Source organism: Streptomyces sp. NPDC048565 (assembly GCF_040650935.1).
Taxonomy (GTDB): Bacteria; Actinomycetota; Actinomycetes; order Streptomycetales; family Streptomycetaceae; genus Streptomyces.
This window is the reverse complement of sequence record NZ_JBEZIH010000023.1, coordinates 1-54873: the sequence shown is the minus strand read 5'-3', so window position 1 is coordinate 54873 and position 54873 is coordinate 1. Positions and strand designations below refer to the sequence as shown.

52 protein-coding genes and 3 pseudogenes (1 of these 55 only partly in view) are annotated in these 54873 nt (G+C 70.2%); 24 read left to right on the top strand and 31 right to left on the bottom strand.

The window, feature by feature from the left end; all coding sequences use genetic code 11:
• The 3 genes from AB0C75_RS25700 to AB0C75_RS25690 form a co-directional block, all read right to left on the bottom strand.
• A protein-coding gene (locus tag AB0C75_RS25700; protein WP_362894057.1) for a DUF402 domain-containing protein crosses the window boundary here: on the bottom strand, positions 1–713 show its 5' portion. 4 nt of this gene lie to the left of the window's left edge; only the first 713 of its 717 coding nucleotides appear in the window; it begins with the start codon at positions 711–713; its stop codon lies off the left edge, out of view.
• 81 nt (positions 714–794) lie between these two features.
• Positions 795–2198 (bottom strand): class II fumarate hydratase, encoded by a 1404-nt coding sequence (locus tag AB0C75_RS25695; protein ID WP_362894145.1) that lies wholly within the window; start codon positions 2196–2198, stop codon positions 795–797.
• Between the two features lie 104 nt (positions 2199–2302).
• A complete protein-coding gene (locus AB0C75_RS25690) occupies positions 2303–3979 on the bottom strand; it encodes a fumarate hydratase (protein WP_362894056.1) in 1677 nt (558 codons plus the stop codon).
• 183 nt (positions 3980–4162) lie between these two features.
• Between AB0C75_RS25690 and AB0C75_RS25685 the strand changes: the two genes are divergently transcribed.
• Both AB0C75_RS25685 and AB0C75_RS25680 read left to right on the top strand, forming a co-directional pair.
• The gene (locus AB0C75_RS25685) at positions 4163–4834 is read left to right on the top strand and encodes a DUF1707 domain-containing protein (RefSeq protein WP_362894055.1); all 672 of its coding nucleotides are present in this window, start codon (positions 4163–4165) and stop codon (positions 4832–4834) included.
• A 169-nt stretch (positions 4835–5003) separates the two neighbouring features.
• Complete coding sequence (locus tag AB0C75_RS25680) at positions 5004–5369, top strand: WhiB family transcriptional regulator (protein ID WP_362894054.1); 366 nt, start codon at positions 5004–5006, stop codon at positions 5367–5369.
• A gap of 109 nt (positions 5370–5478) precedes the next feature.
• Here AB0C75_RS25680 and AB0C75_RS25675 read toward each other — a convergent pair whose 3' ends face one another.
• Positions 5479–6411 carry a zinc-binding dehydrogenase gene (locus tag AB0C75_RS25675; RefSeq protein ID WP_362894053.1) on the bottom strand — a complete coding sequence of 311 codons (933 nt, stop codon included), beginning with the start codon at positions 6409–6411 and terminating at the stop codon, positions 5479–5481.
• A 120-nt stretch (positions 6412–6531) separates the two neighbouring features.
• On the opposite strand from AB0C75_RS25675, the gene AB0C75_RS25670 reads away from it, so the two are divergent.
• The gene (locus tag AB0C75_RS25670; protein WP_362894052.1) at positions 6532–7128 is read left to right on the top strand and encodes a TetR family transcriptional regulator; all 597 of its coding nucleotides are present in this window, start codon (positions 6532–6534) and stop codon (positions 7126–7128) included.
• Positions 7129–7212: 84 nt separating this feature from the next.
• Here AB0C75_RS25670 and glpX read toward each other — a convergent pair whose 3' ends face one another.
• Positions 7213–8244: a class II fructose-bisphosphatase gene (gene glpX, locus AB0C75_RS25665; RefSeq protein WP_362894051.1), complete on the bottom strand. Its 1032-nt coding sequence runs from the start codon at positions 8242–8244 to the stop codon at positions 7213–7215.
• 89 nt (positions 8245–8333) lie between these two features.
• Between glpX and AB0C75_RS25660 the strand changes: the two genes are divergently transcribed.
• Positions 8334–8987, top strand: coding sequence for a DUF4245 domain-containing protein (locus AB0C75_RS25660; RefSeq protein ID WP_362894050.1), 654 nt, complete (start codon positions 8334–8336; stop codon positions 8985–8987).
• Between the two features lie 98 nt (positions 8988–9085).
• Here the strand turns inward: AB0C75_RS25660 and AB0C75_RS25655 are convergent, their stop codons facing one another.
• The 4 genes from AB0C75_RS25655 to AB0C75_RS25640 form a co-directional block, all read right to left on the bottom strand.
• A complete protein-coding gene (locus AB0C75_RS25655; RefSeq protein WP_362894049.1) occupies positions 9086–9676 on the bottom strand; it encodes a malonic semialdehyde reductase in 591 nt (196 codons plus the stop codon).
• A 146-nt stretch (positions 9677–9822) separates the two neighbouring features.
• On the bottom strand, positions 9823–10077 hold the full coding sequence (locus tag AB0C75_RS25650; protein ID WP_362894048.1) for an exodeoxyribonuclease VII small subunit: 255 nt from the start codon (positions 10075–10077) through the stop codon (positions 9823–9825).
• 61 nt (positions 10078–10138) lie between these two features.
• The gene (xseA, locus tag AB0C75_RS25645) at positions 10139–11350 is read right to left on the bottom strand and encodes an exodeoxyribonuclease VII large subunit (protein WP_362894047.1); all 1212 of its coding nucleotides are present in this window, start codon (positions 11348–11350) and stop codon (positions 10139–10141) included.
• A 180-nt stretch (positions 11351–11530) separates the two neighbouring features.
• Complete coding sequence (locus AB0C75_RS25640) at positions 11531–12874, bottom strand: APC family permease (protein ID WP_362894046.1); 1344 nt, start codon at positions 12872–12874, stop codon at positions 11531–11533.
• An 87-nt stretch (positions 12875–12961) separates the two neighbouring features.
• Between AB0C75_RS25640 and AB0C75_RS25635 the strand changes: the two genes are divergently transcribed.
• Positions 12962–13993, top strand: coding sequence for a 4-hydroxy-3-methylbut-2-enyl diphosphate reductase (locus AB0C75_RS25635; RefSeq protein WP_362894045.1), 1032 nt, complete (start codon positions 12962–12964; stop codon positions 13991–13993).
• A gap of 82 nt (positions 13994–14075) precedes the next feature.
• Positions 14076–14813: a polyphosphate--glucose phosphotransferase gene (gene ppgK, locus AB0C75_RS25630; protein ID WP_362894044.1), complete on the top strand. Its 738-nt coding sequence runs from the start codon at positions 14076–14078 to the stop codon at positions 14811–14813.
• 14 nt (positions 14814–14827) lie between these two features.
• Here ppgK and AB0C75_RS25625 read toward each other — a convergent pair whose 3' ends face one another.
• The gene (locus AB0C75_RS25625) at positions 14828–15301 is read right to left on the bottom strand and encodes a DUF6542 domain-containing protein (protein WP_362894144.1); all 474 of its coding nucleotides are present in this window, start codon (positions 15299–15301) and stop codon (positions 14828–14830) included.
• 443 nt (positions 15302–15744) lie between these two features.
• Between AB0C75_RS25625 and ychF the strand changes: the two genes are divergently transcribed.
• Together ychF and AB0C75_RS25615 are read left to right on the top strand one after the other, a co-directional pair.
• Positions 15745–16833 carry a redox-regulated ATPase YchF gene (gene ychF, locus AB0C75_RS25620; protein ID WP_362894043.1) on the top strand — a complete coding sequence of 363 codons (1089 nt, stop codon included), beginning with the start codon at positions 15745–15747 and terminating at the stop codon, positions 16831–16833.
• Positions 16833–17323, top strand: a pseudogene (locus AB0C75_RS25615) (DUF2716 domain-containing protein). The gene ychF and the pseudogene AB0C75_RS25615 overlap by 1 nt, the downstream one beginning before the upstream one ends.
• 108 nt (positions 17324–17431) lie before the next feature.
• On the opposite strand, the gene AB0C75_RS25610 reads toward AB0C75_RS25615, so the two are convergent.
• From AB0C75_RS25610 to AB0C75_RS25595, 4 genes are all read right to left on the bottom strand, one after another.
• Complete coding sequence (locus tag AB0C75_RS25610; RefSeq protein ID WP_362894042.1) at positions 17432–17956, bottom strand: HAD domain-containing protein; 525 nt, start codon at positions 17954–17956, stop codon at positions 17432–17434.
• A gap of 15 nt (positions 17957–17971) precedes the next feature.
• Positions 17972–18664 (bottom strand): methyltransferase domain-containing protein, encoded by a 693-nt coding sequence (locus AB0C75_RS25605; RefSeq protein ID WP_362894041.1) that lies wholly within the window; start codon positions 18662–18664, stop codon positions 17972–17974.
• Positions 18665–19576 (bottom strand): aminoglycoside phosphotransferase family protein, encoded by a 912-nt coding sequence (locus tag AB0C75_RS25600; protein WP_362894040.1) that lies wholly within the window; start codon positions 19574–19576, stop codon positions 18665–18667.
• Between the two features lie 78 nt (positions 19577–19654).
• Positions 19655–20404: a hypothetical protein gene (locus AB0C75_RS25595; RefSeq protein ID WP_362894039.1), complete on the bottom strand. Its 750-nt coding sequence runs from the start codon at positions 20402–20404 to the stop codon at positions 19655–19657.
• 203 nt (positions 20405–20607) lie between these two features.
• Here AB0C75_RS25595 and AB0C75_RS25590 point away from each other — a divergent pair, with 203 nt between their 5' ends.
• From AB0C75_RS25590 to AB0C75_RS25580, 3 genes are read left to right on the top strand one after another with little or no spacing between them, the layout of a single operon-like run.
• The gene (locus tag AB0C75_RS25590) at positions 20608–21963 is read left to right on the top strand and encodes a tetratricopeptide repeat protein (RefSeq protein ID WP_362894038.1); all 1356 of its coding nucleotides are present in this window, start codon (positions 20608–20610) and stop codon (positions 21961–21963) included.
• Between the two features lies 1 nt (position 21964).
• Positions 21965–22504 carry an NUDIX domain-containing protein gene (locus AB0C75_RS25585; RefSeq protein WP_362894037.1) on the top strand — a complete coding sequence of 180 codons (540 nt, stop codon included), beginning with the start codon at positions 21965–21967 and terminating at the stop codon, positions 22502–22504.
• A gap of 49 nt (positions 22505–22553) precedes the next feature.
• Positions 22554–24269 (top strand): AAA family ATPase, encoded by a 1716-nt coding sequence (locus AB0C75_RS25580; RefSeq protein ID WP_362894036.1) that lies wholly within the window; start codon positions 22554–22556, stop codon positions 24267–24269.
• Positions 24270–24597: 328 nt separating this feature from the next.
• Here the strand turns inward: AB0C75_RS25580 and AB0C75_RS25575 are convergent.
• Positions 24598–24747: pseudogene (locus tag AB0C75_RS25575) on the bottom strand (DNA-binding protein); the annotation flags it as partial.
• 215 nt (positions 24748–24962) lie between these two features.
• On the opposite strand from AB0C75_RS25575, the gene AB0C75_RS25570 reads away from it, so the two are divergent.
• Entirely contained in the window at positions 24963–25250 is a 288-nt protein-coding gene (locus tag AB0C75_RS25570; RefSeq protein WP_362894035.1) for a KGG domain-containing protein, read from the top strand.
• A gap of 136 nt (positions 25251–25386) precedes the next feature.
• Here AB0C75_RS25570 and AB0C75_RS25565 read toward each other — a convergent pair whose 3' ends face one another.
• From AB0C75_RS25565 to AB0C75_RS25540, 6 genes are all read right to left on the bottom strand, one after another.
• Positions 25387–25977 carry a DUF6000 family protein gene (locus AB0C75_RS25565; protein ID WP_362894143.1) on the bottom strand — a complete coding sequence of 197 codons (591 nt, stop codon included), beginning with the start codon at positions 25975–25977 and terminating at the stop codon, positions 25387–25389.
• A complete protein-coding gene (locus AB0C75_RS25560) occupies positions 25923–26069 on the bottom strand; it encodes a hypothetical protein (protein WP_362894142.1) in 147 nt (48 codons plus the stop codon). The genes AB0C75_RS25565 and AB0C75_RS25560 overlap by 55 nt, the downstream gene beginning before the upstream one ends.
• 246 nt (positions 26070–26315) lie before the next feature.
• Complete coding sequence (locus AB0C75_RS25555) at positions 26316–26852, bottom strand: ester cyclase (protein ID WP_362894034.1); 537 nt, start codon at positions 26850–26852, stop codon at positions 26316–26318.
• A 217-nt stretch (positions 26853–27069) separates the two neighbouring features.
• Positions 27070–27939: an SDR family NAD(P)-dependent oxidoreductase gene (locus tag AB0C75_RS25550; protein ID WP_362894033.1), complete on the bottom strand. Its 870-nt coding sequence runs from the start codon at positions 27937–27939 to the stop codon at positions 27070–27072.
• Positions 27936–29066 (bottom strand): hypothetical protein, encoded by a 1131-nt coding sequence (locus tag AB0C75_RS25545; RefSeq protein WP_362894032.1) that lies wholly within the window; start codon positions 29064–29066, stop codon positions 27936–27938. Before AB0C75_RS25545 ends, AB0C75_RS25550 begins: the two co-directional genes overlap by 4 nt.
• A gap of 116 nt (positions 29067–29182) precedes the next feature.
• Positions 29183–30196 carry an AraC family transcriptional regulator gene (locus AB0C75_RS25540; protein WP_362894031.1) on the bottom strand — a complete coding sequence of 338 codons (1014 nt, stop codon included), beginning with the start codon at positions 30194–30196 and terminating at the stop codon, positions 29183–29185.
• Positions 30197–30268: 72 nt separating this feature from the next.
• Between AB0C75_RS25540 and AB0C75_RS25535 the strand changes: the two are divergent.
• Positions 30269–30355: pseudogene (locus AB0C75_RS25535) on the top strand (hypothetical protein); the annotation flags it as partial.
• A 53-nt stretch (positions 30356–30408) separates the two neighbouring features.
• Here the strand turns inward: AB0C75_RS25535 and AB0C75_RS25530 are convergent.
• From AB0C75_RS25530 to AB0C75_RS25520, 3 genes are all read right to left on the bottom strand, one after another.
• Positions 30409–31227, bottom strand: coding sequence for an SAM-dependent methyltransferase (locus AB0C75_RS25530; protein ID WP_362894030.1), 819 nt, complete (start codon positions 31225–31227; stop codon positions 30409–30411).
• A gap of 78 nt (positions 31228–31305) precedes the next feature.
• Positions 31306–31557, bottom strand: coding sequence for a DUF397 domain-containing protein (locus AB0C75_RS25525; RefSeq protein ID WP_362894029.1), 252 nt, complete (start codon positions 31555–31557; stop codon positions 31306–31308).
• On the bottom strand, positions 31554–32420 hold the full coding sequence (locus tag AB0C75_RS25520) for a helix-turn-helix transcriptional regulator (RefSeq protein WP_362894028.1): 867 nt from the start codon (positions 32418–32420) through the stop codon (positions 31554–31556). Before AB0C75_RS25520 ends, AB0C75_RS25525 begins: the two co-directional genes overlap by 4 nt.
• Before the next feature lie 312 nt (positions 32421–32732).
• Here AB0C75_RS25520 and AB0C75_RS25515 point away from each other — a divergent pair, with 312 nt between their 5' ends.
• From AB0C75_RS25515 to eno, 3 genes are all read left to right on the top strand, one after another.
• On the top strand, positions 32733–33191 hold the full coding sequence (locus AB0C75_RS25515) for an ATP-binding protein (protein WP_362894027.1): 459 nt from the start codon (positions 32733–32735) through the stop codon (positions 33189–33191).
• Positions 33192–33201: 10 nt separating this feature from the next.
• Positions 33202–33624, top strand: coding sequence for a hypothetical protein (locus AB0C75_RS25510; RefSeq protein WP_362894026.1), 423 nt, complete (start codon positions 33202–33204; stop codon positions 33622–33624).
• Positions 33625–34124: 500 nt separating this feature from the next.
• A complete protein-coding gene (gene eno / locus AB0C75_RS25505; protein WP_362894025.1) occupies positions 34125–35408 on the top strand; it encodes a phosphopyruvate hydratase in 1284 nt (427 codons plus the stop codon).
• A 113-nt stretch (positions 35409–35521) separates the two neighbouring features.
• On the opposite strand, the gene AB0C75_RS25500 is transcribed toward eno, so the two are convergent.
• Positions 35522–36124 carry a hypothetical protein gene (locus tag AB0C75_RS25500; protein ID WP_362894024.1) on the bottom strand — a complete coding sequence of 201 codons (603 nt, stop codon included), beginning with the start codon at positions 36122–36124 and terminating at the stop codon, positions 35522–35524.
• A 134-nt stretch (positions 36125–36258) separates the two neighbouring features.
• On the opposite strand from AB0C75_RS25500, the gene AB0C75_RS25495 reads away from it, so the two are divergent.
• The 4 genes from AB0C75_RS25495 (at position 36259) to AB0C75_RS25480 (ending at position 40583) form a co-directional block, all read left to right on the top strand.
• Positions 36259–36849 (top strand): TetR/AcrR family transcriptional regulator, encoded by a 591-nt coding sequence (locus tag AB0C75_RS25495; protein WP_362894023.1) that lies wholly within the window; start codon positions 36259–36261, stop codon positions 36847–36849.
• Positions 36850–37005: 156 nt separating this feature from the next.
• Positions 37006–37620, top strand: a complete 615-nt coding sequence (locus tag AB0C75_RS25490) for an NAD(P)H-dependent oxidoreductase (protein ID WP_362894022.1) — start codon at positions 37006–37008, stop codon at positions 37618–37620.
• A gap of 34 nt (positions 37621–37654) precedes the next feature.
• Positions 37655–38566 carry an alpha/beta fold hydrolase gene (locus AB0C75_RS25485; protein WP_362894021.1) on the top strand — a complete coding sequence of 304 codons (912 nt, stop codon included), beginning with the start codon at positions 37655–37657 and terminating at the stop codon, positions 38564–38566.
• A complete protein-coding gene (locus AB0C75_RS25480; protein ID WP_362894020.1) occupies positions 38493–40583 on the top strand; it encodes a BTAD domain-containing putative transcriptional regulator in 2091 nt (696 codons plus the stop codon). Before AB0C75_RS25485 ends, AB0C75_RS25480 begins: the two co-directional genes overlap by 74 nt.
• A 29-nt stretch (positions 40584–40612) precedes the next feature.
• On the opposite strand, the gene AB0C75_RS25475 is transcribed toward AB0C75_RS25480, so the two are convergent.
• Positions 40613–42739, bottom strand: coding sequence for a BTAD domain-containing putative transcriptional regulator (locus AB0C75_RS25475; protein ID WP_362894019.1), 2127 nt, complete (start codon positions 42737–42739; stop codon positions 40613–40615).
• Between the two features lie 183 nt (positions 42740–42922).
• Complete coding sequence (locus AB0C75_RS25470; RefSeq protein WP_362894018.1) at positions 42923–44527, bottom strand: aminotransferase class III-fold pyridoxal phosphate-dependent enzyme; 1605 nt, start codon at positions 44525–44527, stop codon at positions 42923–42925.
• 185 nt (positions 44528–44712) lie between these two features.
• Here AB0C75_RS25470 and AB0C75_RS25465 point away from each other — a divergent pair, with 185 nt between their 5' ends.
• Both AB0C75_RS25465 and AB0C75_RS25460 read left to right on the top strand, forming a co-directional pair.
• On the top strand, positions 44713–45261 hold the full coding sequence (locus AB0C75_RS25465; RefSeq protein ID WP_362894017.1) for a flavin reductase family protein: 549 nt from the start codon (positions 44713–44715) through the stop codon (positions 45259–45261).
• A 134-nt stretch (positions 45262–45395) separates the two neighbouring features.
• A complete protein-coding gene (locus AB0C75_RS25460; RefSeq protein ID WP_362894016.1) occupies positions 45396–46286 on the top strand; it encodes an NAD(P)-binding domain-containing protein in 891 nt (296 codons plus the stop codon).
• A 90-nt stretch (positions 46287–46376) separates the two neighbouring features.
• Here AB0C75_RS25460 and AB0C75_RS25455 read toward each other — a convergent pair whose 3' ends face one another.
• The gene (locus AB0C75_RS25455; protein WP_362894015.1) at positions 46377–47552 is read right to left on the bottom strand and encodes an acyl-CoA dehydrogenase family protein; all 1176 of its coding nucleotides are present in this window, start codon (positions 47550–47552) and stop codon (positions 46377–46379) included.
• A 205-nt stretch (positions 47553–47757) separates the two neighbouring features.
• Here AB0C75_RS25455 and AB0C75_RS25450 point away from each other — a divergent pair, with 205 nt between their 5' ends.
• Positions 47758–48336, top strand: coding sequence for a maleylpyruvate isomerase N-terminal domain-containing protein (locus tag AB0C75_RS25450; RefSeq protein ID WP_362894014.1), 579 nt, complete (start codon positions 47758–47760; stop codon positions 48334–48336).
• Positions 48337–48428: 92 nt separating this feature from the next.
• Here the strand turns inward: AB0C75_RS25450 and AB0C75_RS25445 are convergent, their stop codons facing one another.
• The 3 genes from AB0C75_RS25445 to AB0C75_RS25435 form a co-directional block, all read right to left on the bottom strand.
• Positions 48429–48857 (bottom strand): nuclear transport factor 2 family protein, encoded by a 429-nt coding sequence (locus AB0C75_RS25445; RefSeq protein WP_362894013.1) that lies wholly within the window; start codon positions 48855–48857, stop codon positions 48429–48431.
• 90 nt (positions 48858–48947) lie between these two features.
• A complete protein-coding gene (locus AB0C75_RS25440; protein ID WP_362894012.1) occupies positions 48948–50390 on the bottom strand; it encodes an NAD(P)/FAD-dependent oxidoreductase in 1443 nt (480 codons plus the stop codon).
• A 29-nt stretch (positions 50391–50419) separates the two neighbouring features.
• A complete protein-coding gene (locus AB0C75_RS25435) occupies positions 50420–50797 on the bottom strand; it encodes a nuclear transport factor 2 family protein (protein ID WP_362894011.1) in 378 nt (125 codons plus the stop codon).
• 291 nt (positions 50798–51088) lie between these two features.
• Between AB0C75_RS25435 and AB0C75_RS25430 the strand changes: the two genes are divergently transcribed.
• Positions 51089–54873: beta-ketoacyl synthase N-terminal-like domain-containing protein (locus tag AB0C75_RS25430; RefSeq protein ID WP_362894010.1), on the top strand; the 3785-nt coding region annotated here is incomplete at its 3' end.

Genomic DNA, 54873 nt, shown 5'->3' with positions numbered 1-54873 from the left:
GGTCGGGTGGGGGCGGGGGTGCGGTCCCAGTCATCAGGCAGCGGCGGGACCTGCCAGCGGGGGTCGGGCCGCCAGTGCTCCCAGCCGTCGCTGAACGGCGTACCCCAGCGCTCGATCACCTCGACGGCCGCGAGACCCGCCTCGCGCACCCTCCGGGCGGTGGCCGCGTCCATCACCCCGACGCGCTGCGCCTGGGCGAACTCGTCCTCGTCGAGCCACTCCCAGCTGTGGTCGGGGCGCACCGAGATGTCGAGGAAGTGGTCCTGCGAATCGACCCCGCCCGCCCAGCGTGACCGGGGCTCCTCCAGGTTGACGTACCAGTTGCGGAAGAGCCAGCCGCGGTCCCAGAACAGCCAGACCGACCAGGGATCACCCGGTCGGGCGAGCTTGAGGACACCCGAGCCGAACCATCGGGAGCGCACCGTGGTGCGCGGGCGTGTGTAGCGGGTGGCGAGCGGCTCGGCGTGCACCTGGGTGCCGTCGGCGAGCACCGGTCTCACGCACTCGGTGCCGGAGGCCATCCACACCGCGAGGAGTTCGTCGGTGTCCTGGACCACGGTGACCGGTCGGCAGATGTGGACCGTGGGGCCGCCGTCACCGGGTCTCGGGTTGTCCCGGTAACGCCAGAGGATCCGGTCACCCGGCGCCCAGTGCACGCCGTCCCCCGCACCCGCCCCGGCGCCTGCGCCCGTACCCGCTTCCGTCGCTGTCATGAAGAGATCTTACGGACGGCGCCCGGCGGGACCGAGCGTTGCAGGCCGCACCCGCCGGGTGTCACATGTCGGATCGGGTCATCAGGGGCGGGTCATACGCAGCACGTCGAGGGCCTCGTCGAGCTGTTCCAGTGTCAGGTCGCCGCGCTCGACGTATCCGCCGGCCAGCACCGTCTCCCGGATCGTCGTGCCGTCGGCCAGGGACTTCTTGGCGACCTTCGCGGCCTGCTCGTAGCCGATGTACTTGTTCAGCGGGGTCACCACCGAGGGGGAGGACTCCGCGTACTGCCTGGCCCGCTCCACATGCGCCGTGACGCCGTCGACCGTGCGGTCGGCGAGCAGCCGCGAGACGTTGGTGAGGAGCCGCACCGACTCCAGCAGGTTCTTCGCGATGACCGGAAGCATCACGTTGAGCTCGAAGTTTCCGGCCGCTCCCGCGGCGGCGACGGTGGCGTCATTGCCCGTGACCTGGGCCGCGACCATCAGCACGGCCTCCGGGATGACCGGATTGACCTTCCCCGGCATGATCGAGGACCCGGGCTGAAGGTCGGGCAGGCTGATCTCGGCGAGACCTGTGCGGGGCCCGGAGGCCATCCAGCGCAGGTCGTTGGAGATCTTGGTGAGCGACACGCCGATGGTGCGGAGCTGGCCCGACGCCTCGACGAGTCCGTCCCTGGCGCCCTGCGCCTCGAAGTGGTTCCTGGCCTCGGTGAGCGGCAGCCCGGTGGTGCGGGCGACCTCCGCGATCACCGCGGCGGAGAAGCCGGGCGGGGTGTTGATCCCGGTGCCCACCGCAGTGCCGCCCAGGGGGAGTTCGGCGAGACGGGGGAGGGACGCGCGCAGCCGCTCGACGCCGTGCCGGATCTGCGCGGCGTAGCCGCCGAACTCCTGGCCCAGGGTGACGGGCGTGGCGTCCATCAGATGCGTACGGCCCGACTTCACGACCTCGGCGAATTCGGCTGATTTCCGCTCCAGGGCGGTGGCCAGGTGTTCGAGTGCCGGGATCAGATCCGCGGTGACCGCCGCGGTCGCGGCGATGTGGATCGACGAAGGGAACACGTCGTTCGACGACTGGGACGCGTTGACGTGGTCGTTGGGGTGGACCTCGCGCCCGAGCCGCTCGGTGGCGAGCGTGGCCACGACCTCGTTGGCGTTCATGTTGGACGAGGTTCCGGAACCTGTCTGGAAAACGTCTACGGGGAAGTGCTCGTCCCAGCGCCCCGCCACCACCTCGGCCGCGGCCTCCTGGATCGCGTCCGCGATGTCAGGGTCCAGCACCTCCAGCTCGGCGTTGACCTTGGCCGCCGCGGCCTTGATCCTGGCCAGCGCCTCGATGTGGGCACGCTCAAGACGTTGTCCCGAGATGGGGAAGTTCTCCACCGCGCGCTGTGTCTGTGCCCGCCACTTCGCGTGGGCCGGCACTCTCACCTCGCCCATCGAGTCGTGCTCGACGCGGTACTGCGTGTCCTCGGCCTCTTCACCCATGGTGTTCATACCTCCTGCTGGAACGAGCGTGGTCCGGGTCCGCTCTATTCCCGCACGCTTGCGCGTACGTCCTGCCCCGGCCCGCCGGGGCAGGACGTACGCGGTCAGCCGAGGCCGGGGCCGCGGACCGGGATGCTGGTGAAGGTCGGGGCGGGGGCGGGCTCGGTGAAGAAGTCGTTGCCCTTGTCGTCGACCACGATGAACGCGGGGAAGTCCTCGACCTCGATGCGCCAGACCGCCTCCATGCCGAGCTCCTCGTACTCGACGACCTCGACCTTCTTGATGCAGTCCTGCGCCAGGCGCGCGGCGGGGCCGCCGATCGAGCCGAGGTAGAAGCCGCCGTGCGCGTCACAGGCGTCGGTCACCTGCTTGGAGCGGTTGCCCTTGGCGAGCATCACCTTGGAGCCGCCCGCCGCCTGGAACTGCTCGACGTAGCTGTCCATACGGCCGGCCGTCGTCGGGCCGAAGGAACCGGAGGCGTACCCCTCGGGGGTCTTCGCCGGGCCCGCGTAGTAGACGGGGTGGTCCTTCAGGTACTGCGGCATCTCCTCGCCGGCGTCCAGCCGCTCCTTGATCTTGGCGTGCGCGATGTCGCGCGCCACGACCAGCGGGCCGGTCAGCGAGAGCCGGGTCTTGACGGGGTACTTGGTGAGCTCGGCGAGGATCTCGTCCATGGGCCGGTTGAGGTCGACCCGTACGACGTCGCCCTCGCTGTCCAGGTGCTCGTCGGTGGTGTCCGGGAGGAAGCGCGCCGGGTCCTTCTCCAGCTGCTCCAGGAACACGCCTTCGGCGGTGATCTTCGCGGTGGCCTGGCGGTCGGCCGAGCAGGACACGGCGATGGCGACGGGCAGCGATGCGCCGTGCCGGGGGAGACGGACCACGCGCACGTCGTGGCAGAAGTACTTGCCGCCGAACTGGGCGCCGATGCCGATCTTCTGCGTCAGCTCGAAGACCTTCTGCTCCAGGTCCGTGTCCCGGAAGCCGTGGCCGGTGGGGGAACCCTCTTCGGGCAGCTCGTCCAGGTAGTGCGCGGAGGCGTACTTCGCGGTCTTGAGCGCGAACTCGGCCGACGTACCGCCCACGACGATCGCCAGGTGGTAGGGCGGGCAGGCCGCCGTACCCAGCGAACGGATCTTCTCCTCCAGGAACTTCATCATGGAGGACTCGTTGAGGACGGCCTTGGTCTCCTGGTAGAGGAAGGACTTGTTGGCCGAGCCGCCGCCCTTCGCCATGAAGAGGAACTTGTAGGCGCCGCCGTCGGTCGCGTACAGCTCGATCTGGGCCGGGAGGTTCGAGCCGGTGTTCTTCTCGTCCCACATGGTCAGCGGGGCCATCTGTGAATAGCGCAGGTTGAGCTTGGTGTAGGCGTCGAAGATGCCGTGCGACAGGGCCTCCTCGTCACCGCCATCGGTGAGGACGTTCTGCCCCCGCTTGCCCATGACGATCGCCGTACCGGTGTCCTGGCACATCGGCAGGACACCCGCGGCCGCGATGTTCGCGTTCTTCAGGAGGTCGAGCGCGACGAACTTGTCGTTGGACGAGGCCTCGGGGTCGTCCACGATGCGGCGCAGCTGCGTCAGGTGGGCGGGGCGCAGATAGTGCGAGATGTCGTGCATGGCCTCGGCAGCCAGGGTGCGCAGAGCCTCCGGAGCCACCTTGAGGAACGTACGGCCGTCGGCCTCGAAGGTCGAGACACCGTCGGCGGTCACCAGCCGGTAGGGCGTGGTGTCCTCTCCCAGGGGGAGCAGATCGGAGTACGCAAACTCTGGCATTACGGCCATTCCTCACTCGGTGACAGCAGCTGACCACCCTTGGGCAGCGCATCCACCAGGGTAGAACGCCGCCGACGCGCCGGGCCTGTGAGGTAAGGCTCACCCCGGAGAGCTTGATCAGGTGCGGGTGGATTCTGAGCAAGACCGGTGAGGTACTGGTCGCGATCTATCGCGTTTGGGTAGTCTGGTGCGGTGGACCTCGAAAAGCAGCCCCAGCAGCCCGTCGCTCCGGCCGGTCCCGCGCCCGCCGGAATCCGCGCTTCCGACGCGGACCGCGACCGGATCGCGGACATCCTGCGGGAGGCCATGGCCGAGGGCCGGCTGACCGCGGACGAGCATGCGGAGCGGGTCGACCTGGTCTACCGGGCCAAGACCGTCGGCGAGCTCGAACCTCTGGTCAAGGACCTGCCGATGGCGGGCGGCGCTCCCCGGCCCGAGGCCTCGCCCTACAGCTACGGCCCGGAGCCGGCGGCCGGACCCGCGGAGAACCTGGTGGCGGTCTTCAGCAGCTCGACGCGCAGGGGCCGTTGGCGCGTCGGCGGCCGTACGAACGCGTTCTCGCTCTTCGGCAGCGTGGAGATCGACCTGACCGAGGCGCTGTTCGGCCAGCGGCTGACGGTCATCAACGCGACGTCCATCTTCGGCAGCGTCGAGATCAAGGTGCCCGAGAACATCTCGCTGCGCGGCAGCGGGACAGGCATTTTCGGCAATTTCGAGGTCGACACACTGGAATCCGCGGACCCGGAAGCACCGGTGGTCGTGGTGAACGGCTATTCCGTGTTCGGGAACGTCGAGGCGAAACCCAAGCGTGGCAAGCTCATCACCAACCTCCACAAGCAGTTGCGCAAACACCTCGGCGGCTGACACCGCGGGGCTGGTCCACGGCGAATTCCGGCCAGTGGATGCCGGGGTGGCGTCCCAGGGGTCGGAAGGCGACGCCACTCAGTGCATAGGCGTGCGTACAGCGGGTAGGGAGTGCTGCATCGCCTCTCGCTCACGAAGCCGAAGCCGAAGCCGTCGTCAGGAGTGGACCGTGCTGCACATGCCGCATCAGCCCCTGCAGGTCGCCGCCGTGCCGTCCCAGCGCACACCCGCGCGGGAGGACCAGGCGGGGCCCTGGCACTCGGAGGCGGTGTGCCGCCGGGACGAAGCCGGGCTGTTCTTCGCCCCGTCGAAGGAGCCGACTGCTGCTCGGCTGTCCCGTGAGGAGGCCGCTAAACAGGTCTGCGCGAGATGCCCGGTGATGGTGGAGTGCCGGGAGCACGCCCTCGTGCAGCCCGAGCCCTACGGGGTGTGGGGCGGCCTCACCGCCGCCGAGCGCCGCGTGGTGCTCGCCCGGCGCCGCAGGCGGGACATTGAGCTCAAGGCCTCGGCCTCGACGGGGCGCATAGCCGGCTGAGCCGCCGCCTGCTTCCTGCTTCCTGCTTCCTGCTTCCTGTTGTCTGCGGTCTGCGGTCTGCGGTCTGCGGTCTGCGGTCTGCGGTCTGCGGTCTGCGGTCTGTCGTCCGTCATCCGAGTTCGAGGACGGCTTTGCCGTGGAGCCGTCGGTCGAGCAGCAGCTGTACCGCTTCGGAGTGGCGGGTCCAGGGGCCACGCCAGCTGATGCCCGGATCGAGGCGGCCCGCCGCCAGCTCTCCGGCCAGCCAGGTCAGGTCCGTGGAGAAGTCGGGGGTGGGTTTGCCGAGGAGGAAGAAGGTGCGGATCGACCTGTCGTGCCGTCCTTCGCCGCTCAGCAGGGCGTCCGGTGGCAGCACCGCGTCGCTCTCGGAGGAGCGGCCCACGCTGAACAGGGTGCCGCCGGACAGCAGGGAGGCGAAGGCGTCGACGAGGTGCTGTCCGCCGACGTTGTCCAGGACGGCTGACACCGGCTCCCCCACGGCGGCCGGGTCGGGGTGCACCTCGTGGGCGCCCAGGGCCCGCAGGCCGTCCGCCTGTGCGGGGTTCCGGCTGATGGCGACGACGTGCGCGCCCGCGCGGGCGGCCAGTTGGACGGCGTAGCGGCCCACGCCGCCGGAAGCGCCGGTGATCATCACGCGCCGGCCGAGCAGCGATCCCATCCGGCGCAGCACATGCAGGGCGCTCAGCCCGGCCACGGGCGCGGTGCTCAGAACCCCGGGGTCGGCGTCCTTCGGTGCGGTGCCGAGCAGGGTGGCGGGTGTGGCGCGCAGTTCGGCCCAGCCGGTCCAGCCGAGGGTGACGACCCTCTCTCCCTCGGCCGGGCCCGAGCCGTCGGCGGCCGCCCGGACGACCACGCCGGCCGCGTCCCAGCCGGGCACGGTGCCGTCCGGAAACTCCGGGCCGGTCGCCGCGTGGACCTCGCCGAAGTTCAGCGAGACCGCCTCGACCCGCACGAGCGCCTCGTGGGGAGCGGGTTGCGGGTCGGGGACCTCCGCCAGTGACAGATGTCCGGGCGAGGTGTGGTCGACGACGAGTGCGCGCACGGGAGGTCCCCTCGTGAAGTGGCACGTGCGAGTGCTGCACGTACAGGCAAGTGCCACAGTGTAGCGTTTGCCTCAGTAGAGCATATGCGCGTTCATGGCGCACTTGGTAGAGTGGATTCGGTGATCAGCCCCGAACAGCCCGCCACGCTGCGTGAGCGCAAGAAGCTGCGCACGCGCCACGCGTTGGCCGACACCGCCGTCACGCTCTTCGTCGAACGAGGATTCGACAGCACCCCGCTGGACGCGCTGCTGGAGCAGGTGGAGGTGTCCCGGCGGACCTTCTTCCGTAATTTCCGGTCGAAGGAGGATGTGGCGCACACCGCGGCCAAGCAGCTCTGGGACGTCTATCTGGACGTGCTGGACGGCATGGAGAGGGCCGGGCCCCTGGTCGATGTCTTCCTCGACGCGATGCTGACCACGCTGGAGCGGATGGATGAGGACTGGTACCGGCGCTTCCCGCTCACCCTCCGGCTGATCGCCGACTCGCCCGCACTCGACGGGTATTCGCTGCGGCACTGCGCAGAGGTCCAGGCCGAGATCGCGCACCGGCTCGACGCGGCGAACCGCTTCGAACTGCGGCTCCTCATCGAGTTCTTCGTGGCCGCCTGGCGCTGCACGCTGGACGAGTGGCTGCCCGACTGCGTACCGGGCGAGCTGCCGGCGCTCCTGCGCCGGTCCTGGTCGTCCATGGACTCCGCTCTCGCCCTGGAGGCTTGAGCGCGCGGCATGACTGTGGGGGCCGCCCTGCTCGGGCGGCCCCCACAGTCGTGCAGTCATGCAGTTTCAGTCGTGGCGCCGGGACTACTTGGCGCGGTCGAAGTCGATCGCGCTGTAGGCGCGCAGCTTCGCCAGCCGGTGCGTCGAGTCGATCCTGCGGATCGTGCCCGACTTGGACCGCATCACCAGGGACTCGGTGCTCGCCGTCTCCCCGCGGTACCGCACACCGCGCAGGAGTTCGCCGTCGGTGATTCCGGTGGCGACGAAGAAGACGTTGTCCCCGCGGACGAGGTCGTCCGTCGAGAGGACCCGGTCCAGGTCGTGCCCCGCGTCCAGCGCGCGCTGCCGCTCGGCCTCGTCCTTGGGCCAGAGCTTGCCCTGGATGACACCGCCGAGGCACTTTATGGCGCAGGCCGAGATGATGCCTTCGGGAGTGCCTCCGATACCCATGAGCAGGTCGACGCCGGTGCCCTCGCGGGCCGCCATGATCGACCCGGCGACATCCCCGTCGGAGATGAACTTGATCCGGGCCCCGGTCTCCCGGATCTCCCTGACGACGTCGTCGTGCCGGGGCCGGTCCAGGATGACGACGGTGACGTCCTCCGGGGCCGAGCTCTTGGCCTTCGCGACGCGCCGGATGTTCACCGACACGGGCGCGTTGATGTCGACGAAGTCGGCGGCCTCGGGACCGGTGACCAGCTTGTCCATGTAGAAGACGGCCGACGGGTCGAACATCGCACCGTGGTCCGCCGCGGCCAGCACGGCGATGGCGTTGGGCATGCCCTTGGCGTTGAGCGTGGTGCCGTCGATCGGGTCGACGGCGATGTCGACCTCGGCGCCGGTGCCGTCGCCGACGCGCTCGCCGTTGAACAGCATGGGGGCTTCGTCCTTCTCGCCCTCACCGATGACGACGATGCCGTTCATCGACACGGTGGAGACGAGCGTGCGCATGGCTTTCACGGCGGCACCGTCGGCGCCGATCTTGTCGCCGCGGCCGACCCAGCGCCCGGCGGCCATGGCGGCGGCCTCGGTGACTCGCACCAACTCCAGGGCCAGGTTGCGGTCGGGGGCTTCGGGTGAGACCTCGAGCTGGGACGGCAGATGATGCTCGGACATCGGAGCGCACCTTTCTGTACGACGACGACCGGAAAGAGGGTGCTGCGACTCTATCGGTAGGTCGATAAAATGAGCAGACCGGGGCACGGATGAGCGGGTGCCCGCTGGCGGGGCCTCCGGTGCACCGTGCCACCATTGAGTCCGTGGCAAGCAAGCGAGGCAAGCAGACCGTCCGGGACATGATCCTGTCGATGCTCGTGATCACCGCAGTGGCGGGCGTCGTCTACATCTTCATCCCGCACGACGACAAGGCCGACCCGATCAAGGCGGTCGACTACCGGGTCGAGCTCGCGACGGCCCGTCGCGCCGCCCCGTACCCGGTGGCTGCCCCTGCCGGGCTGCCGGAGGGCTGGAAGCCGACCTCCGTCTCGTACGAGGGGCGTAACGGCTCGGGGTGGCACCTGGGCTTCCTCGACCCGGACGAGAAGTACGTGGCCGTGGAGCAGTCGACGGTCCCGGCGAAGAAGTACGTGCCCCAGGTCAGCCAGCACGCCGAGAACACCGGGCGCACCCGCGAGGTCTCGGGCCGGTCCTGGGAGGTCTGGAAGGGCTCCAAGTACGACGCGCTGGTGCTGCACGCCGAGGGTGTGACGACGGTGGTCACCGGCTCGGCGCCCGCGGACCGGCTGGCGGAGATGGCGGGTGCGCTGAAGACGGCCTCCGCCGCCGACGACGCCTCGGATGCTCCTGCTGGTGCTGGTGCTGGTGCTGCCGGTGCGTCCGGCGCTCCTGCCGCTTCCTGACGCTGGTTCGGGCCGCGTGTGAGACCGCGAGAGCCCCGCGACGCTCGGCGTCGCGGGGCTCTTCCGCTGCTGCTTCCGGGATCCCCGGAGTGTGCGGGTCAGACGGTCGTGACGACCTCGTCGTAGGACAGGCGCGGCAGACGCGGGAACCAGGCGTCGTCGCCCGGCTTGCCGATGTTGACGGCCATGAGCAGCTTGTGGTCGCTGTCCAGGAACTCCTTCTCGATGCCCGCGGCGTCGTAGCCGGTCATCGGGCCGGCCGCGAGGCCGGCGGCGCGGACGCCGATGATGAAGTAGGCGGCCTGGAGGCCGGCGTTCAGGGCGGCGGACTGCTCGCGGACCGGGCGCTCGGAGAAGAACGCGTCCTTGGCCTGCGGGAAGTGCGGCATGAGCGCCGGGAGCTCCTCGTGGAACTCGTTGTCCGCGACGAGGAGCGCGACCAGCGGGGCGGTGGAGGTCTTCGGCCGGTTGCCCTCGGCCATGTGCTTCACGAGGCGCTCGCGGCCCTCCGGCGTGCGGACCAGGACGACGCGCAGCGGCGACTGGTTGAACGCCGTGGGGCCGTACTTGACCAGGTCGTAGATCGCCTGGACCTGCTCGTCGGTCACCGGTTCGTCGGTGAACGTGTTGGCAGTGCGGGCCTCGCGGAAGAGGAGGTCCTGGGCGGCGGGGTCAAGAACGAGGGACATCAGGAGCGATACCTTCCGGATGGAGCGGGTCAAGCGACGCGATCACCGTAACCGAGAAATAGATTAAACTTCAACTAAATCCTTCCTGGAGTGATCCACCGCACAGACACCCCGGAGTCGCGTCCGGGGTTCGTCCGTGCGCGTCTCTACTCCGGGGCGCCGCCTGCCTCCGAGGACTCCTCGGGGCGCGCCAGCGCCGCGTCCAGCCGGGCCCGAGCACCCTCCAGCCAGTGCCGGCACACCTTCGCCAGCTCCTCGCCGCGCTCCCACAGGGCCAGCGACTCCTCCAGCGTCGTGCCGCCGGCCTCCAGGCGGCGTACGACCTCGATCAACTCGTCCCGCGCCTGCTCGTACCCGAGCGTGCCCTTCGCGGCAGCCGTCGTCGTCCCGTCGTCCGTCATGCCGACCACCCTATGCGCGGGGTCCGACAAACCGGGCCCCTTGCTGCCTCGCCTGCGGCCCTCACTCCGCGACCCGTACCGTGAACTCGCCCTCGGAGACCCGCGCCCGCAGCTCATCGCCCGGCGCCCCGGCGTCGGCGGGGGAGCGCACCACATGACCGTCCGGCCGCTGCAGCACCGCGTACCCCCGCTCCAGCGTCGCGGCGGGCGACAGCGCCACGACCCGGGCCCGCGTGTGCGAGAGCTCCGAGTCGGCGCGGTCCAGCAGATGCCCGAGCACCCGGCGGCTCCGCCCCACCAGCGCCTCGACCTCCGCCTCCCGCTCCTCCACCATCCGCTGCGGCCGCTCCATCGAGGACCTGCCCAGCGCGTGCGCCAGCCCGCGCTCCTCCCGGTCGATCAGCCCTCGCACGGTCCGCAGCGCCCGGTCCCTGAGCTGCTGGACGCGGTCCAGCTCCTCACCCACGTCCGGCACGACCTTCTTCGCCGCGTCCGTCGGCGTCGAGGCCCGCACATCGGCCACCAGGTCGAGCAGGGGCGAGTCCGGCTCGTGCCCGATGGCGGAGACCACCGGCGTGCGGCACGCGGCCACCGCCCTGATCAGCGCCTCGTCGGAGAACGGCAGCAGGTCCTCGACGCTGCCGCCGCCGCGGGCGACGACGATCACGTCGACCTCAGGCAGCCCGTCCAGCTCCTGGACCGCCTCGACCACCTGACTTACGGCGCGCACCCCCTGCACCGCGGTGTTACGCACCTCGAAGCGCACCGCGGGCCAGCGCCGCCTGGCGTTCTCCAGCACATCGCGCTCCGCCGCCGACGCCCGTCCCGAGACCAGGCCGATCAGCTGCGGCAGGAAGGGCAGCGGCCGCTTCCGGTCCAGCGCGAAGAGCCCCTCGGCGGCCAGCGACTTCTTCAGCTGCTCCAGGCGCACCAGCAGTTCGCCGATGCCCACCGGCCGTATCTCCGTGGCCCGCAGGGACAGCTGTCCGCGCGGGGCGTACCACTCGGGTTTGGCGAGGACGACCACCCGCGCGCCCTCGGTCACCACATCGGCGATCCGGTCGAAGACCTGCCGGAAGCAGGTCACGCTCACCGAGATGTCGTGCGACGGGTCGCGCAGCGTCAGGAACACCACTCCGGCGCCGGGCCGCCGCGACAGCTGGGTGATCTGCCCCTCGACCCAGACCGCGCCGAGGCGGTCGATCCACCCGCCGATCAGCCGCGAGACGTCGCCGACGGGCAGCGGGGCTTCCGGGGTCGTGGTGAGAGCCATACGGGCGAGCGTATCGGCAGCCAAGGACAATCAGGGCCTTTCGTTCTGGCCGTGCCGACCGCTGACGTGCCGACCGCTGACGTGCCGACCGCCGACGTGCCGGCCGCAGCTCGCAGCCCGCGGCTCGTTCCGGCCGCGCGGCCGGCAGCCGGCCGACCGCGGCCCGCCACGCGTTCCGGATCACCTGGCCCGCCGCCCCCACTGCACCGCGAACACCACCAGCCCCACGCCCAGCCAGCACACACCCACCAGCTGGGCGCTCGTCGTCGCCTCCACGATCACCGCGATCAGCACGCCCGCGCCCACCACCGGCATCAGCACATGACGCCACCAGCTCGGCGGGCCCTCCATCCGGCGTACGGCGAACCACCCCACCACCGACGCGTGCAGCAGTACGAACGCGGTGAGCGCGCCGACGTCCACCACCGACACCAGATGGTCGAGACCGTCGTCGCGCCTGGCCGCCCACACCGCCGCCACCAGCGACAGCAACGCGGCCCCCGCGATGGCCACGCGCGGCACCCCGGACTTGGCGTCGACCCGGGACAGGACCGACGGCAGCCGGCGCTCCCTGGCCATCGCGAAGACCAGCCGGCCCGCCGCCGCCTGCCCGGCCAGCGCCGCGAACGCCGCACCGATCGCCTTGCTGACGGCCACCAGGTCGTGCAGCCAGGTCCCCACCGACGAGTCCACCGCGTCGTAGAAGGCCGACCCCTGCTTCACCGGATTTGCCGCCAGCTCCGCCGAAGTCATCGGTTCCAGCAGAGCCGCGAGGTACGACTGGACCACGAACAGCACCCCGGCGAGCACCAGGCAGAACAGCACCGCCCGTGCCACCTTCGCCGAACCCCCCGTCACCTCCTCCGCGAACGACGCGATCGCGTCGAAGCCCAGATAGGACAGCACCGCGACGGACACGGCCCCCAGCACCGCCGTCATCGAGAACCCGGAGTCCCCGGTGAGCGGCGTCAGCCAGCCGCGCTCCGACCCGTCCCTGGCGAGCACCACCACCGCGGACACCACGAACACCAGCAGCACCACGATCTCCATCGCGAGCACCGCGAAGCCCACCCGGGCCGCGGCCCGTACGCCCCACAGGTTGAGCAGGGTCGTCACGACGACCGCGATCGCCGTCCACACCCACCGCGACACCTCGGGGACCAGCGCGTTCATCGCGATCCCGGAGAAGAGATAGGCGACGGCCGGGATGAGCAGGTAGTCGAGCATCGCCATCCAGCCGGCGATGAACCCCGGCCCCTCCCCGAGCCCCTTTCGGGCGTACGTGAAGACCGATCCGGCGAACGGGGCCACATGAACCATCTGGGCGTAACTGAACGCGGTGAAGGCCATCACCACGGTCGCCACGAGATACACCAGCGCCACGGCCCCGTCGGACTTGGCGTCCAGCGTGCCGAAGACGCCGACCGGGGCCATCGGTGCGATGAACAGCAGCCCGTAGACCACCAGGTCCCGGAACCCGAGTGTGCGCCGCAGCTTCCCCTCTTCTGTGCCGCTGCCCGCCATGAACCCTCCGTCGCTGGTTTGCGTAGGCATCAGTCTCGCGACCCCACCGGCCCGGCGCCTGTTCGGTACGGCCTTACGATGGGACGCATGACTGCTACGCCCAGCCCGTCACCCGCCGCCGCCCCGAGTGGAGGCGCTACGCGCCGCAGTAGCGCCCGCCGTGTCCTGCTCGCCGCGCCCCGTGGCTACTGCGCGGGTGTGGACCGCGCCGTGATCGCCGTCGAGAAAGCACTGGAGCAGTACGGTGCTCCGGTCTACGTCCGGCACGAGATCGTGCACAACAAGTACGTCGTGCAGACCCTGGAGAAGAAGGGCGCGATCTTCGTCGACGTGACCGCGGAGGTGCCCGAGGGCTCCATCGTGATGTTCTCCGCGCACGGGGTCGCCCCGACCGTCCACGCGGAGGCCGCCGAGCGCAAGCTCGCCACGATCGACGCGACCTGCCCGCTGGTCACCAAGGTCCACAAGGAAGCCGTCCGGTACGCCAAGGAGGACTACGACATCCTCCTGATCGGCCACGAGGGCCACGAGGAAGTCATCGGCACGAGCGGTGAGGCGCCCGAGCACATCACGCTGGTGGACGGCCCCGAGGACGTGGCGAACGTCGAGGTCCGCGACGACTCGAAGGTCGTCTGGCTGTCCCAGACCACGCTCTCCGTGGACGAGACGATGGAGACCGTCGGCGCGCTCAAGCAGAAGTTCCCGAACCTCCTCTCCCCGCCGAGCGACGACATCTGCTACGCCACGCAGAACCGCCAGGTCGCGGTGAAGAAGCTGGCCGAGGACGCCGAGCTGGTCATCGTCGTCGGCTCGAAGAACTCCTCCAACTCGATCCGTATGGTCGAGGTCGCCCTGGACGCGGGCGCGCCCGCCGCCCACCTGGTGGACTCCGCCGACGAGATCGACGAGGCCTGGCTGGAGGGCGTCACCACGGTCGGCCTCACCTCGGGCGCCTCGGTGCCCGACGTCCTGGTCGACGGCGTGCTGGAGTGGCTGGGCGAGCGGGACTACGCGGACGTGGAGACGGTGAAGACCGCGGACGAGTCGATCACCTTCTCGCTGCCCAAGGAGCTCAGGCGCGACCTGCGTGCCGAGGCCGCCGCACTGGCAGCGGAGTGACACCGACCACGGGGTGACCGGTCGCTCACCGGATCGCCCGTCCGGGGAGTGATCCTCGCCACCTGCCCGTACCGTGGATCGCATGGAGATCTTCGGTGTGGACATCGGCGGTTCAGGGATCAAGGGCGCGCCCGTGGACCTGGACCGCGGAGAGCTGGCGCAGGAGCGCCACAAGGTACTGACACCTCACCCGGCCACGCCCAGGAGCGTGGCCGACGGTGTGGCCGAGGTCGTCGGCCATTTCGACTGGCAGGGGCCGGTCGGCATCACGTTCCCCGGAGTCGTCACGGGCGGTATCACCAGGACCGCGGCGAACGTGGACAAGAAGTGGATCGACACGGACGCACGGGAGCTGCTCAGCGACCGCATCGGGCAGCACGTCACGATCCTCAACGACGCCGACGCTGCCGGTATCGCCGAGATGACCTTCGGCGCGGGCCGGGACCGCAAGGGCACCGTGATCATGCTGACGCTGGGTACGGGCATCGGCAGCGCGGTCTTCATCGACGGGCAACTGGTCCCCAACACCGAGCTCGGCCACCTGGAGCTGCACGGCCACGACGCGGAGAAGCGCGCCTCCACGAAGGCCAAGGAGGACGAGGACCTGAGCTGGCAGCACTGGGCGCACCGGGTGCAGAAGTACCTGGTCCACGTGGAGATGCTGTTCTCGCCCGAGCTCTTCATCATCGGCGGGGGCGTGAGCCGTAAGTCCGAGAAGTTCCTGCCGCTCATCGAACACGTACGGGCCGAGATGATCCCGGCCCAGCTGCAGAACAACGCGGGCATCGTCGGCGCGGCCATGGCGGCCGCGGGCAAGTAGCCCGAGAGGTCCCGCTACGCGCGGGGGCGGCGGGCGGCCCGTTCGGTCCGGTCGCGCGGGTCCGTCCTGTCGACCCGGTCGGTCCTGTGCAGGTGCCGCTGCCGCTCCCGCATGTGCCGGACCTTGCGTACGGAGGCGATGAGGCCCGCGATGAGCGTGCCGCCGTACAGCCAGCCGGCATGGACGGCGAGGGCGGTCACGACGGCCATCGTCTGCCCGCCGATGCCCCCCGCGCCCCCGGCGACGGGCACCACGCCGACCGCGAAGGCGATGGGCACGATGATCGGGGCGGTCACCAGGTCGGCGGGCCGTACCCAGAGGCCGGTCAGGGCGCTGACGGGCAGGAACAGCAGCCCGTACACGACTTCCGAACCGCCGAACAGTAGCCGGTCCACGCAGGCCAGCAGGAACATGGTCAGTGCCGCGAAGAGCCCGGCGCCGATCCCGGTCAGCCGGGGGTTGGGGAATCTGCGCAGCGCCAGAACCACGGGCGCGACGCCGCCCGGCCGTGGACCTGGCCCGGGGCCCGTCGTCGGCGCCGGGGCGACCGCGACCGTCACCGGATAGCCGCCCGCAGCGGTGACCTCACCGAGGCCGCCGGGCGGGGCGGGCTTCACCTGAGAGGGCTGCGTCCGCTGCGGGGTACGTGTCCTGTGCTGCTCCACCCCGACAACCTAGGTCGCCGGGTGCGCTCTTTCGGGCGTTGGACACGCGCTTTGGGTGACCTTGGCGTTGCGTTCGATCACGCAGGAGTGAAACACGACTGTTCGGCCCTGACCCGGCTCCTCCTCGGCACCCGTGTCCGCACCGTGCTCCGCACCCGTGTTCCACACCCGTGACGGGCCGCCCGCCCCCGCCCGTAAACTGGAGAATCGGTCCACTCCCGGCCCGCCCGCACAGCCCCCTCTCCTCACTTCAGGAAGTCGCCAAAGTGTCGCTCACGATCGGAATCGTCGGTCTGCCGAATGTCGGCAAGTCGACCCTGTTCAACGCCCTGACCAAGAACGACGTGCTGGCGGCCAACTACCCGTTCGCCACCATCGAGCCGAACGTCGGCGTCGTGGGCGTCCCCGACCCCCGCCTGGACAAGCTCGCCGAGATCTTCAGCTCGCAGAAGCTGCTCCCCGCCACGGTCGACTTCGTCGACATCGCGGGCATCGTGCGGGGCGCGAGCGAGGGCGAGGGCCTGGGCAACAAGTTCCTCGCGAACATCCGCGAGTCCGATGCGATCTGCCAGGTCATCCGGGCCTTCAAGGACGAGAACGTCGTCCACGTCGACGGCAAGGTCTCGCCCAAGGACGACATCGAGACGATCAACACCGAGCTGATCCTGGCCGACCTCCAGTCCGTCGAGAAGGCCGTCCCGCGCCTGACGAAGGAGGCCCGCCTCCAGAAGGAGAAGGCCGCGGTCCTCGCCGCCGTCGAGGAGGCCCAGAAGATCCTCGAAGCGGGCGACACCCTCTTCTCCCGGGGCATCACGGCCGGCACCGAGACGGGCCGCCTGCTCCACGAGCTGCACCTGCTCACGACGAAGCCCTTCCTCTACGTCTTCAACGTCGACGAGGACGAGCTGGTCGACGAGGACTTCAAGAACGCACAGCGCGCCCTGGTCGCCCCGGCCGAGGCCATCTTCCTCAACGCCAAGATCGAGTCCGAGCTGATCGAGCTCGACGACGACGAGGCCCTCGAACTCCTCCAGTCCATGGGCCAGGAAGAGCCCGGCCTCGCCACCCTCGGCCGTGTCGGCTTCGACACCCTGGGCCTCCAGACCTACCTCACGGCAGGCCCGAAGGAAGCTCGCGCCTGGACGATCAAGAAGGGCGCCACGGCCCCGGAGGCGGCCGGTGTGATCCACACCGACTTCCAGAAGGGCTTCATCAAGGCGGAGATCGTCTCCTTCGAGGACCTGGTCGAAACGGGCTCGGTGGCGGAGGCCCGCGCGAAGGGCAAGGCGCGCATGGAGGGCAAGGACTATGTGATGCAGGACGGCGACGTGGTGGAGTTCCGCTTCAACGTGTAATACGTTCGGCGAAAGGCCGTCTGACCTGCGGGGGAGCGGGTTGGGCGGCCTTTGCGGTCCTCACAAGTTGTTTCAAGTGGCGAGCCGCCAAGGAGCTCGGCACGTCGGTTACCTGGAGCCTTGCCGCGCTGGACAACGATCCTGAATACGAGCGTTTGGACCGCCTGGTCGAGGTGGTCGAGCAGGGGCTGACTTCCTGCATTGGTCCGAGCGGAACGCTGTTCGCGCTCGACTGGCAGCACACGTCGTATCGCTTCGCACCGCAGGACGTCGGTGGCCCTGGGCAGCTGGCCTGGCCTTGAGCCCGTACCCCGATGGGGAATTACTACATCACCTCTCGGAAGACTTTCGTACGGGCAGTTTTGGGCATCCCTGGGAAGAGTCCCTCTGTCTGTTCGGTCAGGAATTCCTCGACGCCGCATCCGCGGAGGTAGAGAAGCTTCTTGGCCAGCCGATCCGCAGGTCCGGCAGTGCAGCCGGCACCGCCTGAGTTGGGTCCCGACTCCACAGGCGCCCAGGCAGATCCCACAGCGCATCCTGATGCCCTCGCTGCTCGTGGCAGCGAGGGCATCAATCGTCAGGCGGCTCGGGTTGTGGGTCACTGCGCGACCCACTTCGTCACCTCGGTCAGATGCTCGGGCTGCAGCCCGAGATATGGGTCAGGCTGAACGATGAGGGTCGGCGTTCCCCGGGCGGTGCGCTCCGCCGCCCAGCCGTGGTCGAGGCTGGTGAAGTCGTCGTCGATCCAGACGGCGGGGGCGTCTGCCAGCCAGGTGTCGACGTGTTCGCGTTTCCAGAGGTAGCCGCCGGGGTGGCTGGTGGTGATCTGGGGGCGAGGCAGGTCGAGGTAAGGGAAGTCGGGCAGCCCCAGGAGGGGGCCGATGATCGTGGTGGCGTCCTTGCGCCAGCTCGTGCACCACACGGGGGTGACGAGTCCGCTGGTCAGGAGGTCGGTGAGAATGCGGCCCTGGCTTGGATCGAGCCAGATGGGCACGGGGTCGTCGGGGTGCCGGCCTGTGGGCAGGACGGTGTGGCGGACGTGAGTGGGCGGGGTGCTGCCGTCGGCGGCCGGGAACGGGATGAGGACGCCGTCGATGTCCAGGAGTAGGTAGGGCAGGGGCATCGTTGCCTCCGTCGGTCAGCGTTTGCGGGCGGTGATCAGGAGGGTGGTGGGCCATGGGTCGCGGCGCGGGTGCCGCAGCTCCACCGTCGAGGCGATGCGCAGGCCGGTCCGGGAGAGGTGGGCTCCCCAGCGGCGGGCGTCGAACTCCCATCGGGCTAGGGGCAGTCGGGTGCGGTCGGGCATGGTGACGTAGTCCTCGCGCGGACGGTCGTCCGTGGATGGATGTCTTCCGGCCCGTGCCGGGTGAGGGACGGAGAAGGCCAGGACACCGTCAGGCTTCAGGCGTCGGGAAACGGCGGTGAGGAGGAGCTCGGGGGCGACGAGGCCGACGGCACCGAAGACGGAGTAGATCGCGTCGAAGGTCCGGCCAGTGGTCTGCAAGTAGTGCAGTGCGTGACCGGCAGCAAACGTGGCGCCTTCGATGTGGCCATAGTGGGAGCGGGCGCGGCGTACCTGGAGGCCGACCAGGTCCACGCCGGTGACGCGGGCCTGGTGGTGCTTCGCGAGGTGGGCCACGTTGTGGCCGGGGCCGCAGCCCAGCTCCAGGACGCATTTGCCGGACAGGTGCCGTCCCAGGATCTCGGCGCCGGGACCGATGCCGACGTGGGTGCTCCATTCCATCCGGGCCGGTGCGGTGAGGGCGGGCGCGGGGGCGGCGGCTGTGCGCTGGGCTGCGTGGGCGTACCAGGGGGAGATCTGGGCGAGCACCTAGACCTCCAGGAGTTGGACCACGTCGTTGAGGTGGCGGCGGACGACGGGGATGTAGGCGGGGTCCTTGGCCGGGTCGTCGATCCAGCGGATGGCCTGCTCCATGAACCACTCCACGGCCCACATGCGGTGCCAGCCCAGGGCCCACGCCTCGGCGGCCAGGCCGCCCCGGGCGGCCAGGGCGTCCTCATGACCGCCTGCGGTGACGTACTGCTCCAGGAACACCCGCAGTCGGAAGGGGCTCGGCACGTCGGTGGTGCCGTGGTAGGAGGCGAGGTCGATCAGGCCGGGTCCGGTGAAGGCGCGGGCGAAGTCGAGGAGGTGCCAGCCGTTCTCCCCGATGTGGATGCTCGTGGGGTGGAACTCTGAGTGAACCCAGCCGAACGGGTCGAGCGTCGCACCCTGGACACGGGCCTCGGCCGCGGCGGAGATCTTCCTCAGAGCGGTCTCGATGTCGTCGCAGTCCGTCCAGCGGTCGGCCTTCCGCAGCCGCTGGAGGTGATCGAGGGTTCGGCCGGGCAGGGCCGCGAGGCTGGCCCCGTCGAGGAGGGGTAGACCGCCTGCCGGGCGGGCGGCGTGGAGCATGACGGCGGCGGCGACGCCGTCGAGGTCGTCGGCGTCCCGTACGGGGGTCCCGAGGTCGTCCATGAGCATCCCGAGCCACTTGTCCTGCATGGCGGTGGCGTGGAGGGCGGGGACCGGGAGCCCGCGCTGGTACGCCACTCGTAGGGCCTGGGCCTCGCGGTCGAAGGGCTCCTTGGCGTACTTGAAGACGGCCGTGGTGCCGTCGGGGAAGGTGACGCGCTCGACGCCGGACATGCCCCAGACGCGAATCTCGGTACGTTCGGGGAGGGGCTTGCCGACGAGGGTGCACAGGTCGTCCAGCAGGGTGGCGGACAGGCTCTGGTCCATGGGGGTCTCCAGGGGACTGGTGGGCTCCGGGGCGGGCGCGCGCGAGCTGGCCCGCCCCGGAGCCGTACTGGGGTGGGGTTACTCGGATGCGGTCACGCGGTGGGCGTAGACCTGCTCGATCCAGCCCGCCTTGAACTCCGCCAGGTCGTCACGGAAGTTGGCCATCGAGGCACCGTAGGGCGCGACGACGCCGCCGGACTGGTCCGGCACGGACTGGCAGCCGTGCACGAGCCGTCCGCCGAGCGCTGCGTGGGCCTTGATGGACTCGATCCGGCGGTGCTCGTTGAACCAGCCGCCGTGGTAGACCTCGTCGAGCACTCCGCCCGTCGCGTCGTCCAGGTCGAAGACGACGGACGTGGCGGCGGGAAAGAACCAGCACGGGCCGACGTTGGAGATGTGCCCGTCCAGCTCCACCTTGTTGAGCGCCATCAGCGTGGCCGCCTCGCGCAGCATGCGCAGGTGGTCAGCGGTGATCTGCGGGAGGCCGAGGCCGGCCAGGTGCTCCTCGCGGAAGAGGTACGAGTACACCCCGTACGCCGTTGCCAGGACGCGGGCCGCGTCCGAGGTGGACTCGCCGTGGTTCTTGATGAAGTCGAGGGCGAGCTGCTCGACCGCGCTCTCGGTCGTCTCATCCACGTCCATGAGCTGAGCCTTCACCAACTCCCAGTCGGCGACGAGCCAGGTGCTGGACTCGAAGCGGAAGAAGTACTCGGCCGGGTCGATGGTGATGCGCCGGCCGTCCACCTGGATGCCGGGCAGGCGGTTCCAGCGCGGGTCGAAGGCGTCCGGCAACTCGACCGTGATGGTCGCGGTGTCGATGGTGGTCACCGTTTCTCCGTCTCTGATCGTCCGGGCCAGGGGCACAGGAATGCCCGAGCCCGTTAGGGCGTACGGAACTTGGGAGCCGCCCGGTCCGCAATGCCGTGAGTTGAGCGGCTGTCGATAAGTGAACCGCCCGCTACGCAGAGTGGGTACGGTGTGACCGAGGCCAAGCGGTATACACGGTTTACGGATCCGGAGCGGAGGCGATCGTGCCGACACCGACCAGCGCGAACTCCCGCCTGCGCGACACGATCAACGCCACCGGGTGCACATACGACGCGCTCGCCAAGGACGTACGCCGCATCGCCGCCGAGAACGGCGAACTGCTCCAGACCAACAAGTCAGCCATCTCCCACTGGGTGGGCGGTGCCCGCACGCCGACCGGCCAGGCAGGCCAGTACCTCGCCGAAGCTCTCTCCCGGCGGCTGGGCCGCGTCGTCACCCGAACCGAGCTCGGCCTCCACTCACCCGAGACGGAGTCGCCACCAGAGACCGACCCCGTCACCGCGGTCACCGACCTCGGCCGCGCGGACGTCGAGCGCCGCCGCTTCCTCGCCATCGCCGCCTTCACCACGGCCGGCGTGGCCATGCCGCTCCTGCACGACCACGAAGCCACCTCGCGGATGCTCCGCGCCCGCACTGCCCGCTCCCTCGTCGGCAGCGACGACATCGACGTCGTACGACAGATCACGGCAGCCTTCAGCGCCGCCGACGAACGCCTCGGCGGCGGCCACGGCCTCACCACAGTCACCGCGTACCTCGCCGATACGGCAGCCCCCATGCTGCGCGGCCGCTTCCCCACAGAAGCCTTACGCCAGGCCGCCTTCGGCGCCGTCGCCGAACTCGCCTACCTCGCAGGGTGGAAGCACCACGACCTCGGCCAGGAAGGGGCCGCCCAGCGCTACTACCAGGTCGGCTACCAGCTCGCCTGCGAAGCCGACCCCCACGGCCACGCCGCATGGATGATGCGCGCCCTCGCCCACCAGTCCCTCAGCCTCAAGCAACCCCACCACTGCGTCGACCTCATCAAAGGAGCCCTCACCCGCGGCCTCGGCCACGTAGACGGCCAGACGGAAGCGCTCCTCCACATCACGCACGCCCGCGCTTATGCAGCCGTCGGCGAGAACCCGTTGGCCGCTCGTGCTCTCCTCGCCGCCGAAGACGCGCTCCTGCGCGAGGATGGGCCCCAGCCGAGCTTCTCCCGAGTCAGCGGCCCCGCCGCCGGCACCGTGGCCAGCCACACCGCCCGCACGCTGACCGACCTCGCCGACCACATCGGCACGGAACAGCAGCACCGTGACGCGCTCACCCGCTGGGACCCGGAGAAGTACAAGCGAGTCCACGCCCTCACCCACGCCGACCTCGGCGACAGCCTCGCCGCTCAGGCCCGCGCCGACGAAGCGGTCGCCGCCTGGACCCAGGCCCTGGTCCTCATGAAGGGCATGACCTCCGACCGCACCCGCAAGGCCATCACCTCGATCCGCTCGACGCTCGCGATCTACCAGCGCCGCCGCGTCCCCGGAGCCGCAGATCTCGCCCGCCGAGCCCGCGAAGCCCTCGCCTAACATGCCCAACAACCTGCCCGACGAAGGGAACCCCGTGGCTCAGCAGACCGACAACCGTCCCCCAGCCCTCAAGCCGGCGCTCGACTCGATGACGCTGCTGGTCGCGGCCGTCATCGTCCACGACAAGGCCACCAACCGCGTCGTCCTCCTCCAGCGCAGCGAGAACGCCAAGTTCGCCCAGGGGATGTGGGACCTCCCCGTCGGCAAGAGCGAACCAGGCGAACCCATCACCGAAACCGCGGTCCGTGAGCTCTACGAGGAAACGGGCCTCACGGTGAGGCCGGAGTCCCTCAAGGTCGCCCACATCATCCACGGAGCCTGGGGCGTTGAGTCCCCCAACGGCTTCCTCACCGTCGTCTTCGCCGCCAACGAATGGACCGGCGAACCCGAAAACCGCGAGCCCCGCAAGCACTCCCAAGTCCGCTGGGTCGACGCCGACGCCATCCCCGATGCCTTCGTCGGTACCACCGCCAGTGCCCTTCATCAGTACTTGGATGGCAGCTCTCAGGTATCACTTGACGGGTGGAACCAGGCTGCATAGCCCATGCGGGCGAATCCTGTATCAACCGACGACAGCAGGGGAGACCTGGGTGCCGGGGCCGTCCATACCACAGCGTTCGATCAAGAAGTGCGAGCAGGCGTGGCTCCAAGGGGTGGCGCAGTTGAGGCTTGGGAATCGGGCCGCTGCGGCTGAGTCCTTTCACGCGGCCGTCGCGCACAACCCGCTTGCCGCCGATGCCTGGCTGGGACTTCACGCCACGGGGCAGCTCCAGGGCCAGGCGATCGAGGCCATGCACGGCCAGGCTCAGTCCTTCGGCGCCATGCGCACGAAGCTCCAGGCCCCGCTGTCCTCTCGGTTCCAGATCGGGGGCTACGTGACCTTCCGTCTGGAGACGCCCCGCGACCTGTGGCTCGCGAGGGCGGCGAAGCTCTTGGACGACGGCCTACTCGATCAAGCATGGAACATGCTGTCCCACGCAGTGCTCGACTGCGACGAGACCCGCTTCGTCTGCGCACGCTACGCCGTCCTGAAGAAAGACTGGCCACTCCTTCTGACATTCGCCGAGGGAATCCGGGACTCCTTCCTACGGGATGAGTCGCAGCTTTGCGTTGCGGCCAGTCTCATCGCCCAAGGCGTATCCCATGAGGCGCTCAACGTGCTGAACCCGCTCCCGCATGCGCTTGCTGATAACGCCGGCTTTCTCGGGGAGATTGCTTATCTACGCGGCCGTGCATATGAGCAGATCGGCCGGGCCGAGGAAGCTCTGAAGCAGTTCCAGACAGCCTTCCGGTACAGCCCGACCTTGGGTGATGTGGCCCAGCGAGCGAAGGTGGTGGCCTCGCCTGCTGCGCGCGTGCCCGCCCAGGCTGTTGGGGCTGTGCGGGCAGAGAGTGACGACTCCTCCGATGTCACCTTGAGTGAGGGGGAGCGTTCGACGTTGTTGGACGAGGCGATGACCGAGCTGGACGAGATGGTTGGCCTCGCTCCGGTGAAACGCCAGGTGCGCAGCCTTTCGGCACAGCTGAGAATGGCGGCGGTGCGCAGAAATCAGGGCTTGGCTGCGGCTCCAGCTCCACAGCACTTGGTATTTGCCGGGCCGCCCGGTACAGGCAAGACCACGGTTGCCCGCGTCGTCGGCAAGGTCTTCGCCGGGCTCGGTCTGCTGGCCCAGGGCCACGTCGTCGAGGCCCAGCGCGTTGACCTGGTGGGACAGCACCTCGGAGAGACGGCGATCAAGACGTCTAAGATCATCGATGAGGCTCTGGGCGGCGTCCTCTTCATCGACGAGGCGTACGCACTGTCCAACACCGGGTACTCGGGCGGTGACGCCTTTGGTAAGGAAGCCTTGCAGGTGCTCCTCAAGCGAGCCGAGGACGACAGGCACCGTCTGGTTGTGGTCCTTGCCGGGTATCCGAACGAGATCGCCGAGCTCCTGTCGGTCAACCCGGGTCTCGCCTCCCGGTTCAATACGCGGGTGGACTTTCCCGCCTATTCAGCAGACGAACTTGTGCTGATCGCGGAGTCGTTCCTGCGATCGCAGGGGGACGCCCTTACTGATGAGGCTGCGGTTGCGCTGCGCACGTCATGTGAGCTCGCCGTCGCCAGCGGGTTGATCGACCGACTCGGCAACGGTCGCTTCGCGCGGGAATTCGCTCGGAAGGCTGCCGCGGAGCGGGATCTGCGGATCTACGACTTGCATGGCAGCTCCGGAGTCCCGTCGCAGGGCGAGGTCACCACGCTGCATGTGGGCGACGTCATGGATGCCTACCACGAGCTCACTCAAGACGTTCCGCTGAACCGGTGACTGAGCAGTCCCGGCTGTCCCGCAGTCCGCAGGTAGTCCGCAGGACACCCGAAAGTGACCGTCGGAGGTCAACGCAACCAAACGGCGAAAATGCAGGTCAGCGCCCTGCCGGGGCTCCGCCGCAGGTCAGGATCAGCCCGCAGACATTCCGCTTCAATGTGTAGCGACTGACATATCGCCACGTCACTGATCTGGCAAACATGCAGGTCAGGGAGGGTCCGACTCTTCGGGGTCGGGCCCTTGGTTTTTCCCGTTGTCGCCCTCGCGGATGCCTTCTACGAAGCAGCAGTCGATTAGCGGGTGGATTCAACCTGAGTAGGCGCTGTGGTCAGACGTCCTTGATCTGTACGCGGTCGCCGCACAGTTTCGACCAGTCGTCGCGGTCCGAGGTCAGTACGAGGACGGGGGCCGGGGAGCGGAGCGCCATCGAGGCGACGAGGGCGCCGATGGCGTACTTGTGGCCGTGCAGGTCGCCGGCGCGTCACCGAACAGTTCGCTCTGCGCGGCCTGGACTTCGGTCGTGACGCCTGTGCCTCGCGTGGCTGCTCCCGTACGTGGCGTGGCTGCTCCCGTACGTGCCTGTGCTCGGCCGCGCCCACCCGCGGATTCTCCTCGGCTGGTAGACCGAACGGGTTCCCCCTAACGTAGAAATTGCACGCAGATTATGACATCCACGGAAATGAGGAATGTGTCATGGCTGCCAGCAACAACTTCGCCGACGACCCTGACGCCGCGCGCGAAGCGAGTCACAAGGGCAACAATTTCGCCGACAACCCCAAGGCGGCGCGTGAAGCCGGCCGTAAGGGTGGCAAGCAGTCCCCGGGTGGTACGGAGGAGCACACTCCGCAGTACACGGGGAACTTCGCCGACGACCCCGCAGCCGCGCGCGAAGCGAGTCACAAGGGCAACAACTTCGCCGACAACCCCAAGGCCGCCCGCGAGGCCGGCCGCAAGGGGGGTAAGCAGTCCCCCGGGCAGTAGATCCGGGGTGGCGTAGGCCCTCGCACCACCAGCGTTCCCGCGACGCGGGAACGCTGCCGTGTGAGCGCCGTGGGTGAGCGGTGTGACATGGGCCCGGTGCGCTACAGGGCACGTAGCCGCATTCGGGCGACTGCGGCTACGGCCGGGTCCAGCCGTTGGCGAAGTCGCACTGGAGGTCGGTCCAGCGGCGCTGTTCGGCGGGAGTGTATGCGGGGGAGTCCTGGAGGTGCGCAAGGGCCTGGACCCATCGGTCCCAGAGGCCGTCAGGCTGGGTGAAGCGGTCGGCGTGGTCGGTGCCGAGGCGGGCGTCGAGGCGGAGGAGGGCGCCGAGGGCTGCGGGCTGGTCGTAGCGGAGCTCGGTGAGCGGGAGGTAATGGTCGAGGTAGGCGGTGAGGATCTCGGCGTCCGCGTGGGTGCCGAAGCGGGCCAGGGCGAAGCAGTAGGCGCTGCCGGAGAAACAGAACTCGCTGGCCATGAGCAGGTCGCCGATGCGTTCGCGGAACGTGGTGCGTCGGCCTACGCCGATCAGCCAGGCGGCGGTGAGGCGTGAGCGCCATTCGTAGCCGAGGAGGGCTTCCAGCTCGGCATCGGTGACCGTGGCCGAGTCATCGATGAGGTGATGGGCGAAACGTTCGGCGTGAGGCCACTCGGGCCGCAGGAACCGATCACTTCTCAGGACGAGGTAGCGCGCGTGGCCTGAGTCTTTCCTTGCCGCGTAGCGCTCGATGACGTAGCCGTAGCCGATTTCCTCGGGGTGCTGGTACGGCATCGGTCACTTCTCCAGGTACAGGTCGGCGGTGCGGTCGATGAGCCGGGCATCGCGCTCAGCACGCGGTGTCCGCAGCACGGGCAGGCAGGAGTTGCTCACTGCGCAGTTTCGTTGCAGGCCCCGCCCGTGTGCCACGGATTTTTCTGCCTCGGGACCCTCGGCCGGTCCGCAGCCGGTCCGCAGCCGTCCGCGTCTGTTGTGCGGTTGGCTTCACCCGCCCCGGGGGCCGGGCCACGGCCCGGGCGGCTACGGATCGAACAGTGCCTTCCCCGCCCGTGGCCGCCGGCTCGGGAGGCTCAGTAGATGTTGGCCTCCACCTGGGGGCCGTCCCCGTGTCCCGCGTTGATCTGCGCACGCAGCGCGATCTCGTCGTAGACCCGGACCTCCTTCACGATGCGGCCCTCCTGGATCAGGAACTGCGAGACACCGAGCACCGTGACCGGCCGGCCGGTGAGAGGGCCGAAGACCGGGGCGCCGTGGTAGGTGCCGTGCATGGTCCACAGGACGGCCACGCGCAGGCCCGCGTACCGCGGGGAGTGGTTCGTCTGGACGTCACGGACGGCGAACCGCGCGTCGGGGAAGGCGCCGACCATGGCGAGGAGATCGCTCTGGTAGCGCTCGGGGCGAATGACCGTGCGGTCGCCGATCGTGTGAAGGAACAGGTCGCGGTCCATGAAGTCGTTGACCCTGCGCAGTCGGCGTTGCGTCCACACCTCATTGATGAATTCGAGCGCTATTTTGCACTTGGGACGGAACTCGTCCGGACGCGCACCGCTGACTCCGGTGGCAGCGGACCTGGCCCACCGCGCGTGATCCACGACCCCGAGGCGCATGGGGAGCAGCATGTGGTCCTGCCGGTGGAACTCGTCCCGCGAGGCAACACGGGCCCGGCGCCGGCTGCGCCGAACCCGGCACCGCCGGCCACGACGCCACGCTGATATGTGACTCGACACCCTCGTGGCCCTGCCGGTGCTGACGAACCGCGAAGTCGCCCGCTGATCGGCTGAGCTGGACCAAGGGGCGCGAGCCCCTCACCTCTCGGCGGGCCGATCACCTCCCGCGTTCTGCCCTGCGGAGTTCACCGCTCTTCTTGAGCCTCCGCTGCGCACGGAGTCCCTGGGAAACGGCCAGGGGAACGGCGCGGAGGGCGAGTCGGGGGAGGGTGTCGGCGATGCGGCTCTGGAGCCCTCGCCATCGCGGGATGGTGGTGACCGGCCTGGGCGTGTCGAGGACGGCGGCCACCGCGGCGGCGACGGCCTCGGGCTGTAGCAGCTTTCCGGAGAAGGACAGAGCGGAGGCAGGGTCGTCGAGTTTGTCGTGGAGCATCGGGGTCCAGATGCCGTCCGGGCAGACGCAGGAGATGTCGATGTTCTTGATTCCTGCGAGGCGGAGGTCGGCGAGGGTGCTCAGGCTGAAGCCGATCGCCGCGTGCTTCGATGCCGCGTACACCGCCTCACCGGGCACGAGGGTGATGCCCGCCAGGGAGACGATGTTCACGACGTGGCCGCCGCCGTGGCGCCGCATGGCGTCGATGGCGGCGACGGTGCCGTTGAGGGTGCCCAGCGCGTTGACCTCCAGCATCAGCCTGCGGGTCTCGGGGGTCTGGTCCCAGGCGGGTCCGGTGGTCAGGAGGCCGGCGTTGTTGACCCAGACGTCGAGGCGGCCGGTCCGTTCGAGGATGTCGTCGCGGGCCGCGTCGACAGCGGCGTGGTCGCGCACATCCAGTACGCGGGCTACGGCGCCCTCGCCGAGTTCGGCTGCGGTCCTGTGGGCGGCGGCTTCGTCGACATCGGTGACCAGGACAGTGTGGCCGCGCTCGATCAGGACCCGGGCGATCAGCCGGCCGAGGCCGCCCCCGGCGCCGGTGACGACGGCTCCGGCGGGATTCCCCGCGGCGCCGACGCGGGTGCGCGGGCTCATCGAAGGCCCGCCTTGATCTGGCCGTAGGAGATGCCGCCGTGGGTGTAAGTGGGCACGACCGGCCAGAAACGCTTCCACGGCGCGAGTTCGGTGGAGGGCAGAATCTGCAGCCAGCGCGGGTCGCGTCGGCAGGGGTCGGCCAGCGTCTTCTCCTTGACCATGGAGTCGTACTGGTCCAGCGAGTCCTCAAGGGTGTTGGCGTTGGGGACGATCTCCCGGCCGAAGTTGCGGTGGTACTTGCGCACGCCGGGGATCCGGGACAGCTCGGGCTGCCAGTTGTCCAGGGAGATGCCGTTCTCCGACGAAACCCAGACGCCGTCCGGGGTGTTGACCACCAGCGAGTGGTTGCCGTCGGTGTGTCCGGGAGTCCAGAGCAGGGCGATGCCGGGGCCCAGTTCGATGTCGCCGTCGAAGGTCGCGAACTTGTCGGGGTCGACGCCGTCCAGACCGCCGTCGACGTACCAGGCCCACTGCATCGGGTGCAGCGACTGCAGGGTGGCCAGTTCGCGGCTGTGCACGAGCATCCGCGCGTCGCCGAACAGGGCCCGTCGCGGCCCGTCCTCCCCATCGATGGTCTGCGACGAGCCGAGGATCATCCTCGGGTCCTGCACATGGAGGTGGTCGAAGGTGCAGAAGTCGATGTCGTCGGCGCTCAGGCCGACCTTGGCCAGGACGTCGCCGGGTTCGTTGTAGTACTTCAGCACCACCCGCTCGGCCAGTCGGCCGCCGGGGATCCGGTTCATCAGCCCCTGCAGGTTGCGGTAGAAGGGCGCCTCGGCGGACCCGTCGGGGACGGTGGGCTCGAAGGCAAGCGTGCGGGGGGTGCCGTTGAAGTCGTCGTACTGCACGACGATCATCCGGTTGATCATGGAGATCAGAGGCAGCGTTGGCACCGAGACCGCACCGTGGAAGGCATAGGCGACCGGGTACGGCGCCGCCGCGATGTCCACGGACTTCACCGCCCTGACCTGGCCCTGCGCCTTGAACCGCACCTTGTACGCCGCCGCGGCCCCGCGGACCGCGCGCAGCCGGTCCCCGCGCGGCCACACGTCGTGAACACCGTCGAACTCGGGAATCGGGCGGGCTCCGATCCCGGCCAGGCCATCGGGCGCTTGCTTGTGCTGCATGATCCGTCACTCCTCGTCGAGTCGGGGCTCAGGCCGGTCAGCATGCCCCTCGGCGGCGCGCGGAACTTGTCCCAGCACGACAAGTTCCGGGTGCGGCGCGCCGGGCTCCGTACGGATCAGGTGCCACCCGCTCGCCGGAGCTCGCGCGGACTGACCCCGTACCAGCGGCGGACGGCGTGGGCCAGCGAGGACTGCTCCGCGAATCCCGTCAGCGCGGCGACCTGGCCGAGAGGCAGTTCCGTGCACGTGATCCACCGGTGCGCGGCCTCCCGCCGCACACCGCCCAGGAGGGCCTCGAACGAGGTCCCCTCCTCGGCCAGCCGACGCTGGAGGGTGCGGGGGTGGGTGCGCAGCAGGCGGGCCACGTTGTCCAGGCGGGGCGGGACCGTGCCGAGCGTTTCCGCCAGCGCGAGCCTGACCTTGGTGGCAACGGTGTTGCCCGGGGCGCGGAAGTCCAGGGTCAAGTGGTCGAGGGCGATCCGGCGGATCGCCTCGTCCGCGCTGACGAAGTGCTCGTCGAGGAGGTGTCGCTCGACGCACAGGGCTCCGGTGGCTGCTCCGAACCGCACGTCGCGGCCGAAGAAGTCGACGTAGCGCCGCACGGGCGACACGGGTGCGTGGGGCAGTTCGACCGAGCGCAGACCGGTGAGACCGCCGAGCAGCAGGGAGGCGACGCGGTGAAACAGGCCCAGTCCCAGCTCCATGGCCTGCGGCGAGTAGACGGACTCGCGCAGGTCCTTGCGGTACGTCACGGCGACCACCCCGCGGCGGCCCCGAGGATCGGGCGCGACGTCGATGTTCAGCGCAGGACTGTGCACGAACATGAACCGCGACGCGCAGTCCAGGGCCTCGGCGACCGTCGCGGAGGACTCGATCGCCACCGCCAGCGGCCCCAGGACGCTCAGGTCCTGACGCTCGGCCAGCCTCAGTCCGAGGTCGGGGCAGGCCAACTGCTCGGCCGCCGCGTCGAGCATCCGGTCGTGGGCGGTGATGGACACAAGTCCCTCGTCGGACTCCAGTGGCTCACGAGGGATGCCGAACCGGGTGAGCAGCGCGTCGGCGTCACCGCCCAGCTCCCGGACCAGCGGCACAAAGCCCCGCAGGCTGGCGGCACGGATCATGGGCCCCATGCACGACATGGTAGGAGGCAGGAGGCAGGAGGGAAGCAGGCGGAGAGTGTCGGCGAGGGGCTCGCGGGCGACGTGCGGGCCCTCGCCCGCCAGTACTGCGCCACCGGCAACGAATCGATCACGTACCGGCAGTACGACCTCCTCGGCCACTTCCCGGCAGCCGTGGCCTGGGCACCCGGAGCTGTCTCCTGGCTCGACGACCGGTTCGACGGTCAGCGCTTGATGCCCACGCCCGCCAGCAGGCTGATCATCGCGTCCGTGATCTCCGGGCCGTCGGTCGCGGTCCCGGTGGCCCGCCAGCGGTGGCAGCAGCAGATGCCGGGCTCGACCAGGTCGAGTCCGTCGAAGAAGCGGCGTACGTCGCTGTGCGAACGGAACTTCACCGGCGACCCGGACTTCGTGTAGACCTCCGCGACCTTGTTCCAGGTGACGGGGTCGAAGTCGGGTGTGCAGTGCGTCATGGCGAGGGCGCTGCCGGCCGGGAGCGGGTCGAGCAGCCGGCGGACGATGGCGTACGGGTCGTGCGGGTCGGTGATGAAGTGCATGAGCGCGTTGAGGGAGAGGGCGATGGGCTGGTCGAAGTCCAGGACCCCCGCGTCCTCCACTGCGCTCATCAGGGCGTCGGCATCGGTGGCATCGGCCTGGACATAGGCCGTGCGTCCCTGTGTCGTGCTGCGCATGAGGCGCTCGGCGTACTTGAGGACGAGCGGGTCGTTGTCCGCGTACACCACGCGGGCGTCACTCGCGACGGACTGGGCGACCTGGTGCAGATTGGGCTCGGTCGGGATGCCCGTGCCGATGTCGAGCCACTGGCGGATGCCGTGCTCCTGCGCCAGGGCCCTGGTGGCGCGGTGCATGAACGCGCGGTTCTCGCGCGCCGTCACGTAGATACCGGGGTGGGCCTGGGCGGCGACCAGGGCAGCGTCCTTGTCGATCTCGAAGTGGTCCTTGCCGCCGAGGAAGTAGTCGTACATCCGAGCCGAGTGCGCCTTGCTCGTGTCGAGATCCCGGCCGGCCTGCCTGGTGGTCATGTGCTTCCCTTCATATCTGTGTGTCGGCCCGCAGGCCAGGGACGGGACCGGTGCCGTCGTCCCTTCCCCGCCGTCGGTTCACCCGGCGGCCAAGTGATCGGCCAGGCCTTCTTTGACCCCGCGGACGAACGCGGCCATCTCCTCCGGCGTGTAGATCAGCGCCGGCCCGGCCGGGTCGGTGGACTGGCGTACGGCCACCCGGCCGTCGGCGAGTTGCTTCGTCTCGACGCACTGACCGCCGTTCGGGCCGCTCCAGGGACGCTCCCAGCCCTGTTCCCCGAGATTGCGCGCCGGCATGCCGTTGTAGACGCCCTCGTCGGTCATCGTCATGAGTACTCCTTGCGCATGCGGTTCAAGAGCGCCTTGCTGTCCGCGGACGACGTCAGCAGCGCCATGCGGGAATGTGCCTCCAGATGGGAGACGACGTCCGCGCGCTGGTCGAGGTAGACCGAGGCGGACAGGAGTTCGCTGTAGACGATGTCCGGCAGTTCGGGTTCCTCGAACCGGAAATAGGTGAAAGGGGCGCACGCCCCGACATGCGCACCCGCGGTGAAGGGCACGATGTCGAGGCTGACGTGCGCGAGCTCGCAGACGTCCAGCAGTCGCTCGACCTGCTCCCGCATCACCTGAGGGCCGCCCACCACCCGGTGCAGGACGGCTTCCTCCATGACCACCCACAGCGTGGGGGCGTCCTCCCGCTCCAGCAGGCTCTGGCGGCGCAGCCGCAGCTCGACACGGCGCGCCAGCTCCTCGTCGCTGCCGTTCGGGAGCCCGCCCCGCAGAGTCGCGTGTGCGTAGTCGCGGGTCTGGAGGAGGCCGGTGACGTACTGGGGTTCGTACGTGCGAAGGGTCCGGGCGCCCGCTTCCAGGCTGACGTAGGCGGTGAACCAACTGGGGACGGCGTCGCGATAGGAGTGCCACCAGCCCGGCTTGTTGGCCTGCTCGGCCAGATCGACGAACTCGTCGATCTCCTTGCGCTCCGCGCCGAAGGTCTCCAGGAGCTTCTCCGCGTAGAGAGGCTTCAGCGCGACCTCGGCCTTCTCCAGCCGCCGGATCGTCAGGGTGGTCACGCGCAGGGCCTTGGCCGCGTCCTCGAGCGAGGCGCCGGCACCGAGCCGCATCTCCTGCAGCCGACGGCCGAGGATCATGCGCAGGACTGTCGGCGCGCTCGTACTCGAACGGGCCTCGCTCACGCCCAACCTCCTGAAGGACCGTCAATAGCGCCATTCTTACAGCGATTTGATGTATACGCCAGGCTGATACCCGAGCTGCTGAAATTATCAGGGAGTCGGTTGCAGCGTGTGCCCGATCACGCGCATAGTGGAGGGGTGAGCGGTCACGTCACAGCAATGGCGCAGGATCCGGCCCGGGAGCGAGTGGGTGATGGACGATGCCGTCGTCGACTCCCACTGCTGGCCAGTTGCCTCGGCGTACGCCTCTCGCCGCTCGCGTTGCACCACCGCATCCCCCCACCGCGCCCCGGGAGGCGCTGGAAGGCGACATCCGTGACTCTGTCCGCGCACTCGACCCCGGCCCTTCCCCCCGCCTTAGTCAGGACCGTGCCTCGACGGGAGCACTGGTTCGCGCTGCCCGCCCTGCGCACCAGCGCGAGATCGGCCCGGGACACCGTGCGTGACCGGCTCCGTGCGTGGAAGCTGTCCGGCGACACGTGCGGTGACGCGGCGCTGCTCGTCTCGGAGTTGACGACGAACGCCGTGCTGCACACCGGCACCGGTCATGTCCTGTGCGGCCTCACGCTGACCGGCGACGAGCGGCGGCTGCGCATCGAAGTCCACGACGAGGGCAGCGATCCGCTTCCTCCGTCCGAGCGTCGTGCGGGCCTTGATGAGGAGTGCGGGCGGGGCCTGTTCCTCGTCTCCCAACTCGCCTACAGCTGGGGCTCCGCACGCTCGACGCGGTGCGAAGGCAAGGTCGTATGGGCGGAGTTGACGGCCGGTGCTTGAGGTGCCGGAGATGCCCATGACGCCTTACGGGGAAACCGATTCTTCCGTCGTGCTGTACGTGTGCGCCGACCGGGCCCGCGCCGTGTCCGGGGGAGCCGCCCAGCGCGCGCAGGCGGAAGGCCGTGCGTTCGCCCGGGAGCGCGGGCTGACGATCGCCGAGGTCGTCACCGATACCTATGGCGAACCCGACCCGGCCCGGCGCACGGGGTGGCGGCGCGTGAGGCAGCTGGCGCAGACCGGCCACGTCACCGAGGTGCTCGTCCGCTGGCCGAGTGCCATCGCCCCGGAGTCCGCGCGTGAACTCCGCCAGCGCGAGGCCGACTGGCTCCACGACCAGGGTGTGAGCCTCCGGTACACCTGGGCACCTTTGTCGTCCCGGGGCCGCAAGCCCGGTGATCCCGCCGGGCCGTCGCTGTTTCCCGGGGGCCGATAACCGATCGGACATCAAAGGGCTGTGTGTCGGTACGGCATCGTTCATAAAGCGCACGGGAACAGCACTGAGGGGCTCGATCGAGAGGCCGCGTAAACAATTGAGCGTAATGCCCCGACCATTTGGCTTCTGTGTGCCGTGTGGTTAGATGGCGCCTGCGCGGCGACTCCGGTCGCCACTGAACGGGGGCTGGGGGGCATGGTCTTGAGCGTGGCGTCAGTGCTACGTATCGATCGTCGGAGTCCGGCATTCGGATATGCCGAGGCTCTTGACTTCCTGCCCCGGCCGTGGGTGCCCGGTAATTCGGCAAAGCACTTCGGGCCGGCGTCGAAGCCCTCCGGATCAAGACCCGTTCATGATGAGCGCATGACGTGACCATCGCAGGTTCTGTGCGCAACAATCAGGCGGAACTCAGCGTGGAGTCCCCCCTAGCGTGCCACCGCGGCGATGTCGTTCGGTGACTGATCCCGTATGGGAATGCGGGTATGGCGAAGGTGGAGTGAATGTCAGAGATTACCGCAGTGTTCGCACGTGAAATCGTCGACAGCCGTGGAAATCCGACCGTCGAGGTGGATGTGCGCCTCGCTGACGGTTCCCTCGGAAGGGCCGCGGTACCGTCCGGCGCGTCGACGGGAACCCGGGAGGCCGTCGAACTCCGGGACTCCGACCCGGACCGCTTCCGCGGTAAGGGCGTCACCCGCGCGGTCGCCGCGGTGAACGGTGAGATCGCCGATGCCGTGAAGGGGCTGCCGGCCGAGTCGCAGTCGGCCGTCGACCGTCGAATGATCGAGCTCGACGGCACGGAGAACAAGGGACGGCTCGGCGCCAACGCGACGCTCGGTGTGTCGCTGGCGGTCGCGAAGGCCGCGGCCGCGTCCCACGGGCTGCCGCTGTACCGCTATGTGGGCGGCACCTTCGCGCACGTCCTGCCCACGCCGATGATCAACATCATCAACGGCGGTGCCCACGCCGACAATGCCCTGGACTTCCAGGAGTTCATGATCGCCCCGGTGGGCGCGGCGTCCATGGCTGAGGCCGTCCGCATCGGGTCCGAGGTGTTCCACACCCTGCGTGACCTGCTTCGTGACGCCGGGCACAACACCAATGTCGGCGACGAGGGCGGCTTCGCACCCAACCTTTCCACCGCGGACGAGGCACTCTCCTTCATCGTCGAGGCGATCGAGAAGGCCGGCTTCCAGCCGGGCACGGATGTCGCCCTGCTGCTGGACCCGGCCTCCTCCGAGTTCTACCGCGACGGTGCCTACCACTACGCGGGCGAGAACCGTGTCCGCTCGGTGACCGAGCACGCCGATTACCTGGCCGATCTGGTGTCCCGGTTCCCGATCGTGTCGATCGAGGACGGTATGGCCCAGGACGACTTCGAGGGCTGGAAGTACCTCACCGACGCCATCGGCGCAAAGTGTCAGCTGGTCGGCGACGATGTCTTCTGCACCAATGTCCGGCTCCTCGAGGACGGGATCGAGCGGGGCATCGCGAATTCCATTCTCGTCAAGGTGAATCAGATCGGTACCTTGACGGAAATGCTGGACGCCGCGAACACGGCTTTCCGTGCCGGATACACCGTGGTGATGTCGCACCGGTCGGGTGAGACCGAGGACGCGACCATCGCGGATCTGGCGGTCGCTCTCAACTGCGGTCAGATCAAGACGGGTTCACTGTCGCGGTCGGACCGTACGGCCAAGTACAACCAGCTGATCCGGATCGAGGAGGAGCTGGGAACCGATGCGGTCTACGGCGGGGTGAAGTTCTTCAACGGCGTGCGCTGAAACGGCGTGCGCTGAAACGGCTTGTGCTGAAACGGCGGTGCTGAAACAGGGCCTGCGCTGAGCGAGGTTCCTGAGCTCCGTCCGCTCCGCGCCGGGTGACCGGCGCGGAGTGCTCAGTTCCGGCCCGTGCGCTTGAGGCGGAGGGCGGACACGAGGAAGAAGACGCCGCCGAGGAAGGCGTAACCGGCCAGGTTGCTCAGGCTGACGTCGTCCGCGCCCGCCTGTGCGACGAAGGACGAGCCGGCGAGGGTGGAGATGGCGCCGCTGGCGATCATCGCCCACTGGCCGCCGAGACGGCGCCGGAGTGCACCGACGACGAGCTGTACGAGGCCCGCGGTGACGGCCCAGACGCCCCAGACGCGCAGGACCGCCGGGATGCCGGACGTGGCGGCGACCGCGAGGGCGATGCCCGTGAGGGTGCTGAGCGCGATGTTCACGTACAGGCCGCGCACCGGACCGCCGTTCGCGCGGGCGGACCGGGCGTCGACGACGGCGCAGGCCACGTCGAACAGCGGATAGATCACCAGCAGCGTCACGCTCAGCGGGCCCAGTGTGTCGGCGGTCGCGAACAGCAGCGCGGCCCATACGGCGGCGAACGCGAAGCGCAGGAAGTACAGCTTCCGCAGGGCTCCGGGGGCGCCTGTGGGGGGCCTGGTGCTGGTGGCGCCCGTGGTCCCGGTGGTGGCTGTGGTGCCCGTCGTTCCGGTGGTGTCCATGGGTGTGCCCTTCGGTCGGGTGGTGAGTGGAAGTGCGTGAGGGAGAACGTTCGGTCTCATCGTCATCTAAGGGGCCCTGGGATCGACTGTCAAGACCGAACGTTCTCCCTCATGCGTTTGGTAGTCTCGGACCCATGAGTCGGGGCACAGGAGGCGGCAGCACGTCCGAGGCGCGAGCCAGGCTGCTCGGTACGGCGACACGGGTCTTCTACGCGGAGGGGATCCACTCCGTCGGCGTCGACCGGATCATCGCGGAGGCCCAGGTCACCCGGGCGACGCTGTACCGGCACTTCTCGGGCAAGGAGGCGCTCGTCCTCGCCTACCTCGACCAGGCCGACCAGGGGATCCGGGCGCAGGTCGCCGCCGCGCGCACGAGCGAGGCGTCGGCGGCCGACAAGGTCCGTGCCGTGGGCCGGGCCCTGGCCGACGGCATCCGGTCGCCCGGGTTCCGGGGGTGCGCCTTCCTCAACGCGGTGGCCGAGTATCCCGACCCCGACCACCCGGTCCACCAGGCCGTGCTGGCTCACCGGCAGTGGTTCCTGGACACCGTCACCGAGCTGCTGGCGCAGGCCGGTCACGCACCCGCCGACGCGGCCGGCCGGCACTTCGTCATGCTGCGGGACGGTGCCATGGCGGCCGGCTGTCTCTTCGACCCCGAACTCGTCTGCGACACCTTCCTGCAGGCCGTCGAGGGAATCCTCCAGAGGCACCCCGCCTCTCGCTGACCTCGGCCGGTGGTCGCGGTGGTCACCGCCGCGTCCGTCCGAAGCCGGACCCTAAGCAGACCCGAAGCCTGTCCGAAGGCATATGACGCAGAGTGGACCCGTGCCCGGACAAGGGGCTCGGACCAGCGGCGCGGGCAGGGCGTGAGAGGGATGCAGATGGATGACCAGGTCGACCGGCTGCGGCTGGTGATCCTCGTCGGCGCGGCCAGGGACGACCGGTTCGGCCTCGCCGCCGCGGAGTGGCTCGGGGCCCGTGCCCGGTCGCGCCAGGACTTCGAGGTCGATGTCATCGATCTCGCCACGGCCTGGCTGCCTGACCTCATGGCCGCCGATCCCACCGCCCCGCTGCCCTCGGCGGTCCGCGACCTCTCCCCGTGGCTGGCCGCGGCCGACGCGTTCGCCGTGGTGACCCAGGAGTACCGCTTCGGTTATCCGGCGTCGCTGAAGAACGCGATCGACTGGTACGACATGGAATGGCACGCCAAGCCCGTCGGCTTCGTGTGCTACGGCGGCGCGTCCGGCGGACTCTGTGCCGTCGGCCAGCTCCGGCAGGTCTTCGCCGAGTCCCATGCGGTGACGCTTCCGGAGACCGTCAGCTTCCACCACTACCAGGAGAGATGGGGCGACCAGGGGCAGCTCCTGGACACCGAGGACTGTCGGCGGGACGCCACCGCCATGCTCGACCGGCTCGCCTGGTGGGCCCGTGCGCTGAGCCGGGCCCGCCTCAGCGAACCGTACGACCATCCGAACCTCGCCTGTGCCGAGGACTGATGTGAGGAGGACCGACGTGAGGAGTGAAACGGACATGGACACCACCTGGTTCCGGCGGTTCGGCGAGCAGGTGCCGAGCGTCCCCAGGCTCATCTGTCTCCCGCACGCGGGTGGTTCGGCCAGCGTCTACGCGCCGCTGGCGCGGAAGCTGTCCGGGGAAGGAGTGCTGGACGTCCTCGCGGTGCAGTACCCCGGCCGCCAGGACCGGCGGGCCGAACCCGCGGAGGACAGTGTCCTCGGCCTCGCCACGCGGACAGCGGACCGGCTCGCCGCCGTGGCCGACGACCGGCCCTACGCGCTTCTCGGCCACAGCATGGGCGCACTCGTCGCCTACGAGACCGCGCGCATCCTGCACAGCCGCTCCGCACCGTCGCCCACCCGGCTCTTCGTGTCAGGCCGCAGCGCGCCGGGGACGGCTCCCGGGCGGCACGACCAGCTCAAGGGCGACGCGGAGATCCTCGCGGCGGTCCGGAGCCTCGGGGGCACCGACAGCGCCGTGCTGGACGACCAGGAAATGCTCGACATGGTGATGCCCGCGCTGCGTGCGGACTACGGGGCCCTGGCCTCGTACCGCTGGCAGGAAGGTCCCGTGCTGAACATCCCCCTCACCGTGCTCGTCGGTGACGCCGACCCGGTCGCACCGGTCGCGTCGACGGCGGGCTGGGCACAGCAGACGGACCAGGACAACGAGGTCCTGGTCTTCTCCGGGGGGCACTTCTTTCTGAGTGAGCGGCTGTACGAGGTGAGTGAGGTCGTGCTGAGCCGCTTGACCGCAGTGACAGGGGGTAGCAGTGGAATTCCGGGTTCTGGGACCGTTGGAGGCATTGCAGGAGGACCATCGGCCGGCCCTGGGGGGCCACAAGCAACGGGCCGTGCTCGGCCTGCTGCTTCTTCGCGCGAACCGGGTGGTGGCGACCAGCGAACTGCTGGGCGCGCTCTGGCCTGACGAGACACGGCCCGCCACCGCCCGCAAGATCGTGCAGAACGCGGTGTGGGCGCTGCGCGCCCTGTTCACCGAGTCCGTCGGCCACGGGGGCGGCTCCCGCCCCGAACTCGTCACCCAGGCACCCGGTTATGTGCTGCGGATCGACCCCGGAAGCGTCGATCTGCACCGCTTCAACGCCCGGGTGGCCGAGGGACGGGTCGCCCTGTCCACCGGCCGGCCGGGCGACGCGGCCCGGGTGCTCGGTGCGGCCCTGGAAGAATGGCACGGCCCTGCGCTCGCCGACCTCGCAGAGGCTGGAACCGACTGGCCGGAGCTGACCGCCCTGGCCCAGCTACGGCTCGACGTCATGGAGGACCGCTTCGAGGCCGAGCTGCGCAGCGGACATCACCACTCCGTTCTCTCCCAGCTCGTCTCCCTCGCCGACGAGGAGCCGTTGCGTGAGCGCCTGTGCGGCCAGCTGATGCTGGCTCTGTACCGCTGCGGGCGGCAGGCGGAGGCGCTGGACGTCTTCAGCCGGGTGCGCCGCGCACTGGTCGAGGAGCACGGCCTGGAACCGTCCCGCGAACTCCAGTTGCTCCAGCAGCACATCCTCACCCACGACCCGTCGCTGGCCGCGCCCGATGCGGCGTCCGCCGACGGCCCGGCGAAGACTCCGGAGCCCGCCCGCGCGGTCCGTCCCGCCGCGGCGGTGGCACCGGTCGGGCCGCCGCCGCCCGAGGGCCGCACCCTGCACTCCGAGCGCCGGTCGGTCGCGGTTCTGCTTCTCAGCGCCAGCAGCCCGGACGTACCGGGTGCCGGGGCGTCCGACGGCGAACCGCGGTCCTCCCGGGCACTGTACGACGCCGTGACCGCTGTCACCGAGTGCGTCGAGGATCTCGGCGGCGAGGTCGTCGGCTCGCTCGGCCGGATCTCGGTGGCGGTGTTCGGACTGCGTACGGGACGGGCCGACGCCTCCTGCGCGGCGGTGCGGGCCGCCGTGGCGCTGGGAGCCCGGCTGAACGAGGTGCCGGGACCGTCCTGGCACTCCTTCGTGTCGGCCGGTGAGGCCCTGGTGCGCTGCGATCCGTACGACGCGTCGAGGCCCGTCATGATCGTGGGGCGGCTCGTCGACGAGGCGCGGGCCCTGCTGGCCCATGTGCCGCCCGGTGACATCCATCTGTGCGCGGAGGCCGCGGCCGACACCGCGGGCCTGGTGCGGCTGAGGCCCACCGGGCGGGCGGCCGTGCACGCGGTGGCCGGACTCAGGTCGGCGAGCGACGCGGACGTGCTGCCGGACCCGTTCGGCGGCTTCGAGGCCGAACTGGGCATGCTGCGCAGCCTGTTGGTGCGGGCCCGCCGCCATGACGCCCCTCATCTGGTGACGATCCTGGGCGACCCGGGCGTGGGCAAGACGCGGTTCCTCGCGGACTTCGTCCGGGACATCCAGGGCGAAGCCGTACGGGTGGTACGGGTACGGGGCGGTGACGCGGCGCGGTGGACGGTGTGCGACGTGCTCCGCGCGTGCTGCGGACTGGCCCTGTCGGACGCCCTGGACGGCCGGCTCGACGAGGTCGTACGACGGGTCGCGGGGCGGGGCGAGATCGCGGAACGGCTCCTGAGACGGCTCGGCCCCGGCACCGGGCGCACGGGCTGCGACCCGTACGGTCCCGAGAGCGCCGGACCGGCCTCGGGCGCCGAGGCGTTGGACGCCTGGTGCGATCTCCTGGTGCTGATCGCCAGGGAACAGCCGCTGGTGCTGTGCGTGGACGACGTCCACGCCGCCGATGAGGCCGTCCTCGGCCTGATCGAACGCCTCGCTTCGCTGCCGGAGGACGTGCCGCTGTTCATCCTGGCGAGCGCGCGGCCCGCCGCGCTGCGCGACCGGCGGCCCTTCTGGGGGAGCGGCCTGCGGCACAGCGGGACGCTCACCCTGGAGTGGCTGCCGGGCGAGGGGCCCGACCACACCCTGGGCCCCGGCCGGGCGCGCGAGCCGGCCGCACGCGAGCCGTCCGGCAGGCGGTGGGGCGGCCTGCTGTAGTCGGGCGGGTGGTGGGGCGGCCCGCTGAGTCAGGCGGCGCTGCTGTCCGGCCGGAAGGCGGAGCGCAGCAGGCGGTCCAGGGCGTCGTCGGCCAGGGGGGCCAGCCGCAGGGTCATCGTGTGCCGCACGCTCCGGGGCCAGCCGGGGCGGCGGCCGAGAAGATCGTTGCGGGCCCCGGCCACGACGAGGAGCGGAGCGTCAGGATGCTCGGCGCACAGCTGTTCCACGGTGTCGAGCAGGACGTCGTCGGCCCGGTGCAGGTCGTCGCAGACCAGCACCAGAGGTGTGCTGCGGGCGGCCTCGGCCATGAAGCGGCGCCAGGCGTGCAGCACCGGCCACGGCTCCCCGTCACCCCGGACCGGTGTGACCAGCGGTCGCAGGAGCGGTAGCAGCTCCGCCGCACGCTCCGGGCCCGTCACCTCGTGAACGGCCGTGGTCAGCTTGAGCCTGGTGGGACCGGGGCCGTCCTGGCCAGTGATGCCGCAGTAGTCGGCGAGCATCGCGGCCGGGACGGACAGTACGTCGTCCGGTCCGTCGACGGTTCCGCCCAGCACGCGCACCAGGTCCGGACCGGAGTCCACGACCCGGTGGAACTCCTTGAGGAGCCGGGCACGGCTGACGTCGGAGTGATCGAGGACCGTGATCAGATGCGGGGTGGAGTGCCGGCGTACCCGGCCCAGGAACCCGGTCATCAGGTCCAGTTCGGAGTCGCGCTCCGCGCGGGGGCCATCGTCGTCCGCGGCGGGTTCCGCCCCGCGCACCCGCCACGTCGGGGTGCCCGCCGGCAGACGGTGGTAGTCGATGCCGCCCTCGGTCCGGCGGCGCGTCTCGTCGCACACATGGACCTCGCCGGACGGGGTGCTGTCCAGCATCGCCCCGCACATGTCGATCAGCTCCCCGCCGACCCACGGCCGGCCGCCGCCTGCGGAGGGCCATCTGCAGACGTAGGCCGTGCCGGTCGTCACCGCCGCGTGCATCGAAAGACCCCTGATCACCGGGGACGACGGGGCGAGCGGCGATGTGGGGAGGCTGAGGAAGTCGCGGATCGCGATGCCGGCCCGTACGGCACGCTCCGCGCTGTCTCCCCGGCCAGGGGCGTCCTCGAACACCCCGAGCAGCACGGAGCCGACCGAAGTCGTCGCGCAGCCGCCCGACTTCTCCATCTCCTCGCGGGCCAGCTCGCACACGGTGTCCAGCACCTGGTCGATGGCCCCGCCCTGGAGGTCGTCGAACTCCTCGCCAAGACCGAAGCGGAGCATCAGCACACCGGCGGGGCGGTAGGCGCCCTGCTCCTCGCCGGATCGGTGGGCGGCGCCGTCCGGCCCCGGGGGACGGCCTGGGCCGCCGTATATTCGGGGGCCGCTCGGCTCGGGCGTGACATCCGGCGCGGCGATCGGTGCGGCCCGGCGCGGCGGCGCGGGCGGGTCGAGCCGGCTGTCCTGGGCGAGGATGTCCTGCTGGAGCTGCTGTATCTCGCGGCCGGGCTCCAGACCGAGGCCCTCACCCAGGGCCGTGCGGATACGGGTGTAGACGTCCAGCGCGTCGGCCTGGCGGCCGCACCGGTAGAGGGCGAGCATCAGCTGGCGGGGGGCACGCTCCCGCAGGGGCTCGGCCTGGACGAACGCATCCAGCTCGCTCAGCACGGACAGGTGCTCACCGCACAGGAGTTCACTCTCGAAGCGGTCCTCCATGACATCGAGCCGCTTCTGCTCCAGCGCGGTCAGCTCCGGCCACGCGGTGCCCTCCTCGACGAGGTCGGCGAGAGCGGGCCCGCGCCACAGGGCCAGCGCGTCGCGCAGCGCCCCGCGCGCCCGTGAGGTGTCGCCGCTCAGCAGCGCCGATCTGCCCTGCTGAGCCAGTCGCTCGAAGCGCATGAGGTCGACCCGCTCGGGCGGCACCCGCACCATGTATCCCGGTGCCTGGGTGAGCAGTTCGGGCGCGTCGGTGTCGCCCGGCGGCGCGGCGAGGGTACGCCGCAGCCGCCAGATCGCGTTCTGCAGGATCTTGCGGGCGGTGCCGGGCACCCGGCCCGCCGGCCACACCGCGGACAGCAGGCGCCGGGTGGGCACCACCTCGTTGGCGTGCAGCAGCAGATAGGCCAGAGCCGCGCGTTGTCTGGTGCCGCCGAGCGGGACCGGTCCGGTCCCGCGTTCCATCTCGAGTGGTCCCAGAAGCCGGAACTCCATCATTTCTCCCCCGTTTCCGGCCCCGTCGCCCCCGACCCCAGTCGGTGGATTCGCGAGCCGGTCTCTGTCTCAAAGGACGGTATCGCCGGTGTCGTTCGAACGAACGCGAATATGACGGTGGTTGAGCAGCGGGCCGGGACGCGGCAGGGTGGATCAGGGTGTTGGGGTCCCCGCCAGCCGCTCGCCGTCCCCGTCGCGCAGGAGGCGGCAGACATCCCGCAGCCCGGTCGCGAGCCGGTCGATGTGCTCGTCCGGAAGCTCGATCGACGGTTCGAACCGCAGGGTGTTGATCGCGCTGGCCGTCGGGAACGTCCGGACCCGGTGGCTCCGCAGCAGCCGGCCGGCCAGGAAGTAGCCGAAGAGACCGCTGTCGGCGAGCGCCCGCACCGAGGGCGCCGCGGACCCCGACTGGTCGTGGAACTCCATGCCGAGCAGCAGCCCCTTGCCGCGGACCTCCTTCACCTGGTCGGGGAATTCGGCGCGGACCGACTCCAGCGTCGCGCGCAGCACCTCACCGCGCTCGGTGGCCCGCCGGTACACCGCGCCGCCGTCCGCCTCCAGCAGTTCCAGCACCTTCAGGGCGATCCCGCAGGAGAAGCTGTCCTTGGCGAAGGTCGAGCTGTGCGCGATCTCGAAGTCCCGCCGGTAGCGGGCCTGGCGTACGAGCATCACGGATGTCTTGGCGATCCCGCCGCCGAGCGCCTTGGCCAGGACGTAGTAGTCGCCCCTGAGCCCCAGCTGCGAGGAGGCCAGCAGCGTTCCCGTACGGCCCATGCCGCTCTGGATCTCGTCCACGACGACCGGGCAGTCGATCTCCTCGCAGAAATCCTGGATCGCCTCGGCGAACCCGGGGTCCAGGACATGGATGCCGCCCTCACCCTGGACCGGCTCGACGAGGAAGGCGCAGAACACGGGGAACTCCCGCTCCACGACCTCGATCCGGCTTCCCGACACGACCGGTACGCGCACCACGCCCCGGTCACGCGCGTAGACCTCCTTCAGTGCCTCGGGCCGGTCGCGCGGCACGAACCGGGCCTGCGCGCCCAGGGACCGGAACGGCGCGCGGTAGGCCTCGTTGTGGGTGAGCTGCACGCTCAGGCCGAGCTTGCCGTGGAAGCCGCCCTCCAGTGCCAGGAACAGCGGCGGCCGGTCCAGCTGCGCGGCGTTGTCCCGGTCAAGGGCCTCCACCAGGGCCTCCAGGGCGTCGGTCCGGTCCGCGTCGGCCGCGATCGAGTGGCGGGCACGAATGCCGTCCGGGAGCGTGGCGGCACCCGAGACCACGGCGGCCCTGGCGGTGGCGGCGCTCTGCTCCAACTCCTCGCGGAGCGCGGCGATCCGCATGACGCGGTCCAGTTCCGCGTGTTTGACGGCCGCCTCCACGGCCTCCGCCCCGCTGTTGGCGAAGATCGCGAAGTACGGTTCGCCGGTGCGCAGTTCACGGTGCACGATCCGGTTCAGCGCGGCCGCGAGCTCATTGGCGTACGGGTGCCGCGAGAACTGCGCGTGCACCGGTGTCCTCGCGTCCAGCAGGTCCCGGGCGCGGCGCATGATGTCCGGCTGACTGTGGCCGAGCAGCACCGAGCCGTAGCCGCCGGCGAAGTCGGCGACCGATATCTCGCCACCGTCCTCGTCGCGCCGGTACAGCGTGTTGCCCTCGGCACGGATGTACTCGACGGCCAGACCCGCCATGCCCAGCACTTCACGGAGGTGCGGTTCGGCGAGTTCCGGCACGTCGGTCTCGGAATTCTTGATGTCCATGCCCATCAGATTGCGCCAACCGGGTCAGTGGCCGGTCACTGGCGGCTCTTCGCTCCCGCTCGGAGGGGCCTGGGGGCCGACCCGAGCGAAGTGCGGGAGCGGGCGATTACCGGTGGATGAGAAGGCGTCGGAAAACACGGAGGTACGTTGCCGCTACAGACCCGAAACGGATCGGAGATTACGGAATGAATTCCGCGCCCGCCGGCCTCGGCCCTGCCGCCTGTCCACCCGCACACGACGAGGTGACGCCGTCGGTACTGCGCTCCGTGGTGTCACGCTTCGCGACCGGGGTCACGGTCATCACCGTGGGCGGACCCGAGCCGCACGCGATGACGGCCAACGCCTTCAGCTCGGTCTCCCTGGAACCGCCCTCGGTGCTCTGCAGCGTGGCGCACGGCGCTGTGATGCACGGCGCCCTGACCTCCGCAGGACGGTTCGCCGTCAACATACTCGGCGACGAGCAGGAGAAACTCGCCCGGCACTTCGCCGACAAGGACCGCACGCTCGGCGCCGTCCAGTTCGAGGGGGTGGCCTGGGCCCCGGGCGCCCGTACCGGGGCCCCGCTGCTGGGAGGCTCCCTCGCCTGGCTGGAGTGCGAGCTGGCGGACGCGCACTCCTTCGGCGACCATACGGTCTTCATCGGCAGGGTCGTGGGCGCCGGCCGGTTCACCGAGGGCCGCGGACTGCTCTTCGTCGACGGCCGGTTCGGGAGGCCGGAAAGCGACGCCGTCTGAGACCGCCGGTCCTTTGTGGTCCGGCGGTGACCGGGCCATGACCGCCCGATTCCGTGACCGTGAACGGTTCGTTCTCCGGCCCTGATTTCATGAACCGGAAATATTCGCGGAGTTTCTCGGAATGGAGTCTGTCCATGGCGGACAAGGACCTTTCATCGGTGGCGGTCGTCGGGCTCGGCCTGATGGGTCAGGCGCTGGCCTCCGAATTCCTGAAAGGAAATCATCCGACCACGGTGTGGAACCGGTCGGCCGACAAGGCTGCGGACCTGGTGTCCCGGGGGGCGGTGCTCGCGAAGACCCCGGCCGACGCCGTGGCGGCCGCCGGCCTGGTCGTCGTCTGCGTGTCGGACGACGAGGCCCTGCACGCCGTGCTCGACCCGGTGGCCGACCGGCTGCAAGGGCGTGTCGTGGCCAATCTGACGTCCGGATCCTCGGACCAGGCACGGGCCAACGCGGCGTGGGCCCAGGAGCTGGGCTTCAGCTATCTGGACGGTGCGATCATGACGGTGCCTGCCCTGGTCGGCGCCCCGGACTCGGTGCTCTTCTACGCCGGGCCGCAGGAGGCCTACGACGAGCACAGTGCCGCGCTGCGGCTCCTCGGCGGCGGCACCACCCATCTCGGCGAGGACCACGCGCTGGCCTCGCTGTACGACGTGTCGTTGCTCGGCGTGATGTGGGGAACGCTCAACAGCTATCTGCAGGGTGTCGCCCTCCTGTCCACCGCGGGTGTCAAGGCGTCGGAGTTCCTGCCCTGGGCGACCAGGTGGGTCGACGTCGTGAAGGTGTTCGCCACGGACTACGCGGGCCAGATCGACTCCGGCGACGCCGAGTACCCCGCCCGGGACGCCACTATGGAGGTCCACTTCGGCGCGCTCAAGCACCTGTTGCACGAGAGCGAGGCGCAGGGCATCAACGCCGAACTGCCGCGCTTCGTGCACGGGCTGATGGAGCGGACCCTCGCCGGCGGCTTCGACCAGAACAGCTACGCCTCGATGATCGAGCTGTTCCGTACGCCGGAGAAGTAGGCGCCGGAGAAGCAGACAGCGGGCCGAGCCCGGGGTGCCGCCGCACCCCGGGCTCGCGGGTGCCGCCGCACCGGCCCCGGTCGTGGGAGATCAGAGGAAGTACGTCCCCGGCTCCAGGTCCAGCAGGACCCGGCCCTGCACCTCCAGATTGGCGCCGAGCTGGGTCAGGGCGTGCAGGGAGAAGCCCTGGATGTCGCGGTGGAAGCGCTGGAGCGCCACGTCGGTGCGGATGACCGAGCCGCCGCCGGCCGCGTACAGCAGCTCGACGGCCTCCTTGCACACCTGGCCCGCGTAGGCGGTCTGGCCGCGGATGACGGCCTTCTCCCGGTCCGTGGGCTGCTCGCCGGCGTCCGCCCGCCGCTGGAGGACCTCCTGCCAGTGCTCCGAGAGCGCCAGTGCCGACTCGATCTTGTTGGCAGCGAGGGCGACCTGCTGCTGGGTGACCGGGTGCCGGCGCTGGTCGGTCCAGTCCGTGTAGGTGATGCCGCGCCCCGGCACCCGGTCGAGGAACAGGTCGTACGCGCCCTGGGCTATGCCGATGAGGGTCGCCGACACGGTGGACAGGATGTAGCCGAGCAGGCCGTAGTTGCGGCCCGTGGCACCGGTGTTGGAGCGGTCGCCGGTGGCGCTGACCATCGCCTCCTCGAGCGGCACCGTGCGGTGCGCCGGCACGAACAGGTCCGTGGCCCGCACGGTGCAGCTGCCGGTTCCCGCGCCCGAGGAGACGTGCCAGTCGTCGTCCACGGTGAGTTCGGCGGTCGGCACCAGCGCGACCAGCTCCTGGTGCGAGCCGTCGGGCAGCGCCACCTCGGCGGTCAGCAGGTCCCAGTCGGAGCCCCGGACACCGGAGTTGAAGCGCCAGGTGCCGTCCAGACGGTAGCCGCCGTCCACCGCCCTGAGGGTGCCGGTCGGGGCGAAGACGATCGACACCCGGGTCGAGCCGCCCGCGAAGACCTCCTCCTGGGCCAGGTCGGGGTAGAGGCTGACGCACCAGGCGCTGGTCAGCCACACCATGGTGAGCCAGCCGGTGGACGGGCAACCGCGGGCGACCTCGGAGACGACCCTCGCCTGCTGGGCGACGTCCAGGTCGAGCCCCCCGAACCGCGCGGGGACCGCCCCACGGAACACCCCGGCCTTCTCCAGGAGCTGGATGTTCTCCTCGACGATCCAGCGGCGCTGTTCGCTCTCCTGTCCGTTGCGGCGCAGGACAGGCACGGTGGCGCGTACCCCGTCGATAACGGAGGCGAGTTCTTCTTCGGTGGTCATCATTCTTCTCCTCGTCGCACGGGATCGGAGCTCTGCTGTTTCACGTTATGGGATGTGCTTCCCTCGCCGGGAAATCCCCGGCCTCTCCCGGGTAATCGCGTGGCGGCGCGGAATGACCCGGTGATTACCACCTGATGACCAGGAGGTGGGTGAGAGGTTCGCGGAGGGCCGGAAAAGATGGTTGTGGGCTGGCAGGATGAGTGAAATGAAAAATGGATGGGACGAACTTGTTTCGGCCGCCGCGCAGGACGGCGCGGCCCTTCTGGAGAAATGCACGGGTGACTGGTCCCGGCCCGCGGGCGACCTGTCGTGGAGCAGCCTGGAGACGGTCGACCACCTGTCCCAGGCAGTCGTCGGTTACGCCGCCCTGCTGGTGGCCCGGCCCACCGACCGGTACGTGGCGCTGCGGCTCACGATGGACCCCTCCGCACCCGCGGACCAGATCGCCGAGAGCGTCCGCGTCGGCGGCACCCTGCTCGCCCAGACCCTGCGCGTGACGGACGCCGACGCCCGCGCCTTCCACCCCTGGGGCATGGGGGACGGCTCCGCGTTCGCCGCGGCCGCCGTGCTCGAACTGCTCGTCCACAGCCGCGACATCGCCCATGGCTTCGGCATCGCGGCGAGCCTCGACGACGACCTGTGCACACCGGTCGTCGAGCGGATCTTCCCCGGTGCGCCGGCCGGCCACCGCCCCTCGCACACGCTGCTGTGGTGCGCCGGCCGCACGGAGCTGCCGGGCCTTCCGCGCCGGACGGACTGGCGCTGGTACGGCGACGTCCGCTGACCGAGCGCCCCGCGGCACGGCGACGACGGCCCGGTACGGCGATGCCCCCTGACGGTCCAGGGGGCATCGCCGTACCGTCGGGAGGCAGCGGGCTACTCGGCCGCCACCAGCCCGGTGGAGGCCACCGGGCGGTCGATCGCCATCAGCCAGCGGCCGTCGTCACCGCGCCGCAGGACATCGGTGCAGATGCCCTCCAGATGCACGGGCTCCCCGTCCTTGCCGGTGGTGTCGATGCTGTACTCGACGCCGATCAGGGCGACGTCCCCGGCGACGTAGGCGTGCGTGACCTCCGCCTTGAGCGAGGGCCTGGCAGCCAGGAACTCCTTGAAGAACGCCAGCCGGGCCGCGCCGGTGAGCGGCTCACCGGAGAAGTTGGAGACGGAGTTCTCTCGGTACAGGCTGTTGAATATCGCCCCGTCGCCGGTGTTGAACGCCTGGAGGAAGATCTCGTTCTGGGTGTCGGTGTCGCCGGTGAGATCCGGGTTCTCGGGGTCGAAGTCCGTGCTGAAGTCGTAGGCCATGGTGGTCCGGACCGCCTCTCTGTGAAGGTGACTGGAACGGGAAGGGACGTGCGGTGGTTCAGGACCGGAGGTGTCGGCGGGCCGCTTCCGCTACTCCAGGCCGAGCGTCTGCCGGGCCGCGCGCAGCCCGGACTCGACCGCGCCGTCGAGGAAGCCCGACCATCCGTTGGCCAGGTCACCGCTCGCGAACGCGACCCGGCCGCTGGGCGCGAGCGCGTCCGGGTAGAGCGAGGTGAGCTGCCGGGGCTTGCGGAAGGCCCAGCCCCCGCGTGCGTAGGGGTCCTTGCCCCAGTCGTGCGCGCGCACCTCGATGACATCGAGTTCGGCGCCCAACCGGCGGACCGCGTCGGTGACCTGGGCACGGTCGGTGGGATCCAGGTCCGGATCGGTGCTGAAGGCCGCGTACACGAGGCCTTGGGGGGTTTCCTTGAAGGGCATCAGCATCGGGATCGGTGCGTCGCCCTCGGCGCCCTGGCCGTAGAACCGGCCCTCACCTGACCGGGCATGGATGTAGAGCTTGCTCGCTGTGGGCACCGCGATGCCCTGGCTCGCGGCCGTGGTGTGCGCCGCGGGCAGGGCCGGGGAGAACGTGATCGTGGGCCAGAGGCCGACCGGCACGGCCACGATCGCCTTGGCAGCGCTGAAGCTCTCACCCGAGCTCAGGGTCACGTGCACCTGTGATCCGGTGTCCGTGACCGAGACGACAGGGGAGCTGAGCCGGAGCTCCGGCTCGGCCTCGGCCAGCATCGCCGTGAGCAGCCCGGAGGTGCCGGGCGCCATCCGCCAGCGCTGGGTGTTGTTCCACCCCTCGTTGTTCCAGCCGGCGAGCGACCACCAGTGCGCCAGCATGGTGAACGCGCCCGAGGAGCTGGAGCCGCCCGAGTAGACCGACGTCTGCCCGTTGACCAGCAGCTCCTCCTCGGCCGTCAGGCCGAGCCCGTCCAGCCGGTCGCGCAGCGAGAGCCGGTCGAGACTCTGTAGCAGGTCCTCCCGGTACAGCGGCTCGAAGGGACGCTCGAAGTAGTCGCGCGACCCGTCGAACAGCTTGTCCAGTACGGCGCCGATCCGGCCGAAGGCGTCGTCCGGGGTGAACTCCCGCGGACCGTCCGGAGTCGGCAGGAGCACCCGGTCGACCGGGTCCTCCTCCTCGAGCCCGATGCCGTACCGCTCGAGTTCGGCGCCGATGTGCGGCTGGGTGGCCTCCACCCAGGTGCCGCCCAGCTCCACCTGGTGACCCGCGAAGCTGTCGGCGTAGGTGCGCCCGCCGATCCGGTCGCGGGCCTCCAGGACAAGCACCCGCCCGCCCTGGGCTCCCAGTTCGCGGGCCGCTGTGATCCCCGCGTATCCGGCCCCGATCACGATCGTGTCGTACGTGGCCTCCTGGCCGGTGCGGGCGGCGTCGGCGTGGGCCGGGGCCGCCGCGAGCGCGGGCGCGGTGACCAGCGCGGCAGCTCCCACGGCCTTGAGTACGGCGCGGCGTGAGGGGCGCCGCGGCGCCGTCCCGGGGGCGGTGGTCTCGTGTATGTGTCTCATGTCTTCCATGGGGTGATCGAGGAACGGGGTTACGGCTGCTGCCCGTACGGGTCGTCGACCGCGTACCTCCAGACGCCGTCCGTACCCAGGCGCAGGACGTCGACGCCGATGCCCGTCAGCCGCTCCGGCAGTCCCGCCTCGTCGACGGTCTCGATGACCCAGTCGACGATCAGCAGGGCGGTGTCATCGGAGACGAAGGCGTCCCGGGTGTTCGTGCTGATCTTCGGGTTGCGGGCCAGGAACTCCCGCTGGGCGTCCCGCCGCGCCTGTCCGGTCAGCGGCACCCCGGGCTCCCAGACGGCCACGGCGTCATCCGTGTAGAAGGCGTCCATGGCTTCGAAGTCGCCGGCGTTGAACGCCTCGACATATTGCGCGTTGTGCCTTTTCAGGTTCTCCAGCTGAGACATGGGAAGAGTCGACCTGCCTTTTCGGTAGTCGGCGTTCCGGGCCTTGTGCGATCGGCATCCGGGATATCCGGTACGAAACTAAGCGGTGGTGTTCTTCAGGTCATCCATCGGACGGTAATCCGCCGGTCATGCGGGATTCCATGGGGCCCGGGGGTGAACGGAATTACCCATTCGAGGCCGATTGCTGAAGATCGCGAGAGAAGCCCCTGCCTACGATCGCATCGGGTTACGGACCTGAATCGGGACCTTCGTACGTGTTGACAATTCAGCCCGGAAAGGCAGTCGAGCGCGATGACGAATCAGCACCGGATCGATTTTCCTGCGACGCGTGGAGGCGAAGCGGAGGCGATCGCGGTCGTCGGGCTGTCCTGCCGTCTGCCCGGGGCCGACGGACCCGAGAGGTTCTGGGAGCTGCTGCGCACCGGTGCGAGCGCCGTCCGGGACGTCCCCGAGGACCGCTGGCGGTCCGCGACCGGCGAGCCGGCCCCCGATGACACCGTTCCCGGCACGCGGCGCGGCGGTTTCCTCGACCGCGTCGACACCTTCGACGCCGCCTTCTTCGGCATCGCCCCCCGCGAGGCGGTCGCCATGGACCCGCAGCAGCGTCTCGTCATGGAACTCGCCTGGGAGGCACTCGAACACGCGGGCATCGTGCCCGCGACGCTGCGCGGCAGCCGCACGGCGGTCTTCGTCGGCACCCTGCGCGACGACTACGCCGCCCTCCTCTACCAGCACGGGGCCCGAGCGGTCACACAGCACACCATGGCCGGCGTCAACCGCGGCGTCATCGCCAACCGGGTCTCCTACCACCTCGGCCTGCACGGCCCCAGCCTCACCGTGGACTCGGCGCAGTCGTCCTCACTCGTCGCCGTCCATCTCGCCTGCGAGTCGCTGCGCGCCGGGGAGTCCGACGCTGCGCTCGTCGCGGGCGTCAACCTCAACATCCTCGCCGAGAGCGCGGTGACCGAGGAACGGTTCGGCGGCCTGTCCCCGGACGGCACCGCCTACACGTTCGACGCCAGGGCCAACGGCTTCGTCCGGGGCGAGGGCGGCGCGGCCGTCGTGCTCAAGCCGCTGTCCCGTGCGCTCGACGACGGCGACGAGGTACTCGCCGTCATCCGCGGCAGCGCGGTCAACAACGACGGCGCCACGTCCGGCCTGACCGTCCCCGGCCAGGTCGCCCAGGAGCGGGTGCTGCGCGAGGCGTACGGGAGTGCCGGCGTCGACCCGGCCCAGGTGCAGTACGTCGAACTCCACGGCACGGGGACCCCGGTCGGCGACCCGATCGAGGCCGCGGCCCTCGGCGCGGTGCTCGGCGCGGGACGGGCCGGAGGGGAGCCGCTGCGGGTCGGTTCGGTGAAGACCAACGTCGGCCATCTGGAAGGCGCGGCGGGCATCACCGGCCTGGTCAAGGCCGTGCTCGCCGTCAGCCGTCGCCGTCTGGTGCCGAGCCTCAACTTCGAGACACCAGGCCCTGACCTCCCGCTCGCAGAACTCGGACTCGACGTACAGCGCGAGGCGACGGACTGGCCGCATCCGGACCGGCCGCTCATCGCGGGCGTGTCCTCGTTCGGCATGGGCGGAACCAACGCCCATGTGGTGCTGGAGGAGGGACCGGCCAGGCCCGCCCCCGCCGCCGTGCCGGACGCCGGTGGTGCGGAGCGCCCGACGGCGGACGGCTCCGAGGCGGGTCCGCTGCCCTGGGTGGTGTCCGCCCGCGACGAGAAGGCCCTGCGCGACCAGGCGGCCCGCCTGCGTGACGCCCTCGGCGCCGACCCTGCGCCCGACCCGGCCGACGTGGGCCGGTCGCTCGCCGCGACCCGTACCGTCTTCTCCCACCGCGCCGTCGTCGTCGCCGACGACCGCGACGGCATGACGGCCGGCCTCGACGCGCTGGCCGAGGGCAGCACCCGCGCGCATGTCGTCACCGGAACCGCCCGCCCCGGACGGACGGCCCTGCTGTTCACCGGACAGGGCGCCCAGCGTCTCGGTATGGGCCGCGAACTGCGCGCCGCCTTCCCCGCGTTCGGTGAAGCACTCGACGCGGTGTACGCCGCCGTCGACCCGCTCATCGACCGGCCGCTCGCCGAGGTGATCGACACGGGTGAGGGCCTGGACGACACCGGGTACACCCAGCCCGCCCTGTTCGCCGTCGAGGTCGCCCTGCACCGGCTGGTGGAGTCGTGGGGCGTGCGCGCCGACCTGGTCGCAGGCCACTCCATCGGCGAGATCTCCGCCGCACATGTCGCGGGTGTGCTCTCGCTGCCCGACGCGGCCCGCCTGGTCACCGCGCGCGGCCGGCTGATGCGGGCACTGCCCGCGGGCGGCGCCATGGTCGCCGTACAGGCCACCGAGGACGAGGTGCTGCCGCTGATCGGGGACGGGGCGCCCGTCGCCGTCGCGGCCGTCAACGGGCCCCGGTCGGTGGTGCTGTCCGGCGCCGATGACGAGGTCACCCGGATCGCGGACCGCCTCGCCGCCGACGGCCGCCGGACCCGCCGACTGACCGTCTCGCACGCCTTCCACTCCCCGCTGATGGCGCCGATGCTGGAGGACTTCCGCCGCGTCGTCGGGGAACTGACCTTCCACGAGCCCCGGATCCCCGCCGTGTCCACCGTGACCGGCGCACTCGTCACGGCCGGCCGATGGACGTCCCCCGACTACTGGGTCGACCAGGTGCGCCGCCCGGTCAGATTCCTGGACGCCGTACGCACCCTGGAGGCCGAGGGCGCCACCACGCTGCTGGAGCTGGGCCCCGACACCGTCTGCGCGACCATGGCCGCCGACTGCGTGCATGACACCGACACCACGGCGCCGCTCGCCGTCCTGCGCTCGGGGCGCCCCGAGCCGCGGGCGCTGCTCGCCGCACTCGCCGCCGCGTTCGTCCGTGGCACGGACGTCGACTGGGCAGCCGTTCACGCACAGGCCGGCGGGCGTCGCGTGACGCTGCCCACCTACCCCTTCCAGCGGGAGCGCTACTGGATCGAGGGCACGGCCCGCGCGGCAGCGCTCGTCGAGTCCGTGGCCGAGTCCGTACCCGATGCGGCGCCGCGCCCCGCGCTACGAAGGGCCGCGCCCGGCGCCGACACCACCGCCGTGGTCCTCGAACGGGTCGCGGCCGTCCTCGAATACCCCGAAGGCCGCAGGGTCGACACACACAGCACGTTCAAGGACCTGGGCTTCGACTCCCTGATGTCGGTCGAGCTGCGCGACGCGCTGTCCGCCGCAACCGGCCTGAAGCTCTCCGGCGGTCTGCTGTTCGACCACCCGAGCCCGGCCTCGCTGACCGAGCACCTGAACACCCTGCTGGGCGGCGCCGAAGCGGAGGAAGACGGCGGGGTGTCCGACGTCGGGTCGGACGAGCCGATCGCGATCGTGGGCATGGCCTGCCGTTATCCGGGCGGGGTCTCCTCGCCCGAGGACCTGTGGCGTCTGGTGGAGGAGGGCACGGACGCCGTCTCCGGCTTCCCCGACGGCCGAGGCTGGGACCCTGCCCTCTACGACCCCGACGCCTCCGCCAGCGGCCACAGTGCCGTCCGCGAGGGTGGGTTCCTGCACGACGCGGCCCTCTTCGACAACGAGTTCTTCGGCATCTCGCCGCGTGAGGCGCTGGCCATGGACCCGCAGCAGCGCCTGCTGCTTGAGACCGCCTGGGAGGCCGTCGAGCGGGCCGGACTCGACGCGGGGTCCCTCAAGGGCACGCGTACCGGCGTGTTCGTCGGGGCCACCGCGCTGGAGTACGGGCCGCGCATGCACGAGGCGCCCGACACCGTCGAGGGCCATGTGCTGACCGGCACCACACCGAGCGTGCTGTCAGGCCGCATCGCCTACCAACTGGGCCTGATCGGCCCGGCCGTCACGGTGGACACGGCCTGCTCCTCCTCCCTGGTCGCCCTGGACCTGGCGGTCCGCTCGCTGCGCTCCGGTGAGACGACGCTCGCCCTGGCGGGCGGCGCGACGGTGATGTCCTCACCCGGCATGTTCGTGGAGTTCTCGCGGCAGCGGGGGTTGGCGCCGGATGGCCGGTCGAAGTCGTTCGCTGCGGGTGCGGACGGTACGGGTTGGTCGGAGGGTGT

What these genes read in the sequence shown, in the direction of transcription:
- AB0C75_RS25635 (WP_362894045.1), top strand. Translation starts at nt 12,962, where the DNA reads ATGACTGCTACGCCCAGCCCGTCACCCGCCGCCGCCCCGAGTGGAGGC.
- AB0C75_RS25655 (WP_362894049.1), bottom strand. Translation starts at nt 9,676, where the DNA reads ATGTCCCTCGTTCTTGACCCCGCCGCCCAGGACCTCCTCTTCCGCGAG.
- AB0C75_RS25690 (WP_362894056.1), bottom strand. Translation starts at nt 3,979, where the DNA reads ATGGCCGTAATGCCAGAGTTTGCGTACTCCGATCTGCTCCCCCTGGGA.
- AB0C75_RS25610 (WP_362894042.1), bottom strand. Translation starts at nt 17,956, where the DNA reads ATGCCCCTGCCCTACCTACTCCTGGACATCGACGGCGTCCTCATCCCG.
- AB0C75_RS25650 (WP_362894048.1), bottom strand. Translation starts at nt 10,077, where the DNA reads ATGACGGACGACGGGACGACGACGGCTGCCGCGAAGGGCACGCTCGGG.
- AB0C75_RS25445 (WP_362894013.1), bottom strand. Translation starts at nt 48,857, where the DNA reads ATGGCCTACGACTTCAGCACGGACTTCGACCCCGAGAACCCGGATCTC.
- AB0C75_RS25695 (WP_362894145.1), bottom strand. Translation starts at nt 2,198, where the DNA reads ATGGGTGAAGAGGCCGAGGACACGCAGTACCGCGTCGAGCACGACTCG.
- AB0C75_RS25640 (WP_362894046.1), bottom strand. Translation starts at nt 12,874, where the DNA reads ATGGCGGGCAGCGGCACAGAAGAGGGGAAGCTGCGGCGCACACTCGGG.
- eno (WP_362894025.1), top strand. Translation starts at nt 34,125, where the DNA reads ATGTCAGAGATTACCGCAGTGTTCGCACGTGAAATCGTCGACAGCCGT.
- AB0C75_RS25530 (WP_362894030.1), bottom strand. Translation starts at nt 31,227, where the DNA reads ATGACCACCAGGCAGGCCGGCCGGGATCTCGACACGAGCAAGGCGCAC.
- AB0C75_RS25465 (WP_362894017.1), top strand. Translation starts at nt 44,713, where the DNA reads ATGAATTCCGCGCCCGCCGGCCTCGGCCCTGCCGCCTGTCCACCCGCA.
- AB0C75_RS25560 (WP_362894142.1), bottom strand. Translation starts at nt 26,069, where the DNA reads ATGCCCGGCTCATCGACCGCACCGCCGACCTGTACCTGGAGAAGTGAC.
- AB0C75_RS25540 (WP_362894031.1), bottom strand. Translation starts at nt 30,196, where the DNA reads ATGGGGCCCATGATCCGTGCCGCCAGCCTGCGGGGCTTTGTGCCGCTG.
- AB0C75_RS25470 (WP_362894018.1), bottom strand. Translation starts at nt 44,527, where the DNA reads ATGGACATCAAGAATTCCGAGACCGACGTGCCGGAACTCGCCGAACCG.
- AB0C75_RS25660 (WP_362894050.1), top strand. Translation starts at nt 8,334, where the DNA reads ATGAGCGGGTGCCCGCTGGCGGGGCCTCCGGTGCACCGTGCCACCATT.
- AB0C75_RS25490 (WP_362894022.1), top strand. Translation starts at nt 37,006, where the DNA reads ATGGATGACCAGGTCGACCGGCTGCGGCTGGTGATCCTCGTCGGCGCG.
- AB0C75_RS25450 (WP_362894014.1), top strand. Translation starts at nt 47,758, where the DNA reads ATGAAAAATGGATGGGACGAACTTGTTTCGGCCGCCGCGCAGGACGGC.
- AB0C75_RS25550 (WP_362894033.1), bottom strand. Translation starts at nt 27,939, where the DNA reads ATGAGCCCGCGCACCCGCGTCGGCGCCGCGGGGAATCCCGCCGGAGCC.
- AB0C75_RS25570 (WP_362894035.1), top strand. Translation starts at nt 24,963, where the DNA reads ATGGCTGCCAGCAACAACTTCGCCGACGACCCTGACGCCGCGCGCGAA.
- AB0C75_RS25455 (WP_362894015.1), bottom strand. Translation starts at nt 47,552, where the DNA reads ATGACCACCGAAGAAGAACTCGCCTCCGTTATCGACGGGGTACGCGCC.
- AB0C75_RS25460 (WP_362894016.1), top strand. Translation starts at nt 45,396, where the DNA reads ATGGCGGACAAGGACCTTTCATCGGTGGCGGTCGTCGGGCTCGGCCTG.
- AB0C75_RS25495 (WP_362894023.1), top strand. Translation starts at nt 36,259, where the DNA reads ATGAGTCGGGGCACAGGAGGCGGCAGCACGTCCGAGGCGCGAGCCAGG.
- AB0C75_RS25440 (WP_362894012.1), bottom strand. Translation starts at nt 50,390, where the DNA reads ATGAGACACATACACGAGACCACCGCCCCCGGGACGGCGCCGCGGCGC.
- ppgK (WP_362894044.1), top strand. Translation starts at nt 14,076, where the DNA reads ATGGAGATCTTCGGTGTGGACATCGGCGGTTCAGGGATCAAGGGCGCG.
- AB0C75_RS25600 (WP_362894040.1), bottom strand. Translation starts at nt 19,576, where the DNA reads ATGGACCAGAGCCTGTCCGCCACCCTGCTGGACGACCTGTGCACCCTC.
- AB0C75_RS25525 (WP_362894029.1), bottom strand. Translation starts at nt 31,557, where the DNA reads ATGACGATGACCGACGAGGGCGTCTACAACGGCATGCCGGCGCGCAAT.
- AB0C75_RS25500 (WP_362894024.1), bottom strand. Translation starts at nt 36,124, where the DNA reads ATGGACACCACCGGAACGACGGGCACCACAGCCACCACCGGGACCACG.
- AB0C75_RS25585 (WP_362894037.1), top strand. Translation starts at nt 21,965, where the DNA reads ATGCCCAACAACCTGCCCGACGAAGGGAACCCCGTGGCTCAGCAGACC.
- AB0C75_RS25510 (WP_362894026.1), top strand. Translation starts at nt 33,202, where the DNA reads ATGCCCATGACGCCTTACGGGGAAACCGATTCTTCCGTCGTGCTGTAC.
- glpX (WP_362894051.1), bottom strand. Translation starts at nt 8,244, where the DNA reads ATGTCCGAGCATCATCTGCCGTCCCAGCTCGAGGTCTCACCCGAAGCC.
- AB0C75_RS25475 (WP_362894019.1), bottom strand. Translation starts at nt 42,739, where the DNA reads ATGGAACGCGGGACCGGACCGGTCCCGCTCGGCGGCACCAGACAACGC.
- xseA (WP_362894047.1), bottom strand. Translation starts at nt 11,350, where the DNA reads ATGGCTCTCACCACGACCCCGGAAGCCCCGCTGCCCGTCGGCGACGTC.
- AB0C75_RS25545 (WP_362894032.1), bottom strand. Translation starts at nt 29,066, where the DNA reads ATGCAGCACAAGCAAGCGCCCGATGGCCTGGCCGGGATCGGAGCCCGC.
- AB0C75_RS25435 (WP_362894011.1), bottom strand. Translation starts at nt 50,797, where the DNA reads ATGTCTCAGCTGGAGAACCTGAAAAGGCACAACGCGCAATATGTCGAG.
- AB0C75_RS25555 (WP_362894034.1), bottom strand. Translation starts at nt 26,852, where the DNA reads ATGCGCCTCGGGGTCGTGGATCACGCGCGGTGGGCCAGGTCCGCTGCC.
- AB0C75_RS25485 (WP_362894021.1), top strand. Translation starts at nt 37,655, where the DNA reads ATGGACACCACCTGGTTCCGGCGGTTCGGCGAGCAGGTGCCGAGCGTC.